Origin of the sequence: Pseudomonas machongensis, assembly GCF_034961125.1 — a bacterium.
In the GTDB taxonomy this organism is placed as follows: Bacteria; Pseudomonadota; Gammaproteobacteria; order Pseudomonadales; family Pseudomonadaceae; genus Aquipseudomonas; species Aquipseudomonas machongensis.
Genome location: NZ_JAYFUI010000180.1, coordinates 302676 through 347651 on the forward strand (window position 1 = coordinate 302676; position 44976 = coordinate 347651).

The window sequence follows — 44976 nt, forward strand, 5'->3', positions numbered from 1 at the left end:
TTTGGGCGAGCGGGTTGAGAATACCGGTGCTGGTTTCACAGTGGATCAGTGCGACGTGGGTCACGGCCGGGTCGGCGGCGAGCAGGCGGTCGACATCGGCGGCGGTGGTCGGTTGATCCTCGGCGGTTTCGAAGGTGCTGTAATTGCGGCCCAGCACCTTGCAGATCTTTGCCAGGCGCTGGCCGTACGCACCGTTGATCAACACAAGGACCTTGCCATCACGCGGCACGAGGGTGCCGATGGCCGCTTCCACGGCGAAGGTGCCGCTGCCTTGCAGGGGCACGCAGTGGTGGCTGGCGCTGGCGTCGAGAATCGCCAGCAATTGTTCGCAGACGCTGGCGGTCAGCTGATTGAAATCACGATCCCATGAACCCCAGTCCACCAGCATGGCCTGGCGGGTGCGGATCGAAGTGGTCAGTGGGCCGGGGGTCAGCAGAATCGGGGCGCTGGTCATTGCGGGACTTCCTCGGGGGCAGTGGGCAGAAACGACGGGGCTAGGTTGCAATTCGCCCATCCATCAATCAAATTGTTTGTCGTTATGCCAACCATAAGTCAGGCCGATAAATGAACCTCTTTCAACTCCGTGCCTTCGATGCCGTCGCCCGCGAGGGCAGCTTCACCCGTGCCGCGGCGCGCCTGTTCATCAGCCAGCCGGCAGTGACCGGACACGTCAAGGCGCTCGAGGAGCATTACCAGATCACCCTGCTGCGCCGCACTGCGCGGCGTGTCGAGCTGACCGAGGAGGGCACGCGTCTGGCGGCCATTACCCGGGCCATGTTCGGGCTGGCCGAAGAGGCCCAGGCGATGCTCGAAGCGAACCGTCAGCTGCTGACCGGGCGTCTGGAGGTCGCAGCAGACGGACCGCACCGGGTCATGCCGATGCTGGCGCTGCTGCGCGCACGCTACCCGGGCATCACCGTCAACCTGCGCCTGGGCAATGCCCAGGAAACCCTGGCGGCGCTGCTGTCAGAGCACGCCGATGTGGCGGTGCTGACCGAGGTGGAACCGCGCAAGGGCCTGTATCTGCAGAGTTTGGGCGAGTCGCACCTGTGCGCCTTGTTGCCGGTCGGTCACCCGTGGGCCGCCGAGCCGGGAGAGCTGGCGCTGAGGGCTCTGGACAAGCAGGTCATGGTGCTGCGTGAGCCCAGCTCGATCACCCGGCAGACCTTCGACCGGGCCTGCGCTGCGGTCCATGTGCAACCCCGAGTGGTGTTGGAGCTGGACAGTCGCGAGGCGGTAACCGAAGCGGTGGCCGCGCAGCTTGGCATCGGGATCGTCTCTTCGGCGGAGGTAGCGCATGATCCACGGGTAGTGGCGCGCCCCATGGCGGGCGCAGGGCTGCTCAACCGGCACATGATCGGCTGCCTGGAGCGGCGTCGCCCGTTGCGCTTGATCCAGGCGTTCCTGGGGTTGGCCAGTATGTCCGAAGAGGACGGGAGCAGTTCCGGCTGTGCCCCGCTGAGGTGATTGGCAAGAGTAGTCCTGGTTATCTTCCAGGAAACTCCTATGACCACCCTCAAACTCGATCACACTGACAGCTTCATCGTGGACAACATGCCTGCCTGGCTGCACGCCGCTTCGGCCGAGCAAATCACGACCTTGCGACGCCGATTCGACGAGCACCGTGCGGTGGAAACACGTCTTCAGGCCGCGTTCAAGGCGCTGAAGGCTCCCCAAGACTTCGCCTGTAGCCTCCTGAATACGGCAATGGAAAACACGCTGAAGGTCCGGTTGGACTTGCGCAAGAGCTTATGGCGCCAGCGGTGGGACAATTACAGCCTTTTAGGTGGAGAGACGCTGGTCAATCATTTCACCTTTGAACCTGCGATGAACCACCTGATGCAGAACTTCGTATCGGGGCTTAACTTTGACCACCGCACTGGTCTGATCAAGGCCGGGCCCCATGCGTCGCTGATCAGCGAGACGCTGCTCGTGGATACCGCCCGCTTGGCACAGGTGTGTCGCCAAGTTGATGCTGGCGCGCATTACCAAACGCATCTTGAGCAGGTACTGGATGATTCGGTCAGCGCATTGCTGGCCGAGGAGAAAGCCAGGCGCCTGGCGCTGGCGGCTCAGCTTGCGGTTGTGCAGGGTCGCATCGAGGCGGCCGAGCTGGCGGCGCTGGAGCCCCTCCTGGGAAGCGTGTCGACAGTGAATCCGGCACTCCCGAGTGTGCAGGTCAAGCACCTTTATCTGCTGGGTCATGCGGTATTGGGCGCCTTGCTCATAGAGCTGTCGGAGCATGCGAATACATCGGGACCTTCCGACAGCGCGGGCATATTGCTTTTTCTGCCTCATCGACCACTGCAGCGATTTGCCGACTTGAACGGCGTCGCTACTCATCTGGTCACGATGCTCGCGACCCCGCACGAGCATGAAGCCTTGCTCGCGCTGATTGCCCTCGACAGTCGCGTCGCTTTTCAGGCCATGTTGAAAAAGCGCCTGAGCGATGCGGCGCCTGACCTGGAGGTCCTCGGCAGGGTCTGCGGCAAAGCCCTGTTCGCCGAGCTCGCCGAGTTGCAGGTGAAGCAGATCAAGGATGATGCCCGTTATCTGCTGGTGCCAGTGGCGGACGTCGATGACAAGGTCAAGTGGCAACGGTTGCTGACACTGGAGTCCGTCGGCATGAACTTGCTACAGGCGGCATCGCTGTTTGTGCCAGGGCTGGGTCAGTTGTTTCTCGCGGCAACGGTGGTGCAGGTGCTTGACGAGGTCTACGAAGGCGCTGTCGACTGGTCGCGCGGTCATCAACACGAAGCCTTGGAACACATGCTTGGCGTCGCCGAACTGGTTGCTGTCAATGCGTTGGGGGCTGCGGGTGGGGCGGCGGTAGCCCGAGGTTTCCAACGTAGCGGTTTCGTGCAGGAATTGGCTCCTGTCGAGCCACGGCCAGGCACAGGGCGATTGTGGGCCCATGAGCTGGCACCTTACCGCGCCAGGAATGTGCCGCAGCACGCGCAACGTGGCCCCGATGGCCTGTACCGACATGGCGACGAGCGTTGGTGGCTGCATCAAGGCCACCTTCACGGCGTTCGTCGTGATATCGCTGCAGCTCAATGGCGGCTGCAACGAGGCGACGGCAAGTCGGGCTTTGCTCCAGCGTTGCAATGGAACGGTGAATACGGTTGGCGTCTGGCCTGGCAGCGCCCGCAGGAATGGCAGGGCGAGTCGTCTTTGCTCGGACACTTGTGGCCGCTGGCCTCCGAATTCGATGAGCAGCGGATCAAGTCGATTTTGTCGATCGCCGATATTGACCACTCGACCTTGCGCCGGCTCGTCGCCGAGCAACGAGCGCTTCCTGCTGGGCTGCGTGACACCCTCAACCGGTTCGCCGCTGATGGAAGAATCGACCAGTTCTTTCTCGCGTTGCATCATAGCCCGCAAACTGCTGAGGTGGACTTGATGCGTTTTTGCAGCAATCGCCTCAAGCTTGAGCAAATGACGTCTCAGGCTCGTGTACAAGCCATGCTTGATAACGCTGCCATGTTGCGTGAGGAGCTCATGGCACATTTGACCGAGCAGGCGGGCGGGCGCACGGACACTGCCTTGGTACAGCGTGATTTCCCCGGCTTGCCTGATGTGTATGCCGCCGATCTGCTTGACCGTGTAAGCCCCGTCCAGCAACAGCGCTTGCGAAGCAGCGGACGTTTGGACCTGGCATTGGCGGAACGCGCACGGCTGGCGTTGCACGAGGCGTGGATTTGCCGATTATTGCAAGGGTTGTACCTCAACAACGCCTACCAGCAAGAGCTGCCGAGACTGATATTCGCGTTGCTGCGCAGGGAGCCGGCCTGGCCCCGCGAAATCAACTTCGAGGTACGCCAAGGCGCTGTCGACGGACGGCTCATCACAAGCCTGTACCCGGCTGATACAGGAGGCAAGCCCAAGGTACTGGTATGGCTCGCAGGGCAGATGCACGTATTCGAGGATGGCACGCGTCTGCTCGTCGAAACCGAGGGCGCGGGTGGGCTGTTGGAGTGCTTGTGGCATTTTCTGCCCGAGGCAGACCGCCAGCGGCTGGGATGGACGGGCCAGGCAGCCATCGAAGCAATGCGTGCCGACCTCCGGCGCCGTCTACCGAACAGCCGGACCCAGGTACTCGAACTGCTGAATGTGCAGCCGCCCAAACCGACGTTCCGCCCACCGGTCCGCCTTCCGGACAGGCGTTTTGGCTATTTGATGAGTGGCCGTGGTGGGCGCGGCAGTCATGTGGCCGAACGCACGCTGGAGGATCGGGTGCGCAGCCTCTATCCAGGGTTCAGCGAAAGGCAGCTGGAGATCTATCTTCAGGTTCTCGATGAGCAGCCTGGATCTTCCTTCACAGCCTTGCTCGAGCAGGAGCAAAGCTATGTGCAACTTGACCGTGACCTGCAGAGCTGGGCCGACGATGAAGACGGTGCAGCGACGCGTCGACAGCGACGTCAGGTGGCTGATGAAATCCGTCGCTGCTGGCGTTTTCAAGGATTGGCTGGCAGGGCGCATAGCAACGGCGACCCTGGCATGGTGCTGGTACTGTCCGGTCTGGATGCGGCCGAGCTGCCGGATCTCTCCGGGCATGAGGGGTTCAGTCACGTCAGTGAGATGACCCTGTCGCACATGCAACTGCGCGATCTTCCCACGGGCTTTCTACAGCCATTTGGCAGTTTGCTGACCCTGAATCTGGACAGTAACAGGTTGACCGTAGTCCCCCCGGCGCTTTCTGCATTGCCGCATCTACGTGAACTGACGCTTTCGCGAAACGAGCTCCACATCGATGCAGCAGGCCTTGCCTTACTCGGGCAGATGCGCCAACTGCGTATGCTGGACTTGAGCGAAAACCCGCTCGGGATGTTCGGGCTGGCGCTGGATCAAATGCCGCGTCTGCGCCAGTTGGGTCTGCGCAATGTTGGCCTGACCGAGGTCCCGCGACATCTGGAACTGGGGGTCTCCCTGGACTATGTCGATCTGCGCGACAACCGCATCACCGCCTTGCCGCTGAGCCTGCGCAACCGGACTAGGCAGTGGCGGCGAAGGCTCGCGCTGGTGGGGAATCCGCTACCCGAGCAGTACCGTGACCAGTGGATCGACCCGAGCTGGACGTCTGAGAGCGAGGCCGAGAGCGACGTACACAATGGCACGCGCTGGCTGGAGCGGCTCGACGATGCGTCCCGGGTCACCCGCGCCGCGCAATGGGACCGCCTGCAGGCGGAACCGGGAAGCGCCGATTTCTTTGGCTTGATTCACGCACTGGCGGACACCAGCGATTTTCGCTTGGCGCGGGCGCACCTGGAGGCCAGGGTATGGGCCATGTTCGACATGGTCGAACGGAATACGGCTGTGCGTGAACAGTTGTTTGCGCTTGCGAGTGAGCCACGCACCTGCGTGGACAGTGTGATTTCGACCTTCGGCCTGCTGGAAGTCAAGATGCTCAGTACTGCCGTCGAGAGCGGCTCAGCGGACGAGGTCGAGACGCAATTGCTGGACCTGGCACGGAGGTTCTTCCGTCTCGACCAAGTGGAAGCCTACGCCCGAGAGGACGTCAGGCAGCGCCGCGCCGGTGGGCGAGGCGTCGATGAGGTGGAGGTAAGCCTGGCCTACAGGGTAGGGTTGGCGCAACCCCTCGACTTGCCAGGCCAACCGCGTACGATGCAGTTCGAGACCATCGCCGGGGTGAGTCGGCAAGATCTGCAGGCGGCGCAGGCCGCCGTGCTCGAGGCAGAGGCCAGTGATGCGCTGGCGGTTGACATCAGCCAAAGAAGCTTTTGGCTTGATCGTTTGCAAAGATCGCACGAAGCAGCCTTCGGGTTGATACGCGAACCGTTCGTGACGCGAATGGAGGCTGTGTATGCTCGTCGTCACAGCCTCACGGATGCCGAGTACGACGCTCAGGGCAGAGCGATCGTTGCGGAGTGTGAGTCGGCAGTAGGTGCCAAGGCACTCGAGCTGACCCGCCAGGCACTGGCACGTCAGACCGAGTGAGGCTCAGCAGACCCGGTACATGAATTGTTCAGGAGCTGGCCTTTTTTCGTCATGGCCCTAAGATGGCCTGCATTGGGCAATCTGGATAGCCGATGAGCGAGAAAGATACGATTTCCATGCAATTGGTGCGCGAAGCGCTGCTGCAGACCTGCCCGCAGGGCAAGGCTGACGCAGCGCTGCTGCGGCGTGCGGGAATCGATGAACGCAGCTTCGAGCAAGCGGATGCGCGCGTTGGTGCCGATGCCTACGCGCGTCTCTGGCGCTTGCTGGCACGTCGATGTAACGACGAATTCTTCGCGATGGACCCGCGCGGTCTGCGTAGCGGCAGCCTCTCGTTCATGTGCCAGGCAAGCATGGCGCAGCCCACGCTTGGCGCAGGGTTGGAGACTGCGCTGGGGTTTCTCTCGTTGATGCTCGAAGACCTGCAACCCGGGCTGGTGCGCCAGCAGAGCCTGGCCGAGATCACTATCAACGAACCGCGCGATGAGCCCCGGCGTGCCTTCACCTATTTTACGTTCTGGATGATTGTCCATGGCGTTGCCTGCTGGCTGGCGGGCCGACGCATTCCCATCCTCGCCATTGACCTGCGTTGTGCCGAGCCGCCGTTTTGCGACGATTACCGTGTGATGTTCTCCGAGAACCTGCAGTTCGAGCGCCCGCGTACGCGCATGATCATCGCCGCCGATTGCCTTGACCTGCCCCTCAGGCGCACGCCCGAGGAGTTGCAGAAGTTTCTCGCCGAGGCTCCGGGCAACATCCTGGTCAAATACCGAGATCCCGACAGCCTCGCTCGACGTGTGCGTCGCATCCTGGGGAAGCTCGACCCCGGCCAGTGGCCCGACGCCGAACGTCTGGCCCGCGACCTGTGCCTGTCCTTATCGACCTTGCGCCGTCGCTTGGCAGAGGAAGGGCAGACCTACCAGGGGCTCAAGGATAGCGTACGCCGACAGCTGGCGATCGACTGGCTGAGCGAGGGATCGCTGGCGATGAGCGATATCGCCGAACGCCTGGGGTTTGCCGACGCCAGTTCGTTCTATCGCGCGTTTCGTAAGTGGTTTGGCTGCAACCCAGGAGGGTATCGGGCCTTCGTACTGGGTGGCTCGCAGGTACAAGGCAAGAATTCCGGCTGAATGCCGAGTGGTGCCTGCACCAAGGTGGTGGTTCCCAACATGAGGTACCTTCGATGACCACCCCTCTGGCGGCACCCAAAGCAGACCTTGTTGATGAGTTCATTGGCGAAAACCTACCCGACTGGCTTAGCAAGGCGCAGCCGGCGCAGATCAAGGCGCTGCGAGACGGCTTCGCAGCTCATCGTCAAACCGAGCAGGGCTTGGCAACAGCCTTGCTGCGCCTGGTGCCTCTGCAAGCGTTTGCCCTGCCATTGCTGCAGCTGACACTGGAACGCGATCTGGGCCTGAAGATCGACCTGCTGTCGGTGTTGTGGCGTGAGCGCTGGACCAAGTTCTCGTTGCCGGGAAACCAGGCGTTCAATACCTACCAGTCTCATCATCCGGCGCTCTACCATCTGCTGCAGAACTTTCCTGACGATGCCGAGTTTGGCGAGGGCACTGGGTTCGTCGCCGAGCAGTCCGATGACCGCAATGCTCCGGCGTTGTTCACTGACGCCAAGGGAGTGGCTAGGGCTTGTAACCGCTTGGATATCGGCAAACGCTATCAGGCCCACCTGGCGGAGGTGTTCGACTCGTCCACCGTTGCGCTGTTGGCCGAAGACAAGCGTCAGCGCTTCGACCTCGCCATCGAAATTGCCGCGTTGAAAAAGTCATTGGTGCGAGCCGACCTTGATCTGCTACGCCTGGTCAGTGCCGGCAAGCCCGCGGGTCACGCCAGCTACGACATCGTCAGGGTGCGGCAATTAGCATTGCTCGGCCACCCGTTGGAGGGGGCCTTGACCGTCGAATTGGCCAACGTCTGGCCGCGTGGGGTGCGGGCGAGCCTGCGCGTCCAGGCAGTCCTGCTGTACCTGCCAGACCAGCCGCTATGCCGATTCGACTCTTGGCATGCATTGCAGGATGCGTTGGTGAAGCGCCTGCAGAACCCCGCGAACCAGGCGAAGCTCATCGAACGCATGGCTCTCAAGGATCGGGCGAGCTGTCTGCAACGGTTGAGTGTCCGCCTGAAAGATGCCAAACCCGATCTGGAGCCGGAGGGCGAAGTACTGGCAGGCAATGTCTTCGTCGCCCTGGCCGACGGGCAGGTAAATAGGCTGCGTAGTGATGCGCGCTATCTTGCGGTTCCCACCCAGGACGCCAATACCGAGCGCAAATGGGCCAAGCTCCGTGCCCTGGAGAGTGTGGGTGAAACATTCGTGCAGTTGGGGGGAGTATTAGTCCCGGCACTTAATGCGATGTTGATCGGCGCACAGGTGGTGCAAGTACTGGGGGAGGTATTCGAGGGCGTCGATGACTGGGCGCGCGGTCATCAGCATGAGGCACTGGAGCACCTGCTCGGGGTGGTCGAAAGCGTGGCGGTCAATGTCGCACTGGCAGGTGCGGGGCATTTCGTCGCGCGGGCCTTCAGCCGTAGCGCTTTTGTCGATCAGCTGGTACCGGTGTCTAACCAGGCTGGCACCCATCGCCTGTGGCACGAAGACCTGTCACCTTTTCGCGAGCAGGCCTTGCCCAGCGGGGCGGTGCTGGGCGAAAACGGCTTGTACAGCGATGGCGTGAATCACTGGTGGCAGCAGGAGGGATACTTCCATTCTGTGCATCAGCCCGACAATTCCGGTGAATGGCAACTGCGCCGTACCGATGGTCGTGCGGGCTTTGGGCCCACGCTGTTCGGAAATGGCGAGGGCGCCTGGCACCTGGCTTGGCAACGGCCAGGAGAGTGGCAGGGCGCGCGCACCCTGCTGACGCACTTGTGGCCGCGTGCGGCCGAGCTCGACGACGTGGGTATCACTCAGGTTCTACGAATCAGTGGCATGGACGAGGCCGCTTTGCGGGGGCTCGCCGTGGAGCGGCGTCCCCTGCCCGCAGTGCTTCGCGATACGTTGCTGCGCTTCACGGCCAGCACACGCATCGATAGGTTCTTCAACGCCCTTGAGCAAGACATTGCCCATGGCGCGGACTCGTCGTTGTTCGACTACTGCCTGGAGCAACTGATGGACCCGGCGTTGGACGGAAGTGAACTTGCCGGACAGATGATCGACGATGCGCCGCGGCTGCGCCATGCGCTGATGGCGCTTCTTTCTACGCCAGAAGTGCCGGAGGGTGCAGACCTGAGCCTGATTCGACGTGATTTTCCAGGATTGCCCGAGGCCTATGCGCTCGACCTGCTGTCTCAGGAGAACGCCGTGCTCGTCGAGCAGATGAACAGCCGTAACCGCGTCCCGCTGGCACTCGCCGAGCAGGCGCGCGAAGCCTTGCAGTCGGCACGGGTTGCCCGGGCGATCGAGGCACTGGTGCTTGGCAACAGTTACAGCAATGATCTGCCTGAACTGGTGTTTGGTCTGCTGCGTCGCCATGCTGGATGGCCTATGCGGATCAACTTCGAGGTGCGTGAGGGCAGCGCTTTCGGTCGCTTGACCAGTCGCCTGTTCCCCTCTTCTACGGCGGGTGAGCTGTGGACACTGGTCTGGGAAGAGGGAGGGGTGCGTGTGTACCAGGATGGCCTCGAGGCAGTTGATGCACCTGAGTCGCCCCTCGATCTGTTTGCCAGCCTCCTGGCCTTCCTGCCGGACGAGCACCTTGATCGCCTGGGCTGGTCTGGTGAGGCGGGGGCGACAGTTATGCGCCAGGATCTGCTCAGCTGGTTGCCCGCCCGGCGTGACAAAGTGATCAGCCTGCTGGGGATGAGCGAGATCCGTCCCAGCTTCCGCCCAGGCAGGCGCATGCCGGATGGTCGCTATGGTTATCCCCTCAGTGGTCGTGCCAGTGCCGGCTCCTCGGCGGCGCGGACTTTGCGCGACCGCGTGCGGGCGTTGTATCCGGGGTTCAGCGATTGGCAGGTCGAAACCTATGTCGAACTGCTCGAGAACTCGCCGGGTTCGGCGTTCACCAACCTGCTCAGTGAGGAGCTGGAATTTCGCAGCTTGAATCGCGCCTTGCGAACCTGGGTTCAGGACCCCCCGCTCGCCTCGGCGAGAAGTGCGCGTCAATTGCTGGCCGATGAGTTGTTGCGCAGCTGGCGTATCGAAGGTCCAATCGTACGGGGTGGCAACAACGAGCCAGGCATGCGCCTGAGCTTAATTGGTGTGCCGGTTGGTGAACTGCCGGTCCTGCCAGCAGGCACCAATTTTCGGCATGTCCTGGAGCTGAATCTGATCAACCTGGGGCTTTCGGCAGTGCCTGCTGGGTTCCTCAGGCACTTTGGCCATCTGCGCAGCCTCAACCTCAGCAACAATATGTTGTCCGAACTGCCTGGCGAGATGCACCTGCTGACCAGCCTGCGCACACTCAATCTGTCGCGCAACCAACTGCAGATGGATGCCACAGCCTACTCGGCGCTGGAGGGGCTGCAGCGCTTACGTATCCTGAATCTCAGTCGCAATCCGTTGCAGACGTTCAGCTTGTCGTTGCGACCGCTTCAACGTCTTTACGAGCTCGAGCTGCGTATGACTCAATTGAGCGTGTTTCCTGCGGACCTGGTACAGGCCGAACTGCTGGAGTACATCGATCTGCGCGACAACGGTATCAGCGAACTCCCTGACGCGCTGTTGCAAGCGCCTCTCTCTGTGCGTCAGGCGTTGCGACTGGAGGGCAACCCCTTGCCTGGCGATTATGCTGAGCGACTGTCGGGCCATGTGCCTAGCCAGGCCGTGCCTTCGTCCTTCAATGCTCGGGAGTCCTGGCTAGAGCACCTTGAAGAGGGCGAGCGTGAGCGGCGAGCAGCGCAATGGGATCGGCTTTCTGAGGAAGAGGGCAGCGAGGAGCTGTTCGCGTTGCTCGGACGACTGGTGCAGAGCAGCGATTTCCGTCTGGCCCGCACAGATCTCGAGCAGCGTGTCTGGGCGCTGCTGGACGGCATAGAGCTTGATACGCGGTTGCGTGAAGACATCTTCAACTTTGCGGCAAACCCTACCACCTGCGTCGACAGCGTGGCTTCTTGCTTCAGCGCTCTTCAGGTGCGGGCGTTCATTGCCAACGGTTTGCGCGATGTGCCCGCAGCGCAAGCCCAAAGTACCCGACTGATGCTAGGGCGCAGGCTGTTTCGTCTCGACAGGGTCGAGCAGTACGCTCGGGACGATATGGTGCAGCGGGTCGAGAATGGGGCCGGGGTCGATGAGGTCGAGGTGAGCCTGGCCTATCGGGTGGGGTTGGCCCGTGAACTTGACCTTCCAGGCCAGGCACGGAGCCTGCAGTTCGAGACGATTGCTGGCGTGACCCGTGCTGATCTCGACGCCGTGGTGGCACGCGTTCGTGAAGCGGAGGCAGGTGATGAGCTGGCGCAGTTCATCAGCGAACGCGACTTCTGGCTCGACTACTTGCGAGAAACCGAGCCCGCACAGTTTGCGGCCATCGAAGCGCCCTCGGACGAGCAGATGTCGGCACTCGACGAACGAAGGGACGAGCTCGCCGATCTGGAGTACGTGACCGAGGCCAAAGCGTTGAAGCAGTCGCGTGAGGCCGACTTGCAGGCATTGGCGTTGCGCTTGACCCGCGATGCACTGGACGCAGGTCGCTAGGCCGATCAGCCGCAGGCCATGACCGGAGCTCATTCCTCCTGCCATGGCCCGGACGGTCCAGCGAGAGTGCATGACGCGATTTGCGAAAGGAGCCTCTCCCATGACATCTATCCCTCCCTTGACCGTCGGTAAGCCCAGTGTTGCCGATGCAGTCGATGACTTTATCCGCACCGGGTTGCCCGAATGGCTCAAGCGTGCCTCACCTGCCCAGATCAACCGTCTGCGCGATCGCTTCAAGAGCAGCCGGGTCAGCCAGGACAAGGTGCGTGCGGCAACGCTCGACCTGATCCCGCTGCACACCTTCGTACTTGAGCAATTCACAGCTCTGCTCGGCGACCGGTTGCCCAAGGACTGTAAGCTCGATCAGTTGCAGTGGCTGGATGTCAGGCGCGAGTTCGGCCTGGTTCCGGGAGTGCATTGGCCGTTCTATCGACCGGGTTACGTGCGACAGCCAGGGTTGCTGCGACTGATGCAGAACTTTCACGCCGACGACGCCGCGCTCGAGGGCAGTGGGCTTGTGCATCCGGGGGCTGATGTTGTGTTGTCAGGTCCGGCGAACGATCTGGCACGCGACTGCCGCAAGAAAAATGTCGGCAGCCTTTACCAGGCTCAGCTAGCGCAGGTTTTCAGTGCATCGAACTGCGCGCTGCTGGCCGAGGACAAGCGCTTGAGCCTGAGCCTTGTGATCGAGATCGCAGCGCTCAAGGGAGAGATATCGGCGCTTGAGCAGATTGCTTTGCAGGATATCGCCCAAGGTGTGCCCGAGCAGCATGAGACGCTGCTGCGAGGTTATTCCGGCATGCTGACGGTGCTGGGTTGCAGTATCACTGATGGCCTGACCATCGCACTGCGGGACGCTGCAGGTGTGAGCAAGGGTGTCATGCTGTACCTGCCCAGTGACCCGCAGCTTGCTCTGCGGCGTTATGACTCGTGGGAAGACCTGAGTGCGGCTATGGTCACCGCGCTCGAGGACAAGGCTTACCTTGAGTTCTTCAGTGGTCTGGTTGGGTTTGAGCAGCGGCCGACGTTCCTGCAGACACTGGGCAAACGTCTGGCCGATGCCAGCCCGGATCTACAGATCGAAGGCAGGACAGTGCAGGGCGAGTTGTTCGCGGAGCTGGTGGCGCAGCAGGTGCAGCGGGTGAAGTCCGACGCACGGTACGTGCTGGTCCCGACCGCTGACGCGGATCATGCTGCGACCCAGTCACGCCTGCAGGCGTGGCAGTCGATCGGGCTCGGCTTGGCCAATCTGGCAGGGCTGTTCATTCCTGCGATCGGTGCGATTTTGTTTGGCCAGTTGGTGGTGCAGACCCTCTCGCAGGTGTTCGAAGGGGCTGTCGACTGGGCCCGTGGTCACCAACATGAAGCCCTTGAGCATCTGCTCGGCGTGGCCGAGACCGTTGCTGTCACGGCGGCGGTGGCTGGAGGGGCTTCGGTGGTTGCACGGGGGTTCGTGCGCAGCAGTCATGTTGATGGTCTGGAGCCTGTCGACGTGCAAGGCGTCGGTATGCGTCTTTGGTCAAGCGCGCTGGACATTTACGTTACCGAGCCGTTACAGCCGCGCTTGCAGGATGACGGGCTCTATCGCACTGCCGACACGCGCTGGCTGCGGGTTGGCAAGCGTTTCTTCGCCGTGCACCAGCCGTCGGGTCAAGGGGGCTGGCGCGTGCGTCACCCGCGCCGTGTGGCTGCCTACGGCCCTGCGCTGGAAACCCTCGGTGAGCGTGGCTGGCGGCTGCACCTGGAGCGACCGCTGGAGTGGTCGGACGAGACTCGGATGCTGCAGAGCCTATGGCCCCTGGACCCGGCGTTGACCCGCACCGAGGCCTTGGCCGTCCTCGACATGGCGGACGTCGACGTCGAAGAGTTGCGTGGCTTGCTGGTGGATAGCCGCGAGCTTCCGGCCAACCTGCGCGAGACGTTGCGGCGCTTCGACGCTGACCGGCAGGTATCGGCGTTCTTCAAGGCGCTAGCCGAGGATCAGCTATCCGTGGACGATGTACGTATCGAGGCGTGGTGCCTGGCGTTGCCAGACTCGCACAAGGCGGACAGTGCCGGGCTGCGTGTTGCCTTGCTGGCGCAGGAGCCGGTGCTGCGCCGCGATCTATTCCAGCATCTGGTGACCGAAAACCTGCCTGCAGATCCGCTGTGTACGCTGTTGCAGCGTGACTTTCCTGGGTTGCCTGCACGGTATGCCGTGCAGGCAACCGCCCAGGTGTCGAGCCATCTGCGCACGATCGCCGTGACTGAATCACGCGTACCGCTGGGAGTCGCGAACGACGCCCGGTCACTGCTGCAACTGGCTCGCTTGAGCCGCGCCTGCGAGTCGCTTTACCTGGATAATGTATACAGCGACGAGGGTGCCGAACTGGTTCTGGCGCTGGCAGCACGGCTACCCGGGTGGCCGCAGACGTTGCGCCTGGTGCTGCGTGAAGGAACCCTTGATGGACGGGTGGTCAAGGCCGTCGGCCCTGTTGCCGACACTGGCTCGCAAGTCACACTGGTGCATAAGGATTGCCAGTTCCAACGCTACGACCATGGCGGTCGGAAGCAGGGTGAGCCCGCGTTTTCTATGGCACAGGCGCTGGTCGACGCGCTACCGGTCGAGGTACGGACCTCACTGGGGCTCACAGGTACGAATGCAGGTCTGCTGCTGCGTGCGGCGTTGCGTGCGCAACTACCGAGCACACGCAGTGAGCGTGTAAGTCTGCTGGGCTGGACCCCACGTAAATCCTGGTTCAACCCTGGACGGCGCATGGCTGATGGGCGTGTTGGGTATCCGCTCAGTGGACGCGGGCAGCCTGGCTCCTCCTGGCAGCCGCTACTGGACCGTCTGCGCGCGATCTATCCTGATCTTTTACCCGCGCAACTCGAGGCGCTACTGAGCCAGATGCAGCAAGCGCCTGGCTCCCTGTACCGGCGGCTGGCCGAGCTTGAGCGCGATTACGAGCGACTGGAGAGGGCACTCACGGGTTGGCTGAGCGCCGGTCTTGGCGGCAGTAGCCACGCTGCCCGCGTCCAGGCGGCCGAGCGCATGCGCCAAGCCTGGCGCCTTCAGGACGGGCAGCAGACCCTGGTGATCAGTGGCGTACAACTGCAGACCTTGCCCGAGTTCGTCCACCCGACGACGTTCGCCAACGTTACCACGCTGGTCATCAGCGACACCTCGCTCACTCATGTGCCGACCGACTTCCTGCATTGCTTCAGCGCTTTGAGGGAGCTGAACCTGAGCGGCAATCATCTGCTGGCCTTGCCACGAGGTATCGTTCACCTGGTTGAGCTGCGTCGTCTGCGACTGGCGCGTAACGACATTCGCCTCGATGAAGCAGGTGTCCAGGTGCTGACGGGCCTGCAACATCTGAACGAGCTGGACCTGAGCCACAATCCGTTAGGGGCGTTGATCTTGCGCTTCAATCACCTCCCGCAACTGCGCGAAATCAGTGTGCGCCACTGCCGATTGGGCGCCTGGCCGGACGGCCTGGAGCAGTGCGGGTTTCTCGAGCGCGCCGACCTGCGCGACAACCAGATTCGTGTCGTGCCAACGGCCATCCTCCAGATGCCGAATGTCTTCCGCCGCGGTTTCATGGTCGAAGGCAATCTTTTGTCGAGCGTTGAGCTGCGAGGGCTCTATGCTCTCGACGCGATCCAGGAGCATCTGCACCTTCCAGAGCGACTGGCCCGGCAGAATGTCGACGTGGTGCGCGCCTCATGGTTAGACAGCGGCGATTCGGCCTTGTACAACGCGCAGCTCTTCCAATGGGACACGCTGCAGGCTATGCCGGACAGCGACGGGTTCTTCCAGTTGCTGGGGTGGCTGACGCTCACCCAGGACCATGCCCAGGTGCCAGGGGTGCTGTCGACACGCGTATGGTCGTTGCTCAATGCCATCAGCGTCGACACTGACCTGCGCAACCAGATTTACGCGCTGGCCGACGACAACCTGACCTGCCTGAATGCGGTCAGTGACCGTTTCAGTGATTTGCAGCGCTGCGCCGCGATTGCGCGTGCCGATGCCAACACCTTGCATGAGCGGGGCAGTGAGCTGATCACACTCGGTCAGGGGCTGTTTCGCCTGGACCAGTTGGACGCGTTCGCTCGTGCCGACATCCGTCGCCGGATCGAAGCCGGCGATAGTGTCGACCAGCTTGCAGTGCGCTTGTACTACCGAGTGAGCCTGAGGGAGCGCCTGAGCCTACCGTTCACTTCGCGGTTCATGGACCATGCCTCGGCGGCCGAGGTGACTGACAGCCAGCTTCAGGATGCGCTGGTGGCGGTGAGGGCAGCGGAGTCGATCGAAGCCCTGGGTGAAAGCCTGAGCCGGCGTGCGTTCTGGCGGCGCTATATGCTTGAGCGCCATGCTGCGGTTTTCGACGGCGTCGAAACGAACCATCAGGAACGGTTGGCGGCACTTCAGGCCAGGGCTGACCAAATTTTGGCAGAGAGCCTGGCCCTGGAGATCGAGGCACTGGAGGGCCGGCGGGACGTCGAGGAGCTCGAGATGATACGTGAGCTGACCCAGCAAATGCTGCTTGGCCGGGAGCGGGGGCTTGGCTGAAAGCTCAGGGCGCTGAGCAACAGTGACCAAACCGATCATGCCTGATGAGCGCTTTTGCCATTGTCCGCAAGCGCTGGCAGCGCGACTATCGTCGGACCTAGGGTTCAACTCCAACAACAAGAAACCAGGAGTCCGACGATGCGTGATTACGCCGAGGCCGCGCGAGCATTCGAATATGACCAGGTTGCCGCAGGCGCCTTGCATGGCAACCTGCGGGCACTCAACGCCTGTGTCGAGTGCTGTGACCGACATGTCGGCCGCAACCTGCCTGCGCTGATCTGTGAAGACCAGGAAGGTAACGGCGCGCGCTACAGTTTCGAGCAACTGCAGGCCATGGCGGCACGCATGGGCAATGTCCTGAAGGATCAGGGCGTGGGGCCTGGGGACCGGGTCGCCGGCCTGATGCCACGTACCGTCGAACTGCTGGTGACGATTCTCGCCACCTGGCGACTGGGGGCGGTATACCAGCCGTTGTTCACCGCGTTCGGTCCCAAGGCCATCGAGCACCGTCTGGAGCAGTCCCAGGCCCGGGTGGTGGTCACTGATCGCAACAACCGCGCCAAGCTGGACGATGTCAGCGGCTGCCCGACGATCATCACGGTCGGTGCTGCGGCGCACGAGCTGGATTTCCAGCAGGCGTTGGAGGCGGCAAGCGATCACTGCGAGCCGGTAATGCGCAGCGGCGACGACCCCTTTCTGTTGATGTTCACTTCCGGCACCACAGGTCCGGCCAAACCGCTCGAGGTTCCACTGCGCGCGATCGTCGCCTTCCAGGGCTACATGCGCGATGCCATCGACCTACGCCCCGACGATACCTTCTGGAACCTCGCGGATCCGGGTTGGGCCTATGGCCTGTATTACGCGGTCACCGGCCCCCTGGCGCTGGGACACGCCACCACGTTCTACGATGGTCCGTTCAGCGTCGAGAGCTGTGCACGGATCATCGACAAGCTGGGCATCAGCAACCTGGCCGGCTCGCCCACCGCCTATCGCTTGCTGATCGCAGCCGGTGAGGCGTTCTCGGCACCGATCAAGGGGCGTCTGCGGGTGGTCAGCAGCGCCGGTGAGCCGCTCAATCCCGAAGTGATCCGCTGGTTCGCCGACGCCTTGAACGTGACCATCCACGACCACTATGGCCAGACCGAGCTGGGCATGGTGCTGTGCAACCACCATGGCCTGGCGCACCCGGTAAACCTGGGGTCGGCGGGCTTCGCCATCCCCGGGCATCGCATCGTGGTGCTGGACGAAGCTGGCAACGAGCTGCCTGCCGGTCAGCCGGGGATACTGGCAGTCGACCGCGAGCAGTCGCCGCTGTGCTGGTTCGGCGGGTACCACGGCGTCCCCACCAAGGCGTTCCTCGGCAAATACTACCTTTCCGGCGACACCGTCGAGCTCAATGCCGACGGCAGCATCAGCTTCGTCGGGCGCAGCGACGATGTGATCACCACCTCCGGCTACCGCGTCGGTCCGTTCGATGTGGAGAGTGCGCTGATCGAACACCCGGCGGTGATCGAGGCGGCGGTGGTGGGCAAGCCTGACCCCCAGCGTACCGAGCTGATCAAGGCTTTCGTGGTGCTGGCCGCAGGCCATAGCGCCAGCCCTGAACTGGAAGAGGCTCTGCGCCAACATGTGCGCCAGCGCCTGTACGCCCACGCTTACCCGCGTGAAATCGAATTCGTCGGCGAGCTGCCCAAGACCCCGAGCGGCAAGCTGCAACGCTTCATCCTGCGCAATCAGGAAATCGCCAAGCAACGCGCTGCGCAGGCCACCCCTGCTGGCGCCTGAAGGAAGACCTCCATGAACGTTCAACGCAAAAGTTTCATCGTCACCGGCGCCGCCTCCGGGCTGGGCGCCGCTACCGCGCAAATGCTGGTCGAGGCCGGCGCCCGTGTGATGCTGGTCGACCTCAACGCCGAGGCGGTCGAAGCCAAGGCGCGGGAGCTGGGTGACAACGCCCGCTTCGCAGTGGCCGACATCAGCAGCGAGCTGGCGGCCCAGGCAGCGGTCGAGGCGGCCGTCAGCGCCTTCGGTGGCCTGCACGGGTTGGTCAATTGCGCGGGGATCGTCGGCGCCGAGAAGGTCCTGGGCAAACAGGGGCCGCATGGCCTGGCAAGCTTTGCCAAGGTGATCAATGTCAACCTGATTGGCAGCTTCAACATGCTGCGCCTGGCCGCAGCGGCCATGGCCGAAGGGCCTGCGGACGAGGGCGGTGAGCGGGGTGTGATCATCAATACCGCCTCCATCGCTGCCTATGACGGGCAGATCGGCCAGGCGGCCTATGCCGCCTCCAAGGGTGCGATTGCCAGCCTGACACTTCCGACCGCCCGTGAACTGGCGCGCTTCGGTATCCGCGTGATGACCATCGCCCCCGGCATTTTCGAGACGCCGATGATGGCCGGGATGACCCAGGAAGTGCGTGATTCGCTCGCCGCCGGGGTGCCATTCCCACCACGTCTCGGCCGCCCGCAGGAATATGCGGCGCTGGCCCGCCACATCATCGAGAACAGCATGCTCAACGGCGAGGTGATCCGCCTCGACGGTGCACTGCGCATGGCTGCCAAGTAAGGAGAAGAGCTCATGAGCCTCGTCAATGATCCGATCGTCATCGTCAGTGCCGTGCGCACGCCCATGGGTGGCCTGCAGGGCGACCTGAAAAGCCTCACTGCACCGCAGCTGGGCAGCGCAGCGATCCGCGCCGCAGTCGAGCGTGCAGGCATCGATGCCGCCAGCGTCGAGCAGGTGTTGTTCGGTTGCGTATTGCCCGCCGGGCTTGGCCAGGCGCCGGCGCGCCAGGCTGCCCTAGGGGCGGGCCTGGGCAAGCACACCACCTGCACCACCCTGAACAAGATGTGCGGTTCCGGCATGCAGGCGGCGATCATGGCCCATGACCTGTTGCTGGCCGGCAGTGCCGATGTGGTGGTGGCGGGTGGCATGGAGAGCATGACCAACGCCCCGTATCTGCTGGACAAGGCTCGCGGCGGCTATCGCATGGGGCATGGCAGGATCATCGACCACATGTTCATGGATGGCCTCGAGGATGCCTACGACAAAGGTCGCTTGATGGGCACCTTCGCTGAAGATTGCGCCCAGGCCGGGGCCTTCAGTCGCGAGGCCCAGGATAACTTCGCCATTGCGTCGCTAACCCGTGCTCAGGACGCGATCAAGAATGGCCGCTTCAGCGCCGAGATCGTGCCGGTGGAGGTCACCGAGGGCAAGGAGAAACGGCTTATCAAGGACGACGAACAGCCGCCCAAGGCGCGGTTGGACAAGATCCCCCAGCTCAAGCCGGCATTCCGCGAGGGCGGCACGGTGACGGCCGCCAACTCCAGCTCTATCTCCGACGGCGCCGCGGCCCTGGTACTCATGCGCCGCAGTGAAGCCGACAAGCGTGGTCTCAAGCCGCTGGCGGTGATCCACGGTCACGCAGCCTTCGCCGATACGCCTGCGCTGTTCCCGACCGCACCGATCGGCGCCATCGACAAGCTGATCAAACGTACTGGCTGGGATCTTGCCCAGGTGGACCTGTTCGAGATCAACGAAGCCTTTGCCGTCGTCACCCTGGCCGCCATGAAGCACCTGGACCTGCCCCATGACAAGGTCAACATTCATGGCGGCGCCTGTGCCCTGGGCCACCCGATTGGCGCCTCCGGTGCGCGCATCCTGGTGACGCTGCTTTCGGCGCTGCGCCAGAACAACCTGCGCCGCGGTATCGCGGCCATCTGCATCGGCGGCGGCGAAGCCACGGCGATCGCGGTCGAATGCCTGTACTGAGGTGAACCATGCTGGTAACTGACGAGCAACAACAGATCGCCGATGCGGTAAAGGACTTTGCCCAGGAGCGCCTCAAGCCGTTCGCCGAACAGTGGGACAAGGAGCATCGCTTCCCGCGTGAAGCCATCGACGAGATGGCCGGGCTTGGCCTGTTCGGGATGCTGGTGCCGGAGCAGTATGGTGGCAGCGATACCGGTTATGTCGCCTACGCCATGGCCCTGGAAGAAATCGCCGCCGGCGACGGCGCCTGTTCGACCATCATGAGCGTGCATAACTCGGTGGGCTGCGTGCCGATCCTGAAGTTCGGAACCGAGCAGCAGAAACAGCGTTACTTGGTGCCGCTGGCCAGCGGTGCGATGATCGGCGCCTTCGCCCTCACCGAGCCCCAGGCGGGCTCCGACGCCAGCAGCCTGAAAACGCGTGCGCGTCTGGATGGCGATCACTATGTGCTAAACGGCAGCAAGCAGTTCATCACTTCCGGTCAGAACGCCGGCGTGGTGATCGTCTTTGCGGTCACCGATCCTGAAGCGGGCAAGCGTGGGATCAGTGCGTTCATCGTGCCCACCGACTCGCCGGGCTATCAGGTGGTGCGGGTTGAAGAAAAGCTTGGGCAGCACGCCTCCGACACCTGCCAGATCGTTTTCGATGACGTGCGGGTGCCGGTGGACAATCGCCTGGGCGAAGAGGGGCAGGGCTACAAGATCGCTCTGGCCAACCTCGAGGGCGGACGTATCGGCATCGCTTCGCAGGCCGTCGGCATGGCCCGTGCGGCGTTCGAGGTCGCGCGCGACTACGCCAAGGAGCGCCAGAGCTTCGGCAAGGCGCTGGTCGAGCACCAGGCCGTGGCTTTCCGTCTGGCCGACATGGCCACACGCATCGCCGTGGCCAGGCAGATGGTGCTGCATGCCGCCGCCCTGCGCGATGCCGGGCGCCCGGCGCTGGTGGAAGCGTCGATGGCCAAGCTTTTCGCCTCGGAAATGGCCGAAAAGGTCTGTTCGGATGCCTTGCAGACGCTCGGCGGATATGGCTATCTGAAGGACTTCCCGCTGGAGCGCATCTATCGCGATGTGCGGGTTTGCCAGATCTACGAAGGCACCAGTGACATTCAGCGCATGGTCATTGCGCGCAATCTTTGAAGGAGCAGCTTGCATGGCATTCGAAACAATCCTGCTGGACATCCACGGCAAGGTCGGCCTGATCACCCTCAACCGTCCCCAGGCGCTCAATGCCCTGAACGCGCAGATCGTGGCCGAGATCAATCAGGCCCTGGACCAGCTCGAGCGTGATCCGAACATCGGTTGCGTGGTCCTGACTGGCTCTGCCAAGGCCTTCGCCGCAGGTGCCGACATCAAGGAGATGGCCGAGCTCAAGTATCCGCAGATCTACGTTGACGACCTGTTCAGCGACGCCGACCGCATCGCCAATCGGCGCAAACCGATCATCGCCGCGGTGTCGGGGTTCGCCCTGGGCGGCGGCTGTGAACTGGCGATGATGTGCGACTTCATTCTCGCCGCTGACAACGCCAGGTTCGGCCAGCCGGAAATCAACCTCGGCGTGCTGCCGGGTATGGGCGGCACCCAGCGCCTGACCCGTGCCGTGGGCAAGGCCAAGGCCATGGAACTGTGCCTGACTGGCCGCCTGATGGGCGCAGAGGAGGCCGAGCGGGCAGGGCTGGTGGCGCGCGTGGTGCCCCAGGCCGAGCTGCTGGAAGAAGCGCTGAAGGTGGCGGCGACCATCGCCAGCAAATCGATTCCGGTGAGCATGATGGTCAAGGAAAGCGTCAATCGTGCTTTCGAGGTGAGCCTGAGCGAGGGTGTGCGTTTCGAACGTCGCGTGTTCCACGCGGCGTTTTCCACGGAAGATCAGAAGGAAGGCATGGCAGCGTTCATCGCCAAGCGCGAGGCGCAGTTCAAGGACTGTTGAGGTTGAGGGGCAGCGCCAGGGCGCTGCCCCGCTGTTTCAGTCAGTGAAGAAGTACTGTTTTGCGTCGGCCAATGAGATCGGGCTGCGGTACACCTCTTCTTGATTCGGCGAGTGCGGGTTGGTGACCATCTTGCCCTGGGCAAAGCGTTGACTGGCCAGTTTCAGATGGCCGGCAACGAAATCCTCCCTGGTGGCGGTGCTTGAGCGATAGTGGAAGTGGGCATACCAGATCGCCTGCCCGTCGTGCTGCACGACATATTCGTCCAGGAAATCAGCAGGCCTGCCCTTGACCTTGGTCAAGGCTTTGCGCGTGCCGACAGGCTTGATCGTTATGTTGGTCTGCTCGATCAGAAATTGCAGCTCACCCATGCGCGGTTTTTGCTTGAGTGCCGCTTTGGTGCGCAGCCTGATGCTTTCGGTCGTGAGCTGTGCCGTCAGGTCCTCGATCTCCTTGATGACGATCGCCGCGTCGCCGCCTGCACTCGCCTCATCGGTGGCATTGTCCGCAGTGAGGCGGCGTTCTATGGACTCGCGGGCACTGTCGAGACGCCCGCGATGGTCCTTGAGAATTTCCTCTATCTCCACCGGCAGGTAGTCGTTCGAGTACGACTTGCTCAGGCGCGCCAGCTCCTTGCGCGCCGCAGTCATGCACGACCTGCCGTTCTTGAGCAGGCGCTTGAGCTTGGGCGGTTGTGCGGCAACAGGCGCCTCAGGTACAGCGGCTTCGAGCTCGACCCAGCGATCGTCCTTGAGTGTGTAGCTGCGAGTGGGTGTTTCACTGGCGGGGGTGGGGATGTCGACGATGCTCGGTTCGCCTTCACGTACCGTGCCCAGCAGGATGCCATGCTCCTGTGTCTCTATCAGCCCGGGCAGTTGTGCGCGCAGTTGCTGGACTGTGCTGACCGGGATGAACTCAGGCAGCTCGTCGGCCTCCCTGGCGACATCGTCGGCGAACGCGTCGAAATCCTGCTCCATGCGCTTGAATTCATCACGGCTGCGCTCGGGATCCATATGTCTGATCAGATTGTTCAGCTGTCGCCGAGCTGTTCTGAGCTGGCCAGTGATACTGCTCAGGACCCTGGCAGACACTTCCTCTCCCGGGCTCTTCAATCTGGCCAGTTGCAGGTGCTGCGTGATGCTCATCTGCAGGTTGTTCCAGGCGCGCTGAATCCAGAAGGAGCTTTCCTCATCCAGTTGCTGGAGCATGGTCATGCGGTTGATGCAGGCCTCGATGCGCATCCAGCGCAGTACCAGGTTCGAGGAGGGCTTGATGCCACCCTTGTCCACCACCTCGATGTAGCCGCTAATCTCGGTCTGGTGCTCGCTACGCAGCTTTTCGAGTTGTGCCCTTTGCTCAGTGAGCAGGGGGCCGTGCTCCACCATCTGGTCCAGTAGCAGCAGTATCTTCTCGATGCATTCAGCGAGGGTGGTGGCCTCTGCAGGGGTTATCTCATGACCACTGTTCTGCCGATCGTACATTTCGAGCATCTGAGCGCGCAGTGGGTCATGCAAGCGATTCAGAGCACGAAAGACTTCCTGTTCGCAGCGCACTTGCTGACATAGGGCAAAGGCACGGCGCACCTTGTACTTCTCCAGTACCGCGCGCTCGTTGCGTTGCCTTAGGTGCTCGAGGTGCTGTGCCCAGAACGTCGAGCACTCCTTGGCGGTGCTCAGGTATTTATGCAGCGAGGCTTCATCTTCCTTGCCCTCGGCGTCCTTCAGTGCATCGATCAGCATCTGCTGGCGGCTTTGAGACTGTGCTCGTTCCTCGATGATTGTTGCATTCAGCGTTGTCAGGGCCTTTGCGTTCTCGGCCTTGAGTTGTGCGATTCGCTTGCCCAGGGGCATGCCGCCCTTGAGATGCAGGCGCAGATCCAGCTCCCAGCGGCCACTCTCTTCATGGCGAAGCCAGGGCCCCGGCTTGTCCGGGTTGGCGGCGTCGATGATACGCTGACGTTGTGCTATCGGATCCAGCTGCACCTCGTAAACACCGCTGTCCAGTGAGACCCAGGTGCGTGCGTCATGCAGGAAAAGGCCCTGCAACGCACCGTGAGATATCGGAGGCCCCAGTTCAGCGACCTTATAGGGCGCACGCAGCGCCAGCAGCGATTGACGCTGGGCGCTGTCAAGCTTGAACAAGGGATTGCTCCAGGAAAAATCGAACAGTGGATCGGGGGCGCTGCTCACCAGTGTCGGCAACTGATCGACGGTTGGGGTGGCCAGCGGGTCGACGGTGGGGGCTTCCAGCGGTCGTTGCAGGTCGATCCTGCGACGGGCGTGGGCGAACAGCAGCGTGGCGAGGTTGAGTAGCAGCTCTACCAGGGTGGCAGCGCGATCACTGGTGTTCTGTGGCCGGTCGCTGGTTGCCTGGAGAAAAGAGCTCTCCATCTGAATGATCCAGCCCGCGGTGGCCACGGACTCGGGGGCGAAAGGCAGTACCGTATTGAGTAACAGCCAACCCAGTGTCTGCCAGCGTGCCCAGCGTGTCTGTTCGCTGCTTTGTGCATGGCTGCTGAATTGGGTAATGGTTTCCTCCACGCAGGCCTTGTACAGCGCTGATGCGGGGTCTAGGCAGGGCGGTTCGATCGACAGCGATGCCGGGGCGGGTTTGCCGAACGGCACTGCCCAGTCGTCCTCTCCTGGATGGAACAGGTGCGGTTCGCGAAAACCACCGTAGGCGTATACCTTGCGCGCCTGCTCCGGGAGCCGTTGCAGGATGTCATCCTGCAGGTCGCCAGGTGTGGCAAGCGCCTCGAACAGTGCTATACGGTCCTGGAAGTAAGATAGGGGCGTGGCCAGCAGTGGGCGATAGAGCAGGCATGGGCCGTCATTGCCGGCACTCTTCTCGATCAGCCAGGTATTGCTCACATGATCAGGGCTGGCATCGAGGCTAGACTGCAACGCGAATGGCCGAAGGTACCACTCGACCGACTGGGGCTGCGGGTTGGTAAACAGTTGGCCAATCTCTTTGGAGAGGTCAGGGCCCGACGTCAGGCCCCGCAGGTTCAGGTCCATGACCAGCAGCGGCAACTGGCTGCGCAACTGCTTGCGCAACAATGCTGTGCGACGCTGTGCTGCTTGCGGGTCGTCGAGCAGCTTGGCGCGCAGCATTTGCGGATAGTGCTTGGCGATGTCTGCCTGGGTGATCAGTGCGCGCAGGTAGGTTTCGTCGAACCATGGCGGCACGCCACTGCCATCGACAGATTCGACCACCACCTTGCCAGGCTGCAGCAGCCCTAGGTTGGCAATGGCCAACTGCGCGAGATCGAATCGTTCGACATGAATACTGCCACTGGTCTCCAGCGCACCTGCCCCGGGTATTGCGACGGCTGTGACCTGATGGTTCGCGGCACGCAGTTGCTTGAGGTCAAGGTCGAAATCGGGATGATCCTTGAGTATCCACTCGTAGAGCTTGGCATAGGCAAATGTCTGTGCGTCGAGGATTCCGTCCAGCCAGCCCTTCTTGCCGGCGCCCTCGTAGGTCTGGGCGATATCCGTGAGTACCAGGGCATAGCGCTGCAGTTGCCCTGGTTGCGCATTGCGCAACCACTCCGGCAACTCGGCGGCCAGGCGATCATGGGCCGCAGTGTCGTCGATGCCACACAGGCTCAACATCGAGGTGGTGCGGTCGAGCGCGAGCGCCAGTTCGTCGGGTCTCTGGAGTTGATCGGGTATCGAGCTGACAATGAGTGAGCCATGCAACTGTTGCTGCAACAGACCGCTGGCCTGATTGTCGAATGGCCGCCCGGGGATTCTGATCAGGCGCATCACTGTCTTTGCAGGCGGCAATGAGGCGGGCAGTCGTCGCCTGCCCCTGGCCAGCATCGCGTTACGGCTTTGATACTGCAGTAACCGACCACTGGTGGTGAACAGCAAGGTTACGGCCTCCTTACCCTCAGAGGCCGGGCTTTCGATCAACAAGGCACTGGCAAGGTCCGGGTCGAGTTGCCAATTAATCAGCATGTCCAGGCGCACGTTGTGCAGAACGAGACCCGGGTTATCCGAGGTGTTGTCCAGCAGTTGTTGGGCAACCGCCAGCGTTCTGTCATCCATGGATTGCTCTTTGCGATGGCCGTCCAGCGCGGTTTTGTAGCGCTCGCGCAGGTACTGGCTGCACCATTGCCACGGCGACTTGCCGTGATGCTTGTCTGCATCCGTCCAATAGTCGGTCAGCGCCTGACAATATTCCTTGAGCAGAAACGGCGCGGTTTCGTCGATCAGGGTCTCGATCGGGTGGAGTGAGGATTCCAGGGTCTTGTCGGCGAGGCTTGGCTGGGTTTGGATCAGTATGTCTTGCAATGGTGTGAGGTTGAGGGTCGTCTTGAAGATGTAGCGCTGTATCAGCAAGCTGACCAGCGAGCGCTGGTGAGGCTCCGTACCGGGCTTGCCTGTGCTGCGAATGAATAGGGTCGCCGGATCGAGTGAGGGATCCAGCATGCGGGCCAACCATTGCTGCTTGAGCATGCGACTGGCCACATCTTTAAGCGAGGGGCGCGTCTGGAAGTGTTTGGCAATCTCGCAGTCCAGATCACCGACCTGTGGGCGGGGGGTAGAAAGGCTCATGATTGAGGTTCCTTTACGAAGGGGAACCCCCAGATGATCATCGTCGACAGGTGGCGTAGAGGTAGCCTGTCACTACCCCGAGCCAGAGCGTTCGGTATTGTAGCTGCAGGCTGACAGCAGGGCGGCTGTTGTTGCATATTAATGGGGCTGCGCCGCTCTCCGTGATGGTGTTCATCCCCGAGTATGGTCCCGGGGCAATCCGTCCGATTCGGCAGATTCCTCTGTCATTTCTGTTGCCCCACGGGGCCGGGCACCTTAGACTGCCGCCCCCTGTAAAAGAGTGCCGATTGGCGCTTGAAGAATTCCGCTGCCTGCGAGCCATCGCCGGCGGCACCCGAATCGCCCAAATGCACATTTTTTCATAGAGAAATCGATGACCAAGGAACAGTTGCTGGCCATGTCGGCCGATGACTACATGAATGCCGATCAGCTCAGGTTCTTCACCGCGCTGCTGCAAGCGATGAAAGTCGAGACCCATGAGCGCATCGAGCTGAGCCGCACCACCATCGAAAGCCTGGACACGCCCTCTGACCCGGCCGATGTGGCTTCGGTCGAGGAAGAGCGTCACTGGCTGGTCAATGCCATCGAGCGCGACCAGCGCCTGTTGCCGCAGCTGGAGATGGCCCTGGACCGTATCGCTGACGAGAGCTTTGGCTGGTGCGACGACAGCGGCGAGCCGATCGGTCTGCAGCGCTTGCTGATCAGCCCGACCACCAAATACTGCATCGAAGCCCAGGAGCGTCACGAGCAGCTCGACCGCCATCAGCGGCAGATCTGACCGGACACACTCGGCGCAAGGCCCTGCGGAGCAATCCGTGGGGCCTTTCGCGTTTCCGCAGGAGCAGAAAGCATTTCGATTTGTTGCGATTGATGCAATACAGCTCTACGGGCAAGCGCTTTTTCCCGGCCTTGGCGGGTCGTATTCTAACCATGTAGTTAGCTTGCTAATTAAGTGGAGAGGGTCATGCAATCCCGGGTGAATGTGGCAGTGATGATAGGCTCTGGTGTACCTGCGATGCTGCAGGCACAGGGACAGCGGGCATGCTGGGTAGTGTTGGTCGATGGCGAGCGTCGCGGTACGGCCTTCGCCAGCCGGGCTGAAGCGCTGGAGTGTCAGGCTGCCTGGCTGCAGCAACTGGCGAAGGGATAGGCGGCTTAGATATCCAGGCTTAGCGCCAGCTCGCAGGCTGCCAGGTGGCTGCGGCGAAAGCCCATGACTCGGCCAGTGGCACGCTCGGTGATGTGGAAGAACGCGACGCCGGCGGGAATGACCACGAAACGTGCGATGTTGCGCACAGGTCGGATGTAAGAAATGTTCGAGACCTCTCGACGGATTTCGGTGTTTTCGTGCATATTCTTTCCCCTGTAAATGCATGGATGAATACCGGACCCATTCTGCCGAGGGGCCTGGCTTTATCTATTGCATCTTTTCTGGCGGCATTGTTGTCAGACAATATTGTTCCCCCTGTGGGATCTATGCTGAGCGTTCTCTTGGGGTTTTGGCTGGCGTGCGAGGGTGAAAGATCCTGCCTGCCGTATCGACGAGCCCCGCAGACGTTTCACGCATCATGTCACTAACCTTTCAGACTTCGCTTTGAAATGGCCGCCGCGTCACGCTTTCACGACTTCGTGTGGCGGCGGGAAACAACCGGTTCGAGGATCACTTCATTGGCAGTCAGTACTCTGGATACCCACGCCCTGTTCGCTTTGGGCGACTTGCGGGCCAAGTTGGTCAAGCTCTTTCAGGGCCGTTTCATCTACGTCACCGAGCAGAACCCCGATGGCCTGTACATGGCCGAGATCGATACCGACAACGCGATGGTCGTCGATGACAAGCAACGTCTGGAACTGAAGGTCGGGGATCACTTCCGGGCCGCGGTCCTGCCCAGTCGCGAGGGTGGCAAGCTCGAGCTGCGCTTTCGCGACATAAAGTTCAACATATATGGCGTGGGTGACTATGCGTTCGTCTCGGTACCCGAGGGCGATGGCATTGTTTTCCGTGACGGGCAGGGCGTGATGCTCGTGTTCGCTGCCCAGTCCCAGGTGGCGGAAGGCCTGGGCAAACTGCTCAAGGCGGTGACCGGCAAGGTCGCCAAATGGCGCAAGGGCGAGCTGACCACCTTCAAGGCCAGTGAATGAGTGGCGACGATGAGCTGCCTGCGGGGCGCGCCGAGTTTCACCAGCGCCACAAGGCGCAAGCAATCCTGGACGCCGAGCGCCTGATTGCCCATCGATCACAGTTGAGGGATGGTTGGCTGGCCTGGGTGGCGGGGGAGCTCTATCGGCTCGGCCCGCCTCCTTATGTGGCCATGGTTCGGCGCGAGCTGCAGCGCCTTACCCAGCACTGACAGCGTTTTCCAGGCGGCTTCAGCGGGCGCTCAGTTGCCCCGATCGCCACCGCTGCTGACCTCATCCGGCACCTGTTCTCCCGACATGCGTTTGCGGAACAAGGCGGCCCGCGCGAGCAGAAGCGTCGTGACCGGTACGGTAATCGACAGCAGGATCGGTATCAGCCAGGCATGCAGCACCGGCCCCTGCTTGAGACCGGAAAAGTACAGGATCGAGGCGAGGCTGACGCACCACGCGCCAATAGTCGAGGCCAGTGCAGGCGGATGCATGCGCTGGAAGTAGTCCTTCAGGCGCACCAGGCCGATTGCACCGATCAAGGCGAACAGGCTGCCTATCAGCAGCAGCGCGGCCGTGGCCAGCTCCAGCCAGAACGGAAGTTCGACGGTCTGCATCATTCGATCACCTCCCCACGCAGCAGGAACTTGGCCAGGGCAAAGGAGCCGACGAAGCCGAACAGGGCGATCAGCATCGCGCCTTCGAAGTAGGTATCACTGGCATAGCGGATGCCTAGCACCAGCATCATCAGCATGGCCAGGATGTACAAGTAGTCCAGCGCCAGGACCCGGTCCTGCGCCGAAGGGCCGCGGAACACCCTGACCAGCGCCAGGGCCATGGCGATGATGAAGATGAACAGGCTGGCGAGAATGGCGTTGGCGAGCAGGCCAGTCATTCGAAGATCTCCATCAGCGGGCGTTCGTAGGTGTGCTTGAAGTGTTCGATGAAGGTGGCTTCGTCGTCCAGGTCGAACACATGCAGCAGCAGGATGCTGCGATCCAGGGCCAGCTCCGACCAGACCGTGCCGGGTACCACCGTGGTGATCATCGACAGGGCGGCCAGGCCATGGGCGTCGCGCAGTGACAGGGGGATGTGCACGAAGGCAGAGCGCGGTGGATGGCCGCCGGCTCGTAGCACGCCCCGGGCAACTTGCAGGTTCGAAAGAATAACATCCAGCCCCACACGGCCGATCAAGCGAGCAATCACCAGCGGGCGGCGGATATGGGCATGCTGCGGGCGCAACGGCGCCATGAGCACGGGTGCGAGGATGCCGAGGGCGGCGCCAAGCAGCAGATTGCCTGGGCTGACGGAAAGGTTCAGCACCAGCCACAGCACGAACAGCGCCAGCGACAGCAGCGGGGCGGGGAACAGCCGGTTCATGGTTGCACCTGCGTCATGGTGGTCGGCCCAGGCACGGGGCGGGTTGACAGGACCGCCTGGATATAGGCGTCGGGTGCCTGCAGGCCGGCGGCGGTGTCCTGGGTGTAGCGCAGCAGCGGTTCGGCCTGGATGCTGAGGACGATACACAGCCCCAGCAGTACCACGATCGGTATGCATTCATAGCGACGCAGCAACGGCGAGGGCCGCTCCTCAGGCTTCCAGAAGCGCTGGATGCCCACTCGGCCAAAGGCGATCAGCGATGCCATGCCCGATAGCAGCAACAGGGCTACCAGGCACCAGCCGGCGGCTGACAGAGGCTGCTCGGCCGCCATGCCCAGACCTTGCGGATTGAACAGGGCGCTGATCAGGTTGAGCTTGCCGATGAAGCCGGACAGCGGCGGCATGCCAATGATCAGCAGGGCGCAGGCGATGAAGCTCAAGCCGAGGAATGCCATGGTCCAGGGGATGATCTGACCGATCACTGCCTTCTGTTCGTCGTCGAGGTTGATGCCCTTGGGTGGATGCAGGGATTCGAGCGGCGGCGGGATGGCGTCCTCTTCGTCGTCCAGGGGTACTTCGTTGGCCGAGCGCGAACGCTCGATAAGTTCTGCCAGCAGGAACAAGGCGCACAAGGCCAGGGTGGAGCTGGTGAGGTAGAACAGTGCCGCGCCGGTGAGAGCCGCCTGACCGAAGCCGACCGACGCCAGCAAGGTGCCAGCCGAGACCAAAATGCTCAGCGCGGCGAGACGCTCCAGGCGCTGGGCGGCGAGAATCGAGACGGCAGCCACCGCGAGGGTGACGAGGCCGCCATACACCAGCCATTCCCCACCGAAATTCGCCGAAGCGCCTGCCTGGCCCGAGAACAAAAGTGTCCACAGCCGCAGCACTGCATACAGACCGACCTTTGTCATGATGGCGAACAGTGCTGCGACCGGTGCGCTGGCCGAGGAGTAGGCCGGCACCAGCCAGAAGTTCAGCGGCCAGACCCCGGCCTTGACCAGGAACGCCATGGCCAGGATCGCCGCTCCGGCGTGCAGCAAGCCACGATCGGCTTCTGCGACCAACGGGATCTTCAGCGCCAGGTCGGCCATGTTCAGTGTGCCCGTCACGCCATAGAGCATGGCGGCGCCAACCAGGAACAGCGAAGAGGCGAACAGGTTGATGGCGATGTAGTGCAGCCCGGCCCTGACCCGCGCGCGTCCCGAGCCGTGCAGCAGCAGGCCATAGGACGCCGCCAGCAGCACTTCGAAGAACACGAACAGGTTGAAGAGATCGGCGGTCAGGAACGCACCGTAAAGGCCCATCAGCTGAATCTGGAACAGCGCGTGGAAGCTGGCGCCGGCGCCGTCCCAGCGGGCGCGGGCGAACAGCAGGGCGCTGACGCCGATTACACCGGTCAGGGTAAGCAGCAGGGCGGACAGGTGATCGAGTACCAGCACGATACCGAACGGCGCCGGCCAGTTGCCTGGCAGGTAGACACCGATGGACTCGGCCTGACCCTGGCCGCGTACCCACATCAACAGCGTCACGGCGACACCCAAGCCGATCAGGCTCGACAGCAGGTTCAGGCGGGCCTTGAACTGGCGGTGCTTTTCACCGATCAGCAGCATGATCGCAGCGGTTACCAGCGGTAGCAGGATCGGGGCGACAATCAGTTGATTCATCCAGCTCATTCCTCACGCTCCCGGCCATCGACATGGTCGGTGCCGGTCAGGCCGCGCGAGGCCAGCAGGACCACCAGGAACAGGGCGGTCATGGCAAAGCTGATGACGATGGCGGTCAACACCAGCGCCTGTGGTAGTGGGTCGGTGTAGTTCAGCAGGTCCTGTGGGACGCCCTCCTTGATGATCGGCTCCTTGCCGATGAACAGGCTGCCCATGCTGAAGATGAACAAATTGACGCCGTAGGAGAGCAGGCACAGGCCCATGATGACCTGGTAGGTCCGTGGGCGCAGTACCAGCCAGACTCCGGAGGCGGCCAGTACGCCGATGGCGACTGCGATGACTTCTTCCATCAGGCGGCTCCTGTCTGGCTGGATTTCGGATGGCCCGGGCGATAGGCGCGCACCGATTGGTGTGCCAGGGCGGTCAGGATCAAGAGCGTGGAGCCGACAACCACGGTGTACACGCCGATATCGAAGAACAAGGCGCTGGCGACATGGATGTCACCGAGCAACGGCAGATGCAGGTGCGCAGTGTGGGTGGTGAGGAACGGATAACCCAGCAACATGGCGCCTATGCCGGTAAGCGTGGCGCACAGCAGGCCGGTGCCCATCCAGCGCAGCGGTCGCAGGCTCATCTGGGCCTCGACCCACTGGGTGCCTGCGACCATGTACTGGAGGATGAATGCCACCGACATCACCAGCCCGGCGACGAAGCCGCCGCCTGGTTGGTTGTGGCCGCGCATGAACAGGTACATCGAGACCAGCAGGGCGATCGGCAGCAGCAGGCGTACCAATACTGCTGGCACCATCATGAAGCCCAGCGCGGTATCGGTGACATGCCGTGGATTGACCAGGTCGGTGATTACGTCCGGCGCCAGCTGGCGCTGTTGCGTCGGCAGCTGCATGCTCTCTTTCGGTGGGCGGAAGCGGCGCAGCAGGGCGAAGACCGTCAGCGCCACGGCGACCAGTACAGTGATTTCACCCAATGTATCGAAGCCGCGGAAGTCCACCAGCATCACGTTGACCACGTTGGTACCGCCACCCTCGGGGAGTGCACGGCTCAGGTAGAACGATGAGATGTCGTTGGGTGTCGGACGGGTCAACATGGCGTACGACAGCAGTGCCATACCGCCGCCGACCAGCACTGCCAGCAGCAGGTCGCGCAGGCGTCGCAAGCGTGCACGCTCCTGGCTGCCGGGCAGGGGAGAGACGCCTTCGATTCGGCGCGGCAGCCAGCGCAGGCCCAGCAGGATCAACACTGTGGTGACGACTTCGACCACCAGTTGCGTGAGTGCAAGGTCAGGGGCAGAGAACCAGACGAAGGTGATGCACGTCATCAGGCCGCAGACGCTGACCATGATCAGCGCAGCCAGGCGGTGGTATTTGGCCTGCCAGGCTGCGCCGATGGCACAGGCAATTGCAATCAGCCACATGGCGACGAATACGCCGGACCCCGGAATCTTGGGGCGGTCCCCCCAGCTGATGCCGCTGTACAGCATGGGGGTGAGGCCGGCGAGGAAGGCGGCGACCACCAGCATGAACAGCTGGGTCTGCAGGCGGCGGCTGGTCAACAGTCCTTCGAGGTGCCGGGCCAGCAGCATCAGACGTACCAGTCCGTGCTCGAACAGCCGCTTGCCATTGAAGCGTTCGATCAGTGGCGGGTAGGGGAAACGGCCCAGGCGCAACTGTTTGCGCAGCAACAGGTAGAGCACCACGCCGCCGCACATGGCGATCAGGCTCATGATCAGGGGGGCGTTCCAGCCATGCCAGATGGCCAGGCTGTATTCCGGCAGGGTGCCGCCCACCACCGGCAACGCTGCGGCGGCGAGCAGCGGGCCCACCGACTGGGCAGGGAAGATGCCGACTACCAGGCAGGTCAGGACCAGCAGTTCGACCGGCGCGCGCATCCAGCGCGGGGGTTCGTGGGGGGTATGCGGAAGGTCCTGGGCGGTCGGGCCGAAGAACACGTCGACCGTGAAACGCAGGGCGTAGGCAACGCTGAACGTGCCTGCAAGGGTGGCGATCACCGGCAAGGCGGCCTCGACCCAGGCGCTGGAGCTGATGAATACGGTTTCGGCGAAGAACATTTCCTTGGAGAGGAAGCCATTCATCAGAGGTACGCCGGCCATGGACGCACTGGCGACCATGGCCAGGGTGGCGGTATAGGGTACCAGGCGTATCAGGCCGCTGAGACGGCGAATGTCGCGGGTGCCGCTTTCATGGTCGATGATGCCGGCGGCCATGAACAGCGAGGCCTTGAAGGTGGCGTGGTTGAGGATGTGGAACACTGCCGCGACAGCGGCCAGCGGGCTGTTCAGGCCCAGCAGCAGGGTGATCAGGCCCAGGTGGCTGATGGTCGAATAGGCCAGCAGCCCCTTGAGGTCATTCTGGAACATCGCCGCGAAGGCACCCAGCAGGAGGGTACAGGCGCCTGCCCCGCCGACGATCCAGAACCACTCCTCGGTGCCCGACAGCGTTGGCCATAGGCGTGCCAGCAGGAACACCCCGGCCTTGACCATGGTCGCCGAATGCAGATAGGCCGAGACCGGTGTGGGTGCAGCCATGGCATGCGGTAGCCAGAACTGGAAGGGGAACTGCGCGCTCTTGCTAAGGGCGCCAATCAGGATCAGCGGCAGCAATACGGGATAGAGCGCGTGCTGGCGGACGGTTTCGCCAGCGGCCAGGACCTTGTCCAGGTCATAGCTGCCGACCACATGGCCCAGCAGCAAAGCGCCGACCAGCAGGCACAAACCCCCTGCACCCGTGACCATCAGCGCCATGTAAGCGCCGCGGCGGGCATCGCTGCGGTGATGCCAGTAGCCGATGAGGAGGAAAGAAAACAGGCTGGTCAGCTCCCAGAAGAACACCAGCTGAATCAGGTTGCCGGAAATCACCAACCCGAGCATTGCGCCCATGAATGCCAGGAAGAAGGCAAAGAATCGTGGCACGGGGTCTTGGGGTGACATGTAGTAGCGCGCATACAGCGACACCAGTGTGCCGATGCCCAGCACCAGCAACGAGAACAGCCAGGCGAAGCCATCCATGCGCAGCACGAGGTTGAGCCCGAGGCTGGGCAGCCAGAGGAATTCTTCGCGGATCACGCCGCCATGGGCGATCTGCGGGTACAGCAGCGCTACCTGGACAGTGCCGACCAAGGCCACGAGCCCGGCGAGAATGGACTCGGCGTTACGCGCATTGTGCGGCAGCACGGCTGCCAGGCAACTGCCGATGAAGGGCAGAAGCAATAGCACTATCAAAGACATAGCGTTCTAATCTACGGAGGTTTGCCATGGATCATACGTGCCACGCTGGTGATCACCAACACGCAAGCTGTGGCAGAATCCTACAAAAGCGCTGTGACAAGCTGTTTTTTTATAACAGTTTTTTTCAGAGCATAGCCGCTGATCAGGAGTTCAACGCCCTGTCTCGCTTTCGCTTGGCGTCAGGCCTCGCGGCTCTGGAAGGGGATCGCGATCGCGGCGAATCTTCAGTTCGCTGACGACCACGGCGATCACGATCAGCAGGCCACCAATAAGCGCCACGCCTGGCAAGCGGTCCCCTGCGATACGACCAACGATGCCGGCCCAGACCGGTTCGCCGGCATAGATCAGCGTGGCACGGGTTGGCGAGACAGATTTCTGCGCCCAGTTCATCGCCACCTGGATTACCGCGCTCATGGCGCCCAGGCCAAGGGCGCTGGCCAACAGCAGCCAGGAGAAATCCGGGATGCGCTCCTGGGTCGGAACGATCATCAGGAACGATAGCGCCGAGGCAGTTGCCAGTTGCACCACGGTGACCCGCCGCACATCGACCTTTCCGGCATAACGGCTGATCAGGATGATCTCGCCGGCGATGGCCACGGCGCTGACCAAGGTCACGATTTCGCCTTCGCTGAAATTCAGCGCACCACCCTCAGGTCCGGCCAGCAGCATCAGGCCGACAAAGGCCAGGCAGATACCGATGCTTGGCATCAGGCCGGGCCGGCGCCCCAGCACCAACCATTGCAGCAGCGGCACGAAGGGTACGTAGAGGGCCGTGATGAAGGCCGACTGGCTGCTGCTGATGGTTTGCAGGCCCATGGTCTGCAAGCCGTAGCCGAGCATGATCGATACACCGATCAGCACGCCGGCTTTGAGTTCGGTGAACGTTAGGCCCGACAGCGCTCGCGCCGATACCAGCCCGACGAACAGTGCTGCTGCCGCGAATCGCAGGCCGACGAAGAACATCGGTCCGCTCACGCTCATGACGTTGTGCACGATCAGGAAGGTGCCGCCCCAGAGCATGGTGATGAACACCAGCACCCATTCGGCTTTGCTCAGGCGAAAGGATACGGACGGCCGCGGGCTGCTGGTGGCGTGGGTCATGGTCTTGCGCACTCGGAAGGGGCGGCGCACAATCGCCGCAAAGTGGGCAGTATACTGCGCAACCCCTACCAGTGAGCAATATAGTGCACAAAGATTCCTCGCACCGCGCTTCGGTGCTGCAGCACGTCAGTCAGAACATCCGCCGCCTGCGTAACGACAGGGGCCTGAGCCAGACCGCCTTGGCCGAAAGCTCTGGTGTCAGCCGGCGCATGCTGGTTGCCATCGAGGCAGGCGAGAAGAACGTCAGCCTCACCACCCTCGACCTGATCGCCGAAGCGCTGGGTGTGGCGTTCAGTACGCTGATCCAGGCGCCCGAGCAACGCGATCCTGCACGCATCAATGAGCTGGCCTGGGCCGGTGAGCAGCCGGACAGCCGCGCGGTACTGCTGGGTAGTAGCCCCGCGCGGCGCGAGGTCGAGCTCTGGGAGTGGACCCTGGCACCGGGCGAGCACTATGCCAGTGAGGCTGATGCCGAGGGTTGGAGCGAGCAGATCTATGTGACCGAGGGCTGTCTGACGCTGCTGATCGAAAGCGGTGAACTGCGCCTGCGCGCTGGGGAGTTCCACATCTTCCCCAGCGACTGCCGCTACGCGTACCGCAACGACGGCGACCAGCCCACGCGATTCGTGCGCAATGTGGTGATCTGATCCACCCAGCCTACTTGGCCAGCAACGTATCGGTACTCTCGACGGCGGCAAAGGCGAAAGCTAGCGCCGCCATGGCCGAGTCGTGCACGTGCGATGCAGGCACTGTCTGTCCATTGAACTCCAGAGCCAGCGTGGCGCAGGCGTCGTGCGCCACCGAGACCTGGTAGCCGAAGTCTGCGGCAGCGCGGGTTGCCGAATCGATGCACATGTGGCTCATGGCGCCGACGATGGTCAGGTTTTTTACCTCATGCTTGTCGAGGAGCGACTTGAGCTCGGTGTCGCGAAACGCGTTGACTTGATGCTTGAGCACCACCGGCTCGCTGCTGATCGGCAGTACCTTGGCGTGGATCTCGGCGCCTGGCGAGCCAGGGGCAAAAAACGGCGCATCGGCTGATTCGAACTCATGGCGCACATGCACGACCAGGTCGCCACGCTCGCGGGCAGCGGCGAGCAGGCGGGCGGCGTTGTCGGCTGCCGCATCGGCGCCGTCGAGGGTCCATTTGCCACCGGGGAAGTAATCGTTCTGGATATCGATGAGAATCAGGGCCTGCTTGCTCATGTTGCGCGCCTCCTTGGGCGTGGTCGTGGTGTGGCGATAGTTATAGGCTTGAACGACCGACATGGGGATCGGCGCGATCGACACAATGAGGGCAAAAACTGACATGGATACAGGCTTGGAAATCGGTGTGCTGGTCTATCCCGATGCGCAGCGTGCCGCTGTGCATGGGCTGACCGACCTGTTCACGGTCGCCAATCAGGTCGCCTGTGAACTCGGTGATGGGAAGCTGCTGCCGATCCGTATCAGCCACTGGCAACTCGATCAGACCGGTGAACTCTGCGAGGTGTACGACAGCCTGCCGGGCGTGCGCCATGATCTCAAGGTGCTGGTGGTGCCGCCCAGCCTTGGCCCGGCACCTGCACCTGCGCTGCTTGAGCGACACCGCGCGCACTTGTGCCAATGGCATGCACGCGGCACTGTGCTCGCTTCGGTGTGCATCGGCGTATTCTTCATTGCTGCCAGTGGCCTGCTGGACGGGCGTTCGGCGAGTACCCACTGGAATTACGCCCAGACCTTGGCCGAGCGCTACCCGCAAGTGCGCGCCGATGCCAGCGTAGCGTTACTGGACGATGGCGACATCATGACGTCAGCCGGGCTGATGGCCTGGACCGAGCTCGGGCTGCGTCTGCTTGAGCGTTTCCTGGGTGCCACCCTGGCGCGCGAGACTGCACGCTACCTGGCGGTCGATCCGGTGCCGACCCCGCTGCCCGGTGCGTTGTTCGCACCGAGGCTGGATCACGGCGATGAAGCCGTGCTGAAGGTGCAGCACTGGCTGCAGGGGAGTGGTGCGCGGGAGGCTAATCTGGCAAGCATGGCTGGATGTGCCGGGCTCGAAGAGCGTACGTTTCTGCGGCGTTTTCGCGCGGCGACCGGATTGCGTCCTACCCAATACTGCCAGCAGGTCCGGGTAGGACGTGCCTGCCGCCTGCTGGAGTTCACCCGGCGCAGCGTCGACCAGATTGCCTGGGGCGTGGGCTATCAGGACCCCAGTGCCTTTCGTAAGGTGTTCCAGCGCGTCACCGGCCTGACACCCAGTGACTACCGGCGACGTTTCGCCGTGGTTGCCTGAGCGTCTGGGCCTAGCGGGTGCGGCCCAGGGCCTTCGTCGGCGAGGCGATCGCGATGGTTACGCAGCGGACATTCCTTCAATGACATGCAGCCGCAGCCAATGCAGCCATCCAGCTGGTCGCGCAGCATCATCAATTCTTCGATGCGCTGGGTCAGGTCTTCTCGCCATCGTGCGGAAAAACGCTGCCAGTCTTCAGCGGTCGGCGTGTGCCCTTTGGGCAGTGTATCGAGCGCTTCGGCGACTTGCGCCAGCGGTACTCCCAGGCGCTGCGCCATCTTGATCACTGCCACCCGGCGTAGCATGGCTCGCTCGAAGCGGCGCTGGTTGCCGTTGTTGCGGGTGCTGTGGATCAGTCCCTTGCTTTCATAGAAGTGCAGCGCGGTCACCGCGACGCCGCTGCGCGCGGCCATCTGGCCTACGCTGAGCAGGCGTTCCGGCGCCGTCACGTCCTTGCTGGGCATGTCGAAATATTCCTTGACCTTGACTTAACTCGAGGTTTTACCCTGCTCGCCATCACGCTGCAAGTACCCCGAGCAAGGAGACTGTTCATGGTGGCCACCCCTCATTCCCTATGGTTTACCCAGATGATCGAGTACGAAGTGCCGGCGATTCGGCAGCAGGCCCTGGCCGAGGCTTTGGTCCTGCGGGCGGAGGAGATCGCCAGCCGTTGCGATGGTCTGCTGGGTGTCAGCATTCAGGCCAGTGTCGATGGCAGTCGGGTGTTGCAATACCTGCGGTGGCAATCGCGCCAGGAGTGGGCGGCTGCCGCGCCCTGTTTCGTCGAGGAGCCGTTCCTCGACCTGTTGCAGCGTCACCAGGCACGCGGTGTCAATTTCACGGCCTACCAGACCTTGCGCAGCCTGGTGCGAGGCAGCGACGGCGGCTTGCATTGCGAGGTCGGTGAGCCTCAGGCGTACCAGGGAGCGTAGTGCGGGTAGCGGTCTAGGCGTGCGCCGATGACCATTTCTCCGATCCATGTACCCAGGATCGAACTGTAGGCTTTCTGGCTTTCCTCGCTGGACAGTGCATGGTCGGCCCCGTCGACGATGCGATGGGTGAGTGAATGGGCGCCGACGAACGCGGAGCGATAGCTCATCAGGGTGTTGTGCGGCACATAGTCATCGTGCTCGGACTCCACCAGCAGGACATCGCCAGCGAACTCGGCGCAGGCGGCCAAGGCACGAGTGTCGGCCGGCCCCAGAATGCGTTGGCGATAGTGATTCAGGCGCTGGCGGTCGAGTGCTTGCTTTGGAGTGTCCCATTCATCGTCCCAGTACAATGCAGGTACCCGCATCGCCAGCCATTTCACGGGTCTATGTGCGGTCAGCAGGGTGGCCAGATAACCGCCATAGCTGCTGCCGATCAGCGCAATGGCGCCGGGATCGACGGCAGGGTGCGAGGCCAGTCGATCGTAGGCGGCCAGCAGGTCGGTGAGGTTCTGCTCACGGGTCACCGTCAATCGCTGGCTTTCGGTCTTTTCGTGTCCGCGCAAGTCGAAGGTCATGCACACGCAGCCCAGCCCGGTAATCTGTCGGGCGCGGGCCAGGTCTCGCTGCTGGCTGCCGCCCCAGCCGTGGACGAAGAGAATGCCGGGCATCTTGCTGCCAGGACTGACCAAAGTACCGGCGATACTTTCGCCCTCGACCTGTAGCTCGACCTGTTCACTCTGAATGGCCATGCTCGCGAATCCGTGCAAATTTGCAGAATTGTCCGAGTTCACTGTCGTCCCCCTCATAGAAAAGTGTGGCGTCGGCCGGAAGTTCAGGCGTGCCGAACACCTCGTGGGTGGATGCGCGTACCTGCTGCAGCGTCGGATCGTCGGCGAAGGCGCGCACGGCAAGAAGCTCTGCGCTGCTGGCGCCACCCAGGCGCCACGATTGCTCCAGGACGCCGCTGCGCAGGTGGCCACGTGCGTCGAGGCCACGGGCGATGTCGTAGTTGCGGCGTGAGGCGATGAAACCAGGGAAGTGTCGTTCCGCCGCTTGCTCGTAGGTCATGGCCTGATTGATAGCCAGGCGCAGATAATCTTCCAGCGGGCGCTGCAGCAGCGCCTGATAGTCGCCGCGTACTACCATCAGATCTGAGCCACCGTAGACGTGTTGGCCCTGATGATCCTGGGTGAGTTGCTGGGTACCGTAGTAGCTGCAGGTGAGGCCAGCGACACGCACTTGGCCAACACTGAAGGTTTCTACTTCATGTAGGTCTTCCTCCAGCACCAGTCCCCAAAGGCCAAGTGCCTTGTCGTCCAAGGTCGCGAGCAAGGGGGCAAGTGCGTCAAGGGTATCGATTACCTGCTGGCCGCGACCGGCACGGGCCAATACGGGTTTGACCCGAACGGGGCCGCTGCGCAATAGCAAGTCGGCTGCTCGTCGAGCGTCGTCCTTGGAAAAGACCGTGTAGCCGCGCAACAGGGCACCGCTGGCCTGTTGCGCGAAGGCGTCAGTCCAGCCCGGCGGAAAGACTGCATTGGCGGGTAGTGGGTGGGAAATGGCTTTGGTCGCCATGTAGGGATGGCTTACCAGGCCGCCGAACAGGTCCTGTTCACTGCGGATGCCCTGCTGCTGGCCGATCAAGGTTTCCGTGGGCAGGTAATAATAGTGGTTGGCCTGGCCGGCCGGTTGTCCAGGGTTGAAGACGGGTATTCCAAGCAATTGCGCCAGGATCTCGGCGAGCTTCTGGCGAGTGGCATATTCATGGTCCGGGGTGCGTTCGCGGGTGTCGAGGAGTACGACGGCGATTTTCGACTCGTGGGGGTGGGCCATGTGCGATCTCATCCGCTGGGGCTGTACGAACTGTGAAATTCCAGACAGCTCGAAAGTTCAGCCCGTTGGACTGGCGGCCGAGGCGCTCCAATCTATCGCAGGCTCTTTGTGGGCGATCCGATTGCGGGCGTTCGCAGCCTGTTCCATTATCCCGACCTGGAACCGTCCAAGATGTGATCGCAGGAGAGCGCATGAGCAGTCCGAACCCCCTTAAGGAATCCATACCGGCACGCCTGGCGCGTATGCGCGATGTCATGGCCAGGGAGGGTGTCGATGCCCTGTTGGTGCCCTCTGCCGATCCGCACCTTTCCGAGTACTTGCCCGGCCATTGGCAAGGACGCCAATGGCTGTCTGGCTTTCAGGGCTCGGTCGGCACGCTGGTAGTGGCCGCGGAATTCGCCGGGCTGTGGGTCGACAGCCGCTATTGGGAGCAGGCAGAAAAGGAATTGGCGGGCAGTGGCATCGAGCTGATGAAGCTACTGCCAGGCCAGCCGGGGGCATTGGATTGGCTGGGTGAGCAGGTTGCCAGCGGCGGTGCCGTGGCGGTTGATGGTGCGGTCATGGCGCTGGCCTCTGCCCGTCAATTGGCAGAGCGCCTGAGCGCTCGCAATGTAAGACTGTTGACTGACCGAGACCTGCTGGTTCAGGTCTGGGGCGATCGTCCGGCCTTGCCTGGCAACCCCGTCTATCAGCACCTGCCTCCCCATGCGACTGTCAGTCGTGCGCAGAAACTCGGAGAGTTGCGTCAGGCCCTGGCCAGCAAGGGCGCCGACTGGCATTTCATCGCATCTCTGGACGACATTGCCTGGCTGTTCAACCTGCGTGGTAGTGATGTTTCGTACAACCCGGTGTTCGTTTCCTTCGCCTTGATCGGTCGTGATCAAGCCACGCTCTTTGTCGGTCAGGACAAGATCAATACTCATCTGCGTCAAGTACTGGCGGCCGACGGTATCCAGGTGCGTGACTACGCGGAAGTTGGCCAGGCACTTGCGAGCCTCGCTGGCGGCACCCGCCTGCTGGTCGATCCGGCACGTGTCACCCAGGGCCTGCTGGACAAGCTCGACAAGCGGGTCGCGTTGGTCGAGGGCATCAATCCGACTACGCTGAGCAAGTCGCGCAAGAGCGAGGCGGACCTGGTTCATATTCGTCAGGTGATGGAGCAGGACGGTGCAGCCTTGTGCGAGTTCTTCGCCTGGTTCGAGGCCAATCTTGGGCGCGAGACCATCACGGAACTGACGGTCGATGAACAACTGAGCGCGGCACGTGCGCGGCGCCCTGACTTCGTCTCGCTCAGCTTCTCGACCATCGCGGCCTTCAATGCCAATGGCGCGATGCCCCATTACCGCGCCACCGAAGAGTCGCATGCGGTGATCGAGGGTAATGGCCTGCTGCTGATCGATTCGGGCGGCCAGTACCTGGGCGGGACTACCGACATTACCCGGATGGTGCCGATTGGTGCACCCAGCCTGGAGCAGAAGAAGGACTGCACGCGGGTGCTCAAGGGAGTGATCGCGTTGTCGCGGGCGACTTTCCCGCGGGGCATTCTTTCGCCGCTGCTCGATGCCATCGCCCGGGCGCCTATCTGGGCCGATCAAGTCGACTACGGCCATGGCACTGGGCATGGCGTAGGCTACTTCATGAATGTGCACGAGGGGCCGCAGGTCATTGCCTATCAGGCGGCAACCACGCCGCAGACAGCCATGCAGGTCGGGATGATCAGTTCGATCGAGCCGGGCACCTACAGACCTGGAGCCTGGGGCGTGCGGATCGAGAATCTGGTGGTTAATCGGGAGGTGGGCAAGAGCGCTTTTGGCGACTTCCTGGCCTTTGAGACCCTGACGCTTTGCCCGATCGACACCCGATGCTTGCTGCCCGAGCTGCTCGATGCTTCGGAGCGCCTATGGCTCAACCGTTATCACGAGACCGTGTGTGAGCGATTAGCGCCCCTGTTGCAGGGCGAAGCACTGGCCTGGTTGAGGCTGCGTACGCAGCCGGTCTGATCGACTGGAACGAGAAAGGGCAGCCTCAGGCTGCCCTTTCGTTTATTTGCAGATGACGATCATGCTACGGCTGGTATAGCCGGCGGGGTTGATCCCGAACACGTAGTCGCCTGGTTCTTCGTCGCTGTCGCTGGAGCGCGCGATCACCTTGTAGCCCTTGCTGCCGCAGGATGCTTGCGCATTGGCGTAGCACTTGTCCCAGGATGATGAAAGGCCCGAGCAGTTGATGTGGAGACCTTTCTTCCCTCGCTTCACCTCGGTCTTGGCTGTAGCGGCACACCCAGCAATGGCCAAGATGGCCAGGATGAGAAAAATACGTTTCATTCCTGTCCTTATCTGGGCGGTGAGTAGTGTCCGCCCTTGTAGTGATGACTGCGTTCTGCCTGAAACTCTCCTGCTTCCGTGCCCGGCTCAGTAGATCGTCTGAAGGTGATGATGCTGTGACAGCTTAAACAGCCTGACAGACGGGTACAAGGCTGAAGCTGTTCCAAATGAAAGTATTTCTCAAATCAGTCAGCCGCTACGGGAGGGTTGCTTTCCTTGCGCATCGACAGTGTGGCCCCGACCGAGGCGGTAATGATTGCTAGGATCGCTAGCCACTGGGTCAGGCTGAGAACCTCACCAAGGAACAGGAGCCCTGACAGTGCGCCGAATGCGGGCTCGATACTCATCAGTGTGCCGAAAGTTCGCGCGGGCATCCGCGTCAGTGCGACCATTTCCAGGCTGTAGGGGAGGGCGGTAGACAGGATCGCCACGGCAAGTGCGACCGGAATCAGTGCTGGAGTGAGCAAGGCACTACCGGCGTGGGCGATACCGATGGGAGCCACGAACAGCGCCGCGATCAATACGCCCAATGCCGCGGTCTGGATACCGTTTTCCGCGCCTGCTCGCTGGCCATATAAAATGTAGAGCGCCCAGCAGACGCCGGCACCCAAGGCGTAGGCCGCGCCGGTCAAGTCGAGGGATGCCCCCGTCTGCCCTGTAGGGATGAGCAGTAGCAGGCCGACGATGGCGAGCGCGATCCAGAGAAAGTCCAGGGCGCGGCGCGAAGCGAAGATCGCTACCGCCAGCGGGCCGGTAAACTCCAGCGCCACGGCGATGCCCAGCGGAACGGTGCGCAACGACATATAGAAGAGGAAGTTCATGCCGCCCAGGGCCAGCCCATAGATGATGACGCTGCGCAGGGTGCTGGCATTGAACCTCGCGCGCCACGGGCGCAGCAGCGCAAGCATGATGATGCTGGCGAAGATCAGGCGCAGTGTTGTGGTGCCCTGAGCGCCGACAACTGGAAACATGCTCTTGGCCAGTGATGCTCCAGACTGGATGGAAGCCATGGCAATCAACAGCAGGCCGATAGGGAACAGCGTGGCGGCCAGGCTGCGGGGCTGGGTGTTCATTTGGGTGGGGCAGTCCTAAATAAGAAGAAAGGGCGAGTTGCGCAATATAGTGCGCAAATCCCAGGGGCGGGTGCAACTGCTCTTGAGCTATGCGCGGGCTAAGCCCTTCATTTCGATTAAGATTTTATGAAATAAAAGGTTGACGCCCTCTCAGATCCCCTTATAATGCGCCCCACTTCCGCAGCAAACGGAACGCAAAACTCCTTGTTAATCAACGAGTTAAGCGAGTTCGGTGAGGCGTGAAGGGCTTCGATCACCTGATCGGCAGCGGTGAAAAAGGCAGTTGACAGCATCTTCGAGTGCTGTATGATTCGCCTCCCGCTACGAGAGATCGCAGCGGGTCAAGTGTTTGAAGCTAAACGAGTTTCTCGGAAAAAACTTCAAACTAAACGCTTGACAGGCAATGAGGAAAGCGTAGAATGCGCGCCTCGGTTGAGGCGAAAGGCTCTTAACCAAACGCTCTTTAACAAATCGAATCAAGCAATTCGTGTGGGTGCTTGTGAGTACGGACTGATAGTCGCCAAGATTATCAGCATCACAAGTGGCCATGCGAGAAATCACATAGTCATTTGAGATTGCTGAGCCAAGTTTAGGGTT

At 62.2% G+C, this 44976-nt stretch carries 34 protein-coding genes (1 of these 34 cut by a window edge); 18 read left to right on the forward strand and 16 right to left on the reverse strand.

The genetic code is table 11. The annotated features are described in order from the left end of the window. Positions 1 to 454, reverse strand: partial view of a 2-aminoethylphosphonate--pyruvate transaminase gene (locus VA602_RS17315; RefSeq protein WP_054894338.1) — the 5' end (the start) only. It extends 653 nt beyond the left edge of the window; only the first 454 of its 1107 coding nucleotides appear in the window; it begins with the start codon at positions 452 to 454; its stop codon lies off the left edge, out of view. A 110-nt stretch (positions 455 to 564) separates the two neighbouring features. On the opposite strand from VA602_RS17315, the gene VA602_RS17320 reads away from it, so the two are divergent. The 10 genes from VA602_RS17320 (at position 565) to VA602_RS17365 (ending at position 21851) form a co-directional block, all read left to right on the forward strand. Further along, positions 565 to 1467, forward strand: a complete 903-nt coding sequence (locus VA602_RS17320) for a LysR substrate-binding domain-containing protein (protein WP_323453799.1) — start codon at positions 565 to 567, stop codon at positions 1465 to 1467. A 39-nt stretch (positions 1468 to 1506) separates the two neighbouring features. Beyond that, positions 1507 to 5958, forward strand: coding sequence for an NEL-type E3 ubiquitin ligase domain-containing protein (locus VA602_RS17325; RefSeq protein ID WP_323453800.1), 4452 nt, complete (start codon positions 1507 to 1509; stop codon positions 5956 to 5958). A gap of 92 nt (positions 5959 to 6050) precedes the next feature. Next, entirely contained in the window at positions 6051 to 7088 is a 1038-nt protein-coding gene (locus tag VA602_RS17330; RefSeq protein WP_153774788.1) for an AraC family transcriptional regulator, read from the forward strand. A gap of 53 nt (positions 7089 to 7141) precedes the next feature. After that, positions 7142 to 11602, forward strand: a complete 4461-nt coding sequence (locus VA602_RS17335) for an NEL-type E3 ubiquitin ligase domain-containing protein (RefSeq protein WP_323453801.1) — start codon at positions 7142 to 7144, stop codon at positions 11600 to 11602. A 100-nt stretch (positions 11603 to 11702) separates the two neighbouring features. Further along, positions 11703 to 16157 (forward strand): NEL-type E3 ubiquitin ligase domain-containing protein, encoded by a 4455-nt coding sequence (locus VA602_RS17340; protein ID WP_323453802.1) that lies wholly within the window; start codon positions 11703 to 11705, stop codon positions 16155 to 16157. Between the two features lie 138 nt (positions 16158 to 16295). After that, entirely contained in the window at positions 16296 to 17942 is a 1647-nt protein-coding gene (locus VA602_RS17345) for an acyl-CoA synthetase (protein ID WP_323453803.1), read from the forward strand. 12 nt (positions 17943 to 17954) lie between these two features. Further along, positions 17955 to 18722 carry an SDR family NAD(P)-dependent oxidoreductase gene (locus tag VA602_RS17350; RefSeq protein WP_323453804.1) on the forward strand — a complete coding sequence of 256 codons (768 nt, stop codon included), beginning with the start codon at positions 17955 to 17957 and terminating at the stop codon, positions 18720 to 18722. Positions 18723 to 18734: 12 nt separating this feature from the next. Continuing rightward, positions 18735 to 19928, forward strand: a complete 1194-nt coding sequence (locus tag VA602_RS17355; protein ID WP_323453805.1) for an acetyl-CoA C-acyltransferase — start codon at positions 18735 to 18737, stop codon at positions 19926 to 19928. An 8-nt stretch (positions 19929 to 19936) separates the two neighbouring features. After that, complete coding sequence (locus tag VA602_RS17360; RefSeq protein WP_063545552.1) at positions 19937 to 21064, forward strand: acyl-CoA dehydrogenase; 1128 nt, start codon at positions 19937 to 19939, stop codon at positions 21062 to 21064. Positions 21065 to 21077: 13 nt separating this feature from the next. Beyond that, positions 21078 to 21851, forward strand: a complete 774-nt coding sequence (locus VA602_RS17365; RefSeq protein WP_197893401.1) for an enoyl-CoA hydratase — start codon at positions 21078 to 21080, stop codon at positions 21849 to 21851. Between the two features lie 36 nt (positions 21852 to 21887). Here VA602_RS17365 and VA602_RS17370 read toward each other — a convergent pair whose 3' ends face one another. After that, positions 21888 to 26414 carry a hypothetical protein gene (locus tag VA602_RS17370; RefSeq protein WP_323453806.1) on the reverse strand — a complete coding sequence of 1509 codons (4527 nt, stop codon included), beginning with the start codon at positions 26412 to 26414 and terminating at the stop codon, positions 21888 to 21890. Between the two features lie 373 nt (positions 26415 to 26787). On the opposite strand from VA602_RS17370, the gene VA602_RS17375 reads away from it, so the two are divergent. Next, a complete protein-coding gene (locus VA602_RS17375) occupies positions 26788 to 27192 on the forward strand; it encodes a TraR/DksA family transcriptional regulator (RefSeq protein ID WP_323453807.1) in 405 nt (134 codons plus the stop codon). A gap of 186 nt (positions 27193 to 27378) precedes the next feature. Next, the gene (locus VA602_RS17380) at positions 27379 to 27564 is read left to right on the forward strand and encodes a hypothetical protein (protein WP_153774797.1); all 186 of its coding nucleotides are present in this window, start codon (positions 27379 to 27381) and stop codon (positions 27562 to 27564) included. A 5-nt stretch (positions 27565 to 27569) separates the two neighbouring features. On the opposite strand, the gene VA602_RS17385 is transcribed toward VA602_RS17380, so the two are convergent. Further along, complete coding sequence (locus VA602_RS17385) at positions 27570 to 27767, reverse strand: hypothetical protein (protein ID WP_063545549.1); 198 nt, start codon at positions 27765 to 27767, stop codon at positions 27570 to 27572. Between the two features lie 315 nt (positions 27768 to 28082). Between VA602_RS17385 and VA602_RS17390 the strand changes: the two genes are divergently transcribed. Further along, positions 28083 to 28553 (forward strand): hypothetical protein, encoded by a 471-nt coding sequence (locus tag VA602_RS17390; protein WP_153774798.1) that lies wholly within the window; start codon positions 28083 to 28085, stop codon positions 28551 to 28553. Then, positions 28550 to 28762: a hypothetical protein gene (locus VA602_RS17395; protein WP_153774799.1), complete on the forward strand. Its 213-nt coding sequence runs from the start codon at positions 28550 to 28552 to the stop codon at positions 28760 to 28762. Before VA602_RS17390 ends, VA602_RS17395 begins: the two co-directional genes overlap by 4 nt. Before the next feature lie 30 nt (positions 28763 to 28792). Here the strand turns inward: VA602_RS17395 and VA602_RS17400 are convergent, their stop codons facing one another. The 7 genes from VA602_RS17400 to VA602_RS17430 all read right to left on the reverse strand — a co-directional run bounded on the left by VA602_RS17400 (position 28793) and on the right by VA602_RS17430 (position 35945). Next, a complete protein-coding gene (locus tag VA602_RS17400; RefSeq protein WP_063545547.1) occupies positions 28793 to 29158 on the reverse strand; it encodes a Na+/H+ antiporter subunit G in 366 nt (121 codons plus the stop codon). Then, on the reverse strand, positions 29155 to 29433 hold the full coding sequence (locus VA602_RS17405) for a K+/H+ antiporter subunit F (RefSeq protein ID WP_054894322.1): 279 nt from the start codon (positions 29431 to 29433) through the stop codon (positions 29155 to 29157). Before VA602_RS17405 ends, VA602_RS17400 begins: the two co-directional genes overlap by 4 nt. Then, positions 29430 to 29918 carry a Na+/H+ antiporter subunit E gene (locus tag VA602_RS17410; RefSeq protein ID WP_054894321.1) on the reverse strand — a complete coding sequence of 163 codons (489 nt, stop codon included), beginning with the start codon at positions 29916 to 29918 and terminating at the stop codon, positions 29430 to 29432. The genes VA602_RS17405 and VA602_RS17410 overlap by 4 nt, the downstream gene beginning before the upstream one ends. Then, entirely contained in the window at positions 29915 to 31591 is a 1677-nt protein-coding gene (locus VA602_RS17415; protein ID WP_153774800.1) for a monovalent cation/H+ antiporter subunit D, read from the reverse strand. Before VA602_RS17415 ends, VA602_RS17410 begins: the two co-directional genes overlap by 4 nt. Continuing rightward, positions 31588 to 31932, reverse strand: coding sequence for a Na+/H+ antiporter subunit C (locus VA602_RS17420; protein ID WP_054894319.1), 345 nt, complete (start codon positions 31930 to 31932; stop codon positions 31588 to 31590). Before VA602_RS17420 ends, VA602_RS17415 begins: the two co-directional genes overlap by 4 nt. Beyond that, complete coding sequence (locus VA602_RS17425; protein WP_112898728.1) at positions 31932 to 34844, reverse strand: monovalent cation/H+ antiporter subunit A; 2913 nt, start codon at positions 34842 to 34844, stop codon at positions 31932 to 31934. Before VA602_RS17425 ends, VA602_RS17420 begins: the two co-directional genes overlap by 1 nt. 150 nt (positions 34845 to 34994) lie before the next feature. Beyond that, positions 34995 to 35945, reverse strand: a complete 951-nt coding sequence (locus VA602_RS17430) for a DMT family transporter (protein ID WP_323453808.1) — start codon at positions 35943 to 35945, stop codon at positions 34995 to 34997. Positions 35946 to 36028: 83 nt separating this feature from the next. Here VA602_RS17430 and VA602_RS17435 point away from each other — a divergent pair, with 83 nt between their 5' ends. Further along, complete coding sequence (locus tag VA602_RS17435; protein WP_054894316.1) at positions 36029 to 36592, forward strand: helix-turn-helix domain-containing protein; 564 nt, start codon at positions 36029 to 36031, stop codon at positions 36590 to 36592. A 10-nt stretch (positions 36593 to 36602) separates the two neighbouring features. Here VA602_RS17435 and VA602_RS17440 read toward each other — a convergent pair whose 3' ends face one another. Continuing rightward, on the reverse strand, positions 36603 to 37151 hold the full coding sequence (locus VA602_RS17440; protein WP_153774808.1) for a cysteine hydrolase family protein: 549 nt from the start codon (positions 37149 to 37151) through the stop codon (positions 36603 to 36605). Positions 37152 to 37236: 85 nt separating this feature from the next. On the opposite strand from VA602_RS17440, the gene VA602_RS17445 reads away from it, so the two are divergent. Beyond that, positions 37237 to 38220 carry a GlxA family transcriptional regulator gene (locus VA602_RS17445; protein ID WP_323453809.1) on the forward strand — a complete coding sequence of 328 codons (984 nt, stop codon included), beginning with the start codon at positions 37237 to 37239 and terminating at the stop codon, positions 38218 to 38220. Here VA602_RS17445 and soxR read toward each other — a convergent pair. Beyond that, positions 38190 to 38681 (reverse strand): redox-sensitive transcriptional activator SoxR, encoded by a 492-nt coding sequence (gene soxR / locus VA602_RS17450; protein WP_323453810.1) that lies wholly within the window; start codon positions 38679 to 38681, stop codon positions 38190 to 38192. The two genes, VA602_RS17445 and soxR, sit on opposite strands and share 31 nt — an antisense overlap. Before the next feature lie 87 nt (positions 38682 to 38768). On the opposite strand from soxR, the gene VA602_RS17455 reads away from it, so the two are divergent. Next, positions 38769 to 39149 carry an antibiotic biosynthesis monooxygenase gene (locus VA602_RS17455; RefSeq protein ID WP_054894313.1) on the forward strand — a complete coding sequence of 127 codons (381 nt, stop codon included), beginning with the start codon at positions 38769 to 38771 and terminating at the stop codon, positions 39147 to 39149. On the opposite strand, the gene VA602_RS17460 is transcribed toward VA602_RS17455, so the two are convergent. Then, the gene (locus VA602_RS17460) at positions 39128 to 39898 is read right to left on the reverse strand and encodes an alpha/beta hydrolase family protein (protein ID WP_323453811.1); all 771 of its coding nucleotides are present in this window, start codon (positions 39896 to 39898) and stop codon (positions 39128 to 39130) included. The genes VA602_RS17455 and VA602_RS17460 overlap by 22 nt on opposite strands. Beyond that, complete coding sequence (locus VA602_RS17465) at positions 39882 to 40982, reverse strand: DUF3182 family protein (protein ID WP_323453812.1); 1101 nt, start codon at positions 40980 to 40982, stop codon at positions 39882 to 39884. The genes VA602_RS17460 and VA602_RS17465 overlap by 17 nt, the downstream gene beginning before the upstream one ends. A gap of 191 nt (positions 40983 to 41173) precedes the next feature. On the opposite strand from VA602_RS17465, the gene VA602_RS17470 reads away from it, so the two are divergent. Then, positions 41174 to 42982, forward strand: coding sequence for an aminopeptidase P family protein (locus VA602_RS17470; RefSeq protein ID WP_323453813.1), 1809 nt, complete (start codon positions 41174 to 41176; stop codon positions 42980 to 42982). A 42-nt stretch (positions 42983 to 43024) separates the two neighbouring features. Here VA602_RS17470 and VA602_RS17475 read toward each other — a convergent pair whose 3' ends face one another. Both VA602_RS17475 and rhtA read right to left on the reverse strand, forming a co-directional pair. Beyond that, positions 43025 to 43306 (reverse strand): hypothetical protein, encoded by a 282-nt coding sequence (locus VA602_RS17475; RefSeq protein WP_054894309.1) that lies wholly within the window; start codon positions 43304 to 43306, stop codon positions 43025 to 43027. Positions 43307 to 43491: 185 nt separating this feature from the next. Continuing rightward, positions 43492 to 44379, reverse strand: a complete 888-nt coding sequence (gene rhtA, locus VA602_RS17480) for a threonine/homoserine exporter RhtA (protein ID WP_323453814.1) — start codon at positions 44377 to 44379, stop codon at positions 43492 to 43494. Positions 44380 to 44976: the final 597 nt, after the last annotated feature.

Bases quoted from the DNA above. Each gene is read 5' to 3' on its own strand.
- VA602_RS17345 (WP_323453803.1), top strand. From the start codon at position 16,296: ATGCGTGATTACGCCGAGGCCGCGCGAGCATTCGAATATGACCAGGTT.
- VA602_RS17320 (WP_323453799.1), top strand. From the start codon at position 565: ATGAACCTCTTTCAACTCCGTGCCTTCGATGCCGTCGCCCGCGAGGGC.
- VA602_RS17375 (WP_323453807.1), top strand. From the start codon at position 26,788: ATGACCAAGGAACAGTTGCTGGCCATGTCGGCCGATGACTACATGAAT.
- soxR (WP_323453810.1), bottom strand. From the start codon at position 38,681: ATGCCCAGCAAGGACGTGACGGCGCCGGAACGCCTGCTCAGCGTAGGC.
- VA602_RS17430 (WP_323453808.1), bottom strand. From the start codon at position 35,945: ATGACCCACGCCACCAGCAGCCCGCGGCCGTCCGTATCCTTTCGCCTG.
- VA602_RS17340 (WP_323453802.1), top strand. From the start codon at position 11,703: ATGACATCTATCCCTCCCTTGACCGTCGGTAAGCCCAGTGTTGCCGAT.
- VA602_RS17415 (WP_153774800.1), bottom strand. From the start codon at position 31,591: ATGAGCTGGATGAATCAACTGATTGTCGCCCCGATCCTGCTACCGCTG.
- VA602_RS17365 (WP_197893401.1), top strand. From the start codon at position 21,078: ATGGCATTCGAAACAATCCTGCTGGACATCCACGGCAAGGTCGGCCTG.
- VA602_RS17370 (WP_323453806.1), bottom strand. From the start codon at position 26,414: ATGAGCCTTTCTACCCCCCGCCCACAGGTCGGTGATCTGGACTGCGAG.
- VA602_RS17470 (WP_323453813.1), top strand. From the start codon at position 41,174: ATGAGCAGTCCGAACCCCCTTAAGGAATCCATACCGGCACGCCTGGCG.
- VA602_RS17400 (WP_063545547.1), bottom strand. From the start codon at position 29,158: ATGATGCAGACCGTCGAACTTCCGTTCTGGCTGGAGCTGGCCACGGCC.
- rhtA (WP_323453814.1), bottom strand. From the start codon at position 44,379: ATGAACACCCAGCCCCGCAGCCTGGCCGCCACGCTGTTCCCTATCGGC.
- VA602_RS17335 (WP_323453801.1), top strand. From the start codon at position 7,142: ATGACCACCCCTCTGGCGGCACCCAAAGCAGACCTTGTTGATGAGTTC.
- VA602_RS17360 (WP_063545552.1), top strand. From the start codon at position 19,937: ATGCTGGTAACTGACGAGCAACAACAGATCGCCGATGCGGTAAAGGAC.
- VA602_RS17445 (WP_323453809.1), top strand. From the start codon at position 37,237: ATGAGGGCAAAAACTGACATGGATACAGGCTTGGAAATCGGTGTGCTG.
- VA602_RS17465 (WP_323453812.1), bottom strand. From the start codon at position 40,982: ATGGCCCACCCCCACGAGTCGAAAATCGCCGTCGTACTCCTCGACACC.
- VA602_RS17380 (WP_153774797.1), top strand. From the start codon at position 27,379: ATGCAATCCCGGGTGAATGTGGCAGTGATGATAGGCTCTGGTGTACCT.
- VA602_RS17475 (WP_054894309.1), bottom strand. From the start codon at position 43,306: ATGAAACGTATTTTTCTCATCCTGGCCATCTTGGCCATTGCTGGGTGT.
- VA602_RS17395 (WP_153774799.1), top strand. From the start codon at position 28,550: ATGAGTGGCGACGATGAGCTGCCTGCGGGGCGCGCCGAGTTTCACCAG.
- VA602_RS17410 (WP_054894321.1), bottom strand. From the start codon at position 29,918: ATGAACCGGCTGTTCCCCGCCCCGCTGCTGTCGCTGGCGCTGTTCGTG.
- VA602_RS17330 (WP_153774788.1), top strand. From the start codon at position 6,051: ATGAGCGAGAAAGATACGATTTCCATGCAATTGGTGCGCGAAGCGCTG.
- VA602_RS17420 (WP_054894319.1), bottom strand. From the start codon at position 31,932: ATGGAAGAAGTCATCGCAGTCGCCATCGGCGTACTGGCCGCCTCCGGA.
- VA602_RS17350 (WP_323453804.1), top strand. From the start codon at position 17,955: ATGAACGTTCAACGCAAAAGTTTCATCGTCACCGGCGCCGCCTCCGGG.
- VA602_RS17355 (WP_323453805.1), top strand. From the start codon at position 18,735: ATGAGCCTCGTCAATGATCCGATCGTCATCGTCAGTGCCGTGCGCACG.
- VA602_RS17325 (WP_323453800.1), top strand. From the start codon at position 1,507: ATGACCACCCTCAAACTCGATCACACTGACAGCTTCATCGTGGACAAC.
- VA602_RS17460 (WP_323453811.1), bottom strand. From the start codon at position 39,898: ATGGCCATTCAGAGTGAACAGGTCGAGCTACAGGTCGAGGGCGAAAGT.
- VA602_RS17385 (WP_063545549.1), bottom strand. From the start codon at position 27,767: ATGCACGAAAACACCGAAATCCGTCGAGAGGTCTCGAACATTTCTTAC.
- VA602_RS17425 (WP_112898728.1), bottom strand. From the start codon at position 34,844: ATGTCTTTGATAGTGCTATTGCTTCTGCCCTTCATCGGCAGTTGCCTG.
- VA602_RS17440 (WP_153774808.1), bottom strand. From the start codon at position 37,151: ATGAGCAAGCAGGCCCTGATTCTCATCGATATCCAGAACGATTACTTC.
- VA602_RS17455 (WP_054894313.1), top strand. From the start codon at position 38,769: ATGGTGGCCACCCCTCATTCCCTATGGTTTACCCAGATGATCGAGTAC.
- VA602_RS17405 (WP_054894322.1), bottom strand. From the start codon at position 29,433: ATGACTGGCCTGCTCGCCAACGCCATTCTCGCCAGCCTGTTCATCTTC.